We start from the raw sequence: 45,942 nt of genomic DNA, 5'->3' as shown, positions 1-45,942 counted from the left end.
GGTAATGACTCCAACTTATTGATAGTGTTTTATGTTCAGATAATGCCCGATGACTTTGTCATGCAGCTCCACCGATTTTGAGAACGACAGCGACTTCCGTCCCAGCCGTGCCAGGTGCTGCCTCAGATTCAGGTTATGCCGCTCAATTCGCTGCGTATATCGCTTGCTGATTACGTGCAGCTTTCCCTTCAGGCGGGATTCATACAGCGGCCAGCCATCCGTCATCCATATCACCACGTCAAAGGGTGACAGCAGGCTCATAAGACGCCCCAGCGTCGCCATAGTGCGTTCACCGAATACGTGCGCAACAACCGTCTTCCGGAGCCTGTCATACGCGTAAAACAGCCAGCGCTGGCGCGATTTAGCCCCGACATAGCCCCACTGTTCGTCCATTTCCGCGCAGACGATGACGTCACTGCCCGGCTGTATGCGCGAGGTTACCGACTGCGGCCTGAGTTTTTTAAGTGACGTAAAATCGTGTTGAGGCCAATGCCCATAATGCGGGCTGTTGCCCGGCATCCAACGCCATTCATGGCCATATCAATGATTTTCTGGTGCGTACCGGGTTGAGAAGCGGTGTAAGTGAACTGCAGTTGCCATGTTTTACGGCAGTGAGAGCAGAGATAGCGCTGATGTCCGGCAGTGCTTTTGCCGTTACGCACCACGCCTTCAGTAGCGGAGCAGGAAGGACATCTGATGGAAATGGAAGCCACTGGAGCACCTCAAAAACACCATCATACACTAAATCAGTAAGTTGGCAGCATCACCATTTGCGGGTAGCGATCGGCGTCCGTGACCCCATATTGCGCTCTCGCCTCCTGAACTTTCAGCACAGCCATACGTAGATCGCGGTTGTTGACCAGCGCCTCGCCAATCAGCGCCTTTACCTGTGAGTCAACGAAGAAAGTCCGCCACCCCGTGTCCTGATATCCCATCGGTGCAGAAATCAGGGCATTCTGGCTCAAGGAGAATTGTTGCGGTACCGGCAACGCCGGGCGCTGATATTCTGGAGCCAATGAACAACCGGCGAGAATGAATATCGCGCTGAGGGTAAGAAGCTTAAATTTGCTCATAGTTCTTCTCGTCCTGACCGGACTGATGACCCTGAAATAAGTGGGAATTTATAGTGTTGTACTTTAACGAAACGACTCTGTTTAAGCGGTGACAGGAAAATGACAAAACTGTCATTTTCCCAATAACCGTTTGCTATCCGATCCCGCATCCCTAGAATTGAAAGTTCGCACACCCTGTGCGTGAAGGAGAATACGATGAAGGTTTTGATAGTCGAAGATGAGAAAAAAACCGGTGAATACCTGACGAAAGGCCTGACGGAGGCGGGTTTTGTCGTGGATTTAGCGGATAACGGCCTGAACGGGTACCATCTTGCGATGACCGGCGATTACGACCTGCTCATACTCGACATCATGCTGCCGGACGTAAACGGCTGGGATATCGTGCGGATGCTGCGTTCCGCCAACAAAGGGATGCCCATTCTTCTTCTCACCGCGCTGGGCACCATTGAACATCGGGTTAAAGGTCTGGAGCTCGGCGCGGATGATTACCTGGTTAAACCGTTCGCCTTCGCTGAGCTGCTGGCGCGGGTCAGAACGCTGCTGCGCCGGGGCGCGGCGGTGATCGTCGAAAGCCAGTTTCAGGTCGCAGATTTAATAGTTGATCTGGTGAGCAGAAAAGTCATCCGTAGCGGTACACGCATCACCCTGACCAGCAAAGAGTTTACCCTGCTTGAGTTTTTTCTGCGCCATCAGGGGGAAGTGTTACCCCGCTCGCTGATAGCCTCCCAGGTCTGGGACATGAATTTTGACAGTGATACCAATGCCATCGACGTCGCCGTGAAGCGTCTGCGCGCCAAAATTGATAACGACTTTGAGCCAAAACTGATTCAGACCGTGCGCGGTGTGGGCTATATGCTTGAGGTTCCCGATGCGCGGTAAACGATGGCGACGCCCTTTTTCGCTGGCAACACGACTGACCTTTTTTATCAGCCTGGCGACCATCGCTTCATTTTTCGCCTTTGCATGGATAATGATCCACTCTGTTAAGGTCCATTTCGCCGAACAGGACATTAATGATTTACAACAGATCAGCGCCACGCTGGAGCGAATTATTAACCAACCCAATGAGCCAGAATCACGTCGTCTGGAAACGCTAAAAAACGTGGTAGCAGGTTACTCGAACGTCATTATTTCGCTGGAAGATAGCAATCAGAAGGCTATTTTTCATTCGCCCAATGCCCCGGATCTCCGGCAATTTATCGCCAGCGCAAAGCCGGATAAAAATGCCCATGTCAGTGATGTTTTTATTATCTCTGGCCCAACGCTACAAACATCCCAACATCTTCATGGACAGAAAACGTCGTCGAACTGGCGAATGATTCGCCTGCCGGTAGGACAGCTTGCTGATGGAAAAGCGGCGTATACGCTGTATCTGGCGTTATCGATAGACTTTCATTTGCACTATATTAACGACCTGAAAAACAAACTGATTATGACGGCATCGCTAATTAGCATGATGATTGTTTTTATCGTGCTGTTCGCCGTGTACAAAGGTCATGAACCGATCCGTAACGTCAGTCGCCGCATCCAAAATATCACCTCGAAAGATCTCGATGTGCGTCTCGATCCGCAGGCTGTGCCTATTGAACTGGAACAACTGGTCAGTTCGTTTAATCACATGATCGAGCGTATCGAGGACGTATTTAAACGTCAGTCGAATTTCTCGGCGGATATTGCCCATGAGATCCGCACCCCCATCACCAATCTGGTCACACAAACGGAAATTGCGCTCAGCCAGACCCGCAGCCAAAAAGAGCTGGAAGACGTGCTGTATTCCAATCTCGAAGAATTTGGTCGTATGTCGAAAATGGTCAGTGACATGCTGTTTCTGGCGCAGGCGGACAATAATCAGCTAATCCCGGAGAAGACAGCGCTGAATCTGGCTGATGAGGTGGGGAAAGTGTTCGACTTTTTCGAAGCCTGGGCAGAAGAGCGCGAGGTCGGCTTACGTTTTGAAGGACGCGCATGCTGGGTTTCAGGCGACCCGTTAATGCTACGCCGGGCGGTGAGTAATCTACTTTCAAACGCCCTGCGCTACACGCCAAAAGGCGAGTCGGTCACCGTGCGAGTGAAAGACGCGGATGACCAGGTCCAGATAGTCGTGGAAAATCCCGGCCCCCCAATCCCCCCTCAGCATCTCCCCCGACTCTTTGACCGATTTTACCGGGTAGACCCTTCACGCCAGCGTAAAGGTGAAGGCAGCGGTATTGGGCTGGCGATTGTGAAATCAATTGTCATCGCCCATCAAGGAAAAGTGGCGGTCACCTCCGATGCCCGCTCCACCCGCTTTATTCTGACGCTACCCAAGCACGCAGTATAATTCCTGGTGATGACGTTTCGGCGTCATCCTTATTCTCTGACACAACCGTCATAATCCTGTCACGTCACTGACTGTCCTCGCTCTTTATAATTTCTTCCGTAAACCCATACAGGAGAAATATGATGAACAAGATATCCTCTTTTTTCGCTATCGCGTTTTTTATCTCTGCTGGCGTTAATGCAGCAGAAACGTCACCCCACGCACAATCATTCTCACAAATGAATGAACATGAAAAAGCGATGGTAGTACATCAGTCGATGAATAATGGTCATTCCTATGCCCATGAGCAGCAGGCGGAAAAACACCGCGCACAGGCAAACTGTGTGCAGTAACAGATAACGCTAAAGAGCGCTGCGATCACAGCGCTCACAATAACCCTGAGCTAAAGTATGCCATTTTAATACTGGAGTCAGATGTGGCTTTAACCCTCACGGTATTGCTTGAAAACCGGCGCGCGACTGGCGCAGATAAATCATTACGGGCAAAGCCTGGACTCAGTCTGTTGGTTCAGGATAAAACCACCACCATACTGTTTGATACCGGGCCGGACGACAGCTTCATACTTAACGCCGCGCAAATGGGGGTTGATTTATCGCAGCTTGACGCCGTGGTGCTTTCGCACGGCCATTACGATCATTGTGGCGGCGTGCCGTGGCTTGCGGATAACAGTCGTGTTATTTGCCATCCTCAAATCGCCTGTGAGCGTTACGCCTCAATCACTCTTGCGGGAACGCCGCGAAAAATAAAAAAACTCTCCCGCGATAACGACTACTCTCGACTTGTGATGGAATACACCCGCAAACCATTGGCTATTAGCGATCGATTTTTATGGTCCGGGGAAATTAGCGTTCCCACTCCGCAGGCCTATGGCGTTATTAGTAAGAAAACGCCTCAACCGGATTACATCAGCGATGAAGGCGTATTGATTTATAAATCTGAACGCGGATTAGTCATCATTACCGGCTGCGGGCATCGGGGAATTGAGAATATCGTACGCCATTGCCAAAACATCACCGGCGTTAACAAAATTTACGCCGTCATCGGCGGATTCCATTTACGCGCAGCCTCCCCCGCTAAACTATGGCGGACGCGAAAGTTTATTAAGCAACAGCAACCGGAAAAGCTGCTCGGCTGTCATTGCACCGGTTCGTGGGGACGCTTGTGGCTACCGGGATCTGACGCCCCGGCAACGGGAGATGTCATTGTGCTGGCAGAGTAACGACAGTAAACATTGCCAAAGCAGCAATAAAAAACGGGAACCTTTCGGTTCCCGTTTATCAACCACCATTAAATAGTGACGATTGCGGGTTCATCAAAAACAGTGAGTTTTGGTGCTTCACCGGTGAATTTTTCTGCGTATACCAGACTGGTATTCCCCGCACAGCCATTCGCCAGCCTTGACGTCGGGATATCCGCCGTCAGCACGTTCGCGCCGCCGTTTTTGCAGATGCCGTTTTCGATATCCGGCCAGGCGCCTTCATGGATACAGATGATTCCCGGTTTGATGCCATCACTGACGTGGGCGCCAACCAGCACCTGGCCACGCGCATTCCATACGCGTACCAGATCGCCCTCAACAATGCCCCTGGCTTTCGCATCATCCGGGTGAATTGTTACCGGCTCCCGGTCAGCAATCGCGTACTCTTTACGCAACGACGCGTAGTTCAACTGACTGTGCAGACGATGTGCCGGATGCGCCGTCAGTAGCTGCAGCTGATCCTTATCCGCCGTTCCTTTCCACTCATCCGGTTCAATCCATGACGCATGCGGCGGGCAGTCTTTGTACTGATAGCCTTCAATCGTTTTCGAGTAGATTTCTATCTTACCACTCGGCGTTCCGAGTGCATTCATCACCGGATCGCTGCGGAATTCTGCGTAGCGCACATATTTGTTGTTCTTTTCATTCTCACGCATTTCAATCAGTTTGTTCTGCTCCCAGAACGCATTGAACTGAGGCATGGCGACGCGCTGGGCACGGGCGGCTTTTTGCGCGACATCATAGAACTGCTTCAGCCACGCCATTTCGTCTTTGCCCTCGGTATAAACCGCTTTTCCTCCCGGCTTGAGCATCTCAGACAGATCGGCAAATACGTCAAAGTCGCTACGTGCTTCAAACTGCGGCGCGATGACCTGCTTCATCGGTACCAGATGCTGGTTACTATAGTCACCGGTCATGGTCAGATCGTTGCGCTCGAACGACGTGGTGATCGGCAGAACAATATCGGCGTGTTTGGCCGCTGCGGTCCAGTAGCACTCAGAGATGACAACCAGCTCAGGCTTCTGCCAGGCTTTGATTAAGCGGTTGGTATCTTGATGATGGGTAAAGTTAGCGCCGCCCGCCCACCAGATCATTTTGATATCCGGGAAAGTTTGCTCTTTACCGTTATGCTGATATTTGCCGCCAGGGTTTTCCAGCGCTTCAACAATTCGCGCTACCGGCAGGCTGGTCACCGCATCGGAAACCGCCCAGTCGTTGCCCGCTGATGACCCGCCTTCAATTTTGGCGGAGATGGCTGGCAATACCCCACCGGTGCGTGTTGGGTTACCGCCGTTGGAATAGTGATACGAGAACCCGAAGCCGCCGCCTTCGGTACCAATTTGCCCCAGCATCGCCGCCAGCGTTACCAGCATCCAGTGTTTTTGCTCACCATATTGCTGGCGCTGAATCCCCCAACCCGCCATGAGCATCGTTTTATTGCTGGAGAAAATTTCCGCCAGCTTCTCCAGTTGCTCAGCGGGTACGCCGCACACGCCGGAAGCCCACTCGGCGGTTTTCTCTATTTTGTCGCTCTTGCCGAGTAAATACTCTTCAAACTGCGGGTATCCGGTGGTGTATTTTTCCAGGAAGGCTTTGTCGTGGAGATTTTTCTTCACCAGTGTATGGGCGATCCCCAGCATCATCGCCACATCGGTCCCCATATGTGGCGCAATCCAGGTGGCATTATCACCAAAGAATTCGATGGTTTCAGAACGCATCGGGTCGATGGCAATGACACTTTTGCCTGATTTCTTCAGCAGATTAAAGTATTCAATCCCCTGTTCATCCGTGCTGCTCCAGGCAATCTTGAGGGTGTTTAGCGGGTTCATCCCCCACAGCACCACGACCTGACTGTGCTCTAGCACCATCGGCCAGGTGGTTTGCTGTTCATAAACTTCAACCGATCCCACAACGTAAGGCATGATCACCTGCGCGGCCCCGGTTGAATAATCTCCGGTATGACCGGCGTAGCCACCCGCCATGCTCATATAGCGTTGCAGTAAGGTTTGCGCTTTATGCAGAACCCCGCTGGAGCGCCAGCCATAAGAACCGGCAAATATTGAGGACGGGCCATAGCTGCTACGGATCCGGCTATGCTGCTCATGAATGAGCTTCAGCGCCTGCTCCCAGCTAACCCGCACGAAGGGATCGTTTCCACGTTTACCATCCGCTTTACCCGGGTTTTCCAGATAGCTTTTGCGCACCATCGGATATTTTACGCGGATATTGGTATGGACCTGATCCGGTGCGGTTTGCTGTAGCGAGTTCGGCACCGTCTTAGGCAATGCACCTTTTGAGGAAACCACTTTGCCGTCTTTTACTTCTACGTATACCGCGCCCCAACGGGCTGCCGTCAGGATCGCTCCGCCATTTTGACCTTCGGCCCAGGCTGGCATTGGGATCACCGAAGAAATCGCCATGGTTCCGGTTGCCGCGCCAGCCGTCTTGATAAAGTCACGTCTTGTGAGTTTCATGATTTCTCCTGATTTATCGCTTATTTATTCATGTCTTTAGCGTTGTACTGGAAGTAACGGCTCAGGATATCCAGTTCGTTTTCACTGATATTGGTACGAGCACCCATCCCTTTTGCCACTGAAGGCCAGGCGTTGAGCGTGAAATGATTCGCCGGAATTGGCGCATGACAGCCCGCGCAGTACACATTGTCGAGTTTGCGTGCGTAATCCCACATAGGCTCGCGGCTGGCGAGGGCCGAACCGCTCCATTCGCCCTGCAGCACGACATCTCGCCAGGCATTACCGTAATCATCTTTTTTCCAGTCGGAGAGAATCTTCAGCGACTGCTGACCTTTTTCACTCAGGCTGGCAAGAATCAAACGCTGTCCTGCCGCGTAGTAAATGACCTGTTCACTTCCCTGCATCTGGCTACCACGAATCTCAACCAGTCGCGTATTGTCCGTTGTTTTCAGAACCTGCATTTGTGTTGCCGGGTAAACGGTTCCCAGATCGCCCAGCGCGGTATTGCTTACGGCATAAAGCTCAGTTGCCGAAGCTGGAGTGGAGGCTGACTGCGCTTCAAGCCCTTTGAGCGCGCTGTCATCCATTTTGACTTCGGGTGGGAAGTGGGCGACCCCTTTGTGGCAATCAATACAGGTTTGCTTTTCTGTGATGCCCATTTTGTGCATTTTCTGGGCATCCGCACTCTGTGCGGCAAGGTCCATCGCGTCCATGCTGTGACAGCTCCGGCAGGTCGCAGAATCACTTGCCTTAAGCTGGGCCCAGACGGTTTGCGCCATCTCCAGACGGTGTTCTTCATATTTTTCCGGAGTATCGATCTTTTTGGTTATGAACTGATGGTAAACATCTTTTGAGGCCCGCAGCTTAGCCACCAGGTAGTCCAGTCCCCCTTGCGGGATATGACAATCCGCGCACTCTGCGCGAATGCCTTTCTGATTCTGGAAGTGAACCGAGCCGGTATATTCCTCATAGGGGGCCTGCATCGTATGGCAAGACAAACAGAATTCCGTGCTCGAAGTTTTGTGTAATGTCCATTGCCCAGCCAATACAATAATGCCCCCCAGAACAACGCACAGCAGCATCGTCCAGAGGATTGTTTTATTTATTTTTCTCATCTTTTATTCCCACAAGACGAATACCCTTTTATAGGTAGACAATAATTATCCAAAAGCAGCTGCTTATTGATATTCATCAACTGAAGAGAGAAATGAGAATTAGCATGCGGTTAAGTTTGAAGGGACTCGCATATTTAATGAGAACGAAATGCAAATACCAAATTTAGTTTAAAATCAGAATTTTAATCTACACTTAAGGTTTATTAATCTATTGATAATTAAAAAATCAGAATAAAAGATGGATGGCTGTGTAGCGTCGATAAAATTCTCCCCTTAACAACACTCGTTATATAATTAAATATATAGTGAAGGGAAGTAAAAAACGCCCCCCTTTACTATTTAGCAATCGTGAGTGTTAAAGAAAATATTCCTCTTGCGGTTTTGATCAGACATACATCGCGCCAGGATTTGCGGCACATATCTTTCATTGAAACACATTTATGCACCTAACCTTGATCTGGTCACTTATTATACAGAAACAACTTTCGCTACACTCAGGGGAGAGGTAAACAAACAGGAGGTAGTGAATATGTATCGCTCAATTCTGGTGCCCATTGATATCTCTGAAACCGATTTAACCCGCCATGTTGTTCCACAGGTCCAGGCGCATGCCAAAACCGCGAAGGTCCACTTTTTAGCCGTTATTCCTACCGTTCCGTTTTATGCCTCGCTGGGGCTGGCCTATTCAACTGAATTCCCGGATAGAAGTGGTCTGCAGGCCAAGGCCAGCGAAAAACTTGAAGAGATTGTTAAGCAGTTCAATATTCCTGCAGGCAGGAGTCAAACTCATGTCGTTTACGGCCCGCCAAAGGATCAGATCCTCAAACTGGCGGAATCAGTAGACGCCGAGCTTATTATCATCGCCTCACATAAACCCGGTTTTAGCACTTATCTGCTGGGTTCAACGGCAGCAGCCGTGGTACGCCATGCGAAATGTCCGGTGCTGGTTGTGCGGTGAGATGAGTAAAATGGGAGCGAATGTGCTAATGCCATTCAGTTCACGAAGATGAATGACCCTGGAAATAACTGAGAGTGGAACAGCCGTAACGAGGTCATCGCTTCAACGCCCTGATTTCCAGTTAAATTTGTTTTGCTGTTCAGCGATTTTCAAATAAAAGCGTAGGAGGTCAGGTGTGGACTGGTCCGGCTGAAAATTGCCGACGTGTTTCCGTAAGGCCGGGATTGTTAAGGGTACGGCGATAGTACCCTTAACACGTTCACAGGCAGTATCGTTTCAGAGAAGTGAAAAACATAAGGTGAACGTAGCAATACGACGGAGGCAACAAATTCATTACCTCCGGATATGCTGCTCTCAGCTCTGATTATCCAGCCTGACCAAAGCCAGCAACAGCTGACTTAACGCGCCGTAAAAACCAAAGGCATCATACCGACAGCATTTGGCGGTGAAGTCCGGTAACCAGCGTAACAACCCCGTCAGCGTCTCTCTGCGTAACGCATCAACACGCTGAGGGTTTAGCTCCGACTCTCCCAGAGAAAAGTGCAAATGGCTCAGCAATTCAATAAAAATAGCCACATGATCGGCTGACTCACTAAACGCATCGCTTACCTGCATGCCCGCATCGGATAACAGTTGTTTAATGACTCCGTAGTTCGGCCCGCCTTCAAGATGAGCCGACGCATAGGGTAACGCCGCGTGTTTATCCGACATCAGGAACAGGCTGCAAAAATCAGCCGCCAGTTCCAGAGTGGCGTCTTCACGCGCCTTCAGCACAGCAATTTTTTCCTCCAGTAAAAGGACCTGTGCCTCAAGCAACGGTTCAACTTTTAACACCGCGAACCAATCCGCCATTTCGCTGGACTGTAAAAGCGCCAGGCTTTCATCGTCACGCTCCCGGGAAAACAGCTGCGCCAGCCAGGCGTACACACAGGCCATTTGTTCTGTTGTCAGGGAAGAGTGTTTCGTCATGACGTCACCTTCTCTGCCGGAACATATTCGCACTGCGCCACCATTTTGATCGGGCCGCTGAACGCCGTCACGTTATCCACTTTGCCGGTGTATTTCTCAATTTCCACCAGCGTAGTATGGGCGCTGGTCGCCTGCGCCAGCTGAGACGTGCCAATATCGATCGTTAACACGTTCGGATTGCCGTATTTACACAGCGCTCCGGTTTCCCCGCCGTTATCAGGATCGTACCACGCACCTTCATGAATACGCGCCACACCCGGCGAGTAGAGGTCGGAGACAACCGCCCCGGCCAGTACTTGTCCACGTGCGTTAAACACACGGACAATATCGCCATTGTGAATTCCTCTGACGCTGGCATCCTGCGGGTTGATAAACACCGGCTCTTTACCACTTACCGCATAATGCTTACGCAGCGCTTCAGACTCACAAAGCTGCGAGTGCAGACGGAAATCCGGGTGCACGGATTGCAAATGCAGCGGCCAACGCTGCGAACCGGGTCCACCGTGTGAGCGTTCGATTTTCTCGAACCACATCGGATGCCCCTGGCAGTCGTCATACTGCATATCGGCAATGGTTTTGGAGAAAATCTCGATTAAACCGCTCGGCGTGCCGAGCGGCTCAAGGTCGGGATCTTCGCGGAAGGCCTGATGACGTACAAACATCTGCGGATGTTCGAATTCAACGTACTCTTGCTGATTCCAGAAAACATCAAAAGCCGGAAGATGAACACCACGCCCTTTCCCCTGCTGGCTTCCTTCCTGCCAGATCCGTTTCAACCAGCCCATCTCATCCAGCCCTTCGGTGAACGCTTCTTCACGATTAAAACGGCGGCAGAGATCGCGGAAAATATCGAAATCATTACGCGCTTCAAATTGTGGCTGCACCAGCTGTTTCATGGCGATAATGCCACGGTTGGAGTGGTTGCCATACTGGTCGAGATCGTTACGCTCAAACTGGGTCGTCGCGGGCAATACGATGTCAGCGAATCGACAAGTCGAGGTCCATTGATTATCAATGGCGATAACCGTTTCCAGCTTACGCCAGCCCTCAATAATACGATTGATCTGCTGGTGACGATGGAAAGGGTTGGTCCCGGCAAAAACGCACATCTTCAACGGCGGCAACTTGACGGTTTTGCCGTTCCAGTTAATGTTTTTGCCCGGCTCCAGAATCGCATCGATAAAACGCGCGATCGGGATGGTGCTGCTATAGCCCTTATAATCGGTGCTGTCATGGACAGGAGGCACGGTGGTGGAGCCAGAAAAACCGCTCAGGATAATCCCTTTACGCCCCGGCGTTCCCGCACCGTTATAGTGCCAGCCAAAGCCAAAGCCGCCGCCGGGTAAACCGATTTGTCCGAGCATCGAGGCCAGCACCACGATCATCCACGCCCACTGTTCCCCATGCTGCATACGCTGGACGCACCAGCCGGCGATAATCTGCGTTCTTCCGCTCGCCATCTGCCGCGCCAGTTCACGGATTGTGTCGGCATCGATACCACATAGTTTTTCCGCCCACTGGGCATCTTTAGGCTGTCCGTCACTGTCACCCAGCAGATAAGGCAGAAACTGCTCAAACCCAACACAGTAGGTATCAAGGAAATGTTGGTCGTAGAGCTTCTCGGTATAGAGCGTGTGTGCGAGCGCCAGCTGTAGCGGCACATCGGCCTGCGGGTTCACGGCAATGTGCTTAACCTTGTCGCGGCCCAGATAGTCATGCGTTGAGGTGACGACCGGGTCAACGCTGATGACCGAAATCTCACCACGCGCTACCTTATCCTTCAGTTGCTCGTAGTATTCATAGACATCATGATCCGGACACCACCAGTTCGCCTGCTGGTTTTTAATCAGATCGGAGCCCCACAGCACAATCGTTTTGCTGTTTTGCAGCACCAGCGGCCAGGAAGTCTGCTGCTCATATACCTCCATTGACCCTACCACGCGCGGCAGAATGACCTGAGCCGCACCGGTAGAATAGTCGCCCCCAGTGCTCACGCTGTTACCATGCAGCGCAATGGCACGTGCCAGCATCCCGGAAGCATTGTGGAACATGCCGGTAGATTGCCAGCCGCTGGCTGTCAGCAGCGCGCTTGGGCCATAGGTCTTCTGAATGCGTTCCAGCTCCTGGTAGAAGAAATCCAGCGCTTCATCCCACGAAACGCGCACAAAGCGATTATCTCCACGCTGCGTGGTATCGCTCTGATGACGTTTACGCAACCAATCAACGCGGACCATTGGATAGCGAATACGCGCGTTACCATGCACGTGATCCGGCAGTCCAGCGATCATTTTTGACGGATACTTATCGCGTTCAAACGGTTTGGCCTCAATAAACCGACCATCAACTACGGTGGCGCGGATTGCCCCCCAGTGAGATCCGGTCAGGATCCCCTCTTTTACGCCAGCGCCCTGCACCTCTGCGGCGTTGGCGCTACGCGGTGTGAGCAGAGAAGGTCCTAACATACCGGCTACAGTCAAACCGCCCAACTGCAGCAGAAAACGTCGGCGAGAAGCCTGAAAGAGATCGTTATTTTTCATTGCTTTCTCCTTTATCGCCATGCGGCTTTTCCGAGGTGTCAGAGGCATTCATCTGCAAGTATTTCAGCAAGGTACGTTCTTCACGTTTGTCCAGACTGGTAAAGCCAATCATGCCGTTCAACGTGCCAATCCAGCCGTTGGCGTCAAAATGCTCTTTCTCAGGCGCGCCGTGGCACTGATTACAGGTTCCGTTATAGAGCGAATCGGCATAAGCCCAGATAGGCTTAATGTCGTTGACCATATCGCCCTTCTGCATCCAGGCGGTGGCCTGCAGCTTGCTCCATTGCGTGTTCGTTTCTGCAACGGTGGTTTGCTCCAGCGTTTTCACGTGCTGCTGGATGTCGCCGCGAATAGAGGCCACAAAAATGCGCTTGCCCGGCAATTGCGCCAGCACGCGCTGACGTCCGTCACTCTCAGTCCAGCCCACAATTTCAATTTGCAGCCAGTCGCCGTCACGCTTTAACACTTTCACTTCCGAAGCGGGCAGCAGTGAACCTGCAGGTTCTTTATCACCCTTGGCGGCATAGATAGGTTTGATGTCCAGAGAGTAGAGCGTATCGCCGTCGTCGTTTGCATTGGCGCGTAACTGGTCAAACTGCTTGCGGAAACCGCTGCTCATATCGGGAAGCTGATGCGCAATACCTTTATGGCAGTCGATACAAGATTGATTATCCTTAGCCGCAATCTTCATCTGGCGCGCGGCTTCAGGATGCTGTTTCGCATGATCCATCGCGTCATAGTTATGACAGGAACGACAAGTTGCGGAGTTGTTCTCCTTCATTCGCGCCCATTCACGCTCCGCCAGCTCGGCGCGCTTGGCCTCGAATTTTTCAGGAGTATCAATAGAGTGGGCAACAAAGGTCTGGTAAATATCGTTACTCGCTTCCAGCTTACGTTTCACCATGCCTGGGATATCTGATGGAATGTGGCAATCATGACACTCTGCGCGCACCCCGGAGGCATTCTGAAAATGCGCTGACTGTTTATATTCTTCGTAAACCGGCTGCATGCTGTGGCAACTCACGCAAAATTCGGTTGAACTGGTTAATTTAATACCCACGTGCGGCAAGACGATCAGCGCGATACCGACCACAATCCCGATGACCACCAGCGCTAACACTGACCAACGTGCGCTCGGTCTGAGCAGCGCCCTCCATAGTTTCCGCATAATAGCCCCTGTATTTTTATGGTTTAGTTACAGAGGATCTTATTTCGCAAATATGAACGGCAACACTGGTCATGATGAATGGCTTACGGCACAATGTGAACAGATATGAACAGAAAGAGACAGCAAACAGGATGTCGCATCACATTGTCATTGTTGAGGATGAGCCCGTTACACAGGCACGGTTACAGGCCTATTTTGAACAGGAAGGTTATCAGGTCTCGGTCGCAGCCAGCGGTGCTGGCCTACGTGAAATCATGTCGCAGCACGCAGTCGATCTCATTCTGTTAGATATCAACCTCCCGGATGAAAATGGCTTAATGCTAACCCGCGCTCTGCGTGAACGCTCGACGGTGGGGATCATTCTGGTGACGGGTCGCTGTGACCAAATTGACCGTATCGTTGGCCTGGAAATGGGGGCCGATGATTATGTCACTAAGCCGCTGGAGCTACGTGAACTGGTGGTACGGGTGAAAAATTTGCTTTGGCGTATCGACCTTGCCCGCCAGGCGCAACCGGAGACCAAAGACAACTGCTATCAGTTTGCCGGATATTGTCTGAACGTTTCCCGCCATACCCTGGAACTGGGCGATGAGGCAATCAAACTCACCCGCGCCGAGTATGAAATGCTGGTCGCTTTTGTTACCAATCCAGGGGAAATTCTCAGTCGCGAACGTTTACTGCGCATGCTGTCAGCACGACGGGTAGACAATCCTGACTTACGCACCGTGGACGTACTGATCCGCCGTTTACGCCACAAGCTGCGGGCTGATTTACTGGTAACGCAGCACGGGGAAGGCTACTTTTTAGCAGCTGACGTGTACTGATACACAGGACGGAATCCGCCGGGTGACAGCGAGTGCTTAATATGCTGGCTGTCGGCATTTTTCGGGGTGAGTATCAGGATCGGTGGGCTGATATTTTCCGGCACCGGCTGCCCTTGTAACACCCTGATGGCCTGTTGAATCGCCAGTTCACCTTGCCAGACCATTTGATCGCTGGCAGCCATAATGATTCTTGCGCGTTTAAGCCCGCGATACACCTGATGCGAAAGATAAAATGAGACAACGGTTAACGGCGCGCCCTGATTGCGCCTCTCCCCCATCGCCGCTTCCGCAGCAATAGCCGTACCCGCAACCACGTCGACATCCGGGTGACGCTCCAGCATCTCCTGCAACAGGTTGCGCTGAACTTCAATATCATTGTCTCCCAACGCCACATCCACAATCTGCACCTGACTGCCAGCAATCGCCTGGCGGAATCCATCCACCATCTCACGACTGCCTCCGGCATCATCAGGCCCAGGCAATAATAAGACCTTTAACGGTTTGCCCGCGCTCCACTTAACCAGATAGCGGCCTGGCTGGTAACCCATCTGGAACCATGGAACCCCCACCCGGGCTTTTACCGCCGCATCATGGAGAGCATTCACTACCTCAATAACCGGCAGCGTACCAACCTGCGCCTGCAAATCCGGAAAAGTCGTTGTGCTGCTGCCCAATAAAATGGCATCCGCGCCCCATTGCTGGCACTGGGCGATTTGTGTTTTTTGTGTGTCGAACTGGCGATACCCTCCCGCCTCGAACACCTTCAGGCTTACTCCATATTTTTTTGCCGCCTCAAGCATGCCGTAATTCACGGAAAGCCAGTAGGAATCCTTCAGGCTGGGATATAACGCGCACAGTTTCCAGACTTTGCTTGCAGTAAGGTCCGTCTGCGTCCCCGAAACTGCCTGCCGGGTGTCCTGCCAGCGCAGCAGTGCGGACCCGGCCGCATGACTTAAGCCGGGAAAAAGTGTGATCAGCAGGAAAACCAATACGCGCATGATAGCCTCAACATTGATAAGGCTTTATCCTAGTTGCATTCCTCTTTCGGACTCAACCTTTTTAATCTGTGGCGACCAGACCGTGAATTTATCTCTGACCAAACGACTGTGGATAGGCTTCGCGCTGATGGCGACACTGACCCTCATGAGTACGCTGGTAGGCTGGTATAACCTGCGTTTTGTCAGTCAGGTTGAGCAGGCCAATACCCAGGCCCTGATCCCGACTATGGACATGGCGCGCCAGCTCAGCGAAGCCAGCGCCTGGGAACTGTTTTCCGCGCAGAATCTGACCACCGCAGATAATGAAAATATGTGGCTGGCGCAGGGGCGCATGTTAACCGCCCAAAGCCTGAAAATAACCGCATTATTAAAAACCCTTCGCGAACAGGGTTTTGACACCTCAGCTATTGAACAGCAGGAAAAAGAGATCGCCCAGTCGTTAAGCCATCAGGGAGAAATGGTTGGTGAACGTCTGAGACTACGCGATCAACAGCAACAGCTCAGCCAAAAACTGGTTGAGGCTACCGCCGACGTTGCCGAAATGGCGCGCGGTCAGGCCAGCAATGCCGCCACCTCGGCAGGTGCCACGCAGGCAAGCATTTATGATTTAATTGAGAGTCATCAGGGTAAAGCGGCAGAAAACGCTCTCGACAGGCTTATCGATATCGATCTGGAATATTATAACCAGATGAATGAACTGCGGCTGAGCGCGCTTCGCGTGCAGCAAATGGTGATGAATCTGGGGAATAACCAGGCGCAGAATAACCTGGCGGCGCTGGAAACTCAGTTGAATGCTGCAGTCAGAGTGCTGCACCGCCGACAAATACGCATTGAAGATCCGGTGGTACGCACTCAGGTTGCCGATGCCGTGAATACAATTGGCCGTTATGTCGAGCTGCTGGCCCTGTATCGTCAGGATAATGACATCACCACCCGCTTACAGATTTTATCGCAGAACAATATTGAGCAATTTACCCGCTTTAGCAGCGAAGTCAGTCAATTGGTGGAAACCATTGGCCAACGCAATCAGACCGGGCTGGCGCATCTCAAACAGGCCAGCCAGCGCGGGCAAACGCTGCTGCTGCTGTTAGGCGCAGTATCATTGTGCCTGTTGATTATTATTCTTTGGCGCGTGGTTTATCGCTCAGTCACGCGCCCGTTGGCGCAGCAAACCCAGGCGTTACAGCGTTTGCTTGAAGGCGATATTGATTCCCCATTTCCGGAAACCGCAGGCGTTCGCGAACTGGATACCATTGGGCGGTTGATGGATGCATTTCGTGGCAGCGTGCACGCCCTCAATAGCCATCGCGAACATCTGGCCGCTCAGGTTAAAGCTCGTACAGCCGAGCTGCGTTCTATGGTGTCGGAACACCGACACGCGCGTGCTGAAGCCGAGAAAGCCAACCAGGCAAAATCGGCGTTTCTTGCCGCGATGAGCCATGAAATACGCACCCCGCTGTATGGGATCCTCGGGACTGCGCAATTGCTCTCAGAGAATCCTGCACTGGCGCAGCACCAGGAGAATCTGCACGCAATCACCGACTCTGGCGAGTCGCTGCTGACCATACTCAACGATATCCTCGACTATTCCGCCATCGAAGCGGGCGGAAAAAATGTGGCGATCGGCGATGAACCCTTTGAGCCCAAACCGTTGCTGGAAAGTACGCTTCAGCTCATGCACGGCCGCGTTGCCGGTCGCCCGGTCAAACTGGTTGCGGATTTTGCCGACGATATACCCGATTCCCTGCGCGGCGATCCGCGCCGCATCCGGCAAATCATTACTAACTTATTAAACAACGCACTACGCTTTACCGATCGGGGACACATCATCCTGCGTAGTCGGCGTGAAGAACAAGACTGGTATATTGAGGTTGAAGATACGGGATGCGGAATTGATCCTGCTCGCCAGCACGATATTTTTCAGCCGTTTGTTCAGGTAAGCGGTAAACGTGGAGGAACCGGGCTTGGGCTCACTATCAGCGCCAGCCTCGCGCAGGCGATGCAAGGTGAATTAAGTGTCACCAGCACACCAGGAGTCGGAAGCTGCTTTCGTTTACGTCTGCCACTTCGGCCTGGTGCGATGCCGGTAGCGAAATCCGTTCCACGTTCTCTGTCGTTGCAGGGTTTGCGCTTACTGCTTATTGAGGATAATCCTCTCACGCAACGCATCAGCGCGGAAATGCTCACTCTCAATGGCGCTCAAGTCACCGCTGTCGACAATGCCGCTGCCGCGCTAACGCAACTGCAGCAAGACGCCCAGTATAATGCCGCCCTGGTTGATTTCGATCTTCCTGATATCGACGGCATCACGCTGGCGCAGCAGTTAACCCGCGAGTACCCGACGCTAAACCTGATCGGCTTTAGCGCACATGTCATTGACGAAACGCTAAGTCAAAGAACCAGCACCCTGTTTCTCGGCATCATTCAAAAACCGGTTCCCCGGGATGAACTCAGTCGGCTAATTATGCTTTATCTTCACGGGAATGCCTCTCTCCCAAGGGTATCAGTCCATAGCAACGAACGATTAGATACCCAGCAATTAGCCGGGGATATCCAGATAATGGGGTGGCAAAAGGTGCAGGAATGGTTAGCGCTCTTTAAGCAACATACCCTTCCTTTATTGGATGACATTGACACTACGCGCGCAGCCCAAGAGTACGAGCAGATAAAACGTCTGGCACATCAGTTAAAAAGCAGTTGCGCCAGCATGGGGATGCGCTCTGCCAGTAGAATGTGTGCAGAGCTTGAGCAGCAGCCGTCAGGCGATTTTTCACTCAGAGAAGAGATACAACAAAGCCTTTATGAATTAGAACGCTGGCTGGAAAAGGAAAAGCTGTCGCGGTTCGCTGCAGCAGAACATCTGAAGTGAGGTTGAAATGGTACGCCCTGTAGGATTCGAACCTACGACCTACGGCTTAGAAGGCCGTTGCTCTATCCAACTGAGCTAAGGGCGCATTGCGAAGTGATTACTTCATGCAGATGAAACGCGTGAATTATACGGTCAGCGCCTGCTGAGTCAATGCCTTTTGATTTCGGTTGCTGACGAAGTGTACGAATGTTGATTTTTTCTGCTTGTTCAAAGGTATCCAGGAAATCACCTGGTAACAACTCAGCTCACAAAACGTCAGATTTAGGGATACATGTATTTAGAATATTTATGATTTTGCTTAACATTCCTTTATCCCTCTCCAGCGGTTCAGGAACTCTTTAATGTTAAGTATTGCCATCAAGGAAGAAAACAGTCACTTCGAACATGGACTGAAAATCATCATCTCCCACCTGGCGAATCAGTGGCATCAGGAGATTTGCTTTTTGCCTGTCGAGGATATCGATCGCGCTGAAATCGCGTTTATCTCACTGGATGAAGATTGGCTCAGCGCCGATTGCTACCAGGTTCCGGTCCACACCAGGCGCCAACACAGGGTGGTTATCTGTAGCAAAAACGATAAAGATAAGCTGATGTTCAGACCCTGCCTGTACATGTTGCCGCTAATCTATCGGGAAGATGACGTAGATGAGATAACCAAAAAACTGGTCCTCATCCTGCAAAAACGCGCGCTGCGCCACAGCGTACCTGCGACTATCTGCCATTACTGCACTACCCGCAACTTTTCTGTCGCAGAACGCCAGTTCTTAATGTTTCTCGCCAGCGGATACACCTTAGCCGAAACGGCTCACCTGCTCTCAATTAGCGATCTTCAGGCCAAAGCGACTCGACGCGGCATAATGAAAAAGCTGCATGTGAAAAACGATCAGCAATTCTTAAGATACATCCGCGCCCATCTGAATTTTCTACAAAATTAGACGGGATATCTCTGCCTAATTTTTATTGAGAAATATCTCATCCTCAATTAAGTATCGGCTCCTACTGTACCTATCCTCAGACTGCCAGAATAATCCAGAAATACTATTTCCGGAGTAACAGAAAGACACACCCGGTAATATTTTATCTAATATCAGAGAGAGGTTGAACTGGATAAAACGATCTTTTGGGCATTGAGTAAGACACCAGAAAATTTCCGGCAGATTATTCTGATGAGATACGCAATTGCCAGTCTGATGATTGTTGAAGTACTGAAACCCAACGGCACAAGGACATAACCCTTACGCTGGAAAAAATTTGGGTCAGGGATGTTTATAGTCAGCAATTTATCCAGACCTGCCGCAACAGAAATGGAATGAAAAAGGATGCACAGCGCAAAACGCCGGGATCGCTATCGCCGCATACGAAACCCTAACTGTACCTGGCAATATCCCCACTGTACCTCACAAGTATTTGACCGGCTCGAGTATCTGGCGCAAAAACTCGAACATAATTTACCGGACGACACTATATCTCAGGCGATAATCACAACAGACTACTACCTGGCCTATGCACTAAGTCGACATTTATTCTCAGGTACTCGTACGGCGATCTTCCAGAGCGTTGAGTCGGCCTTACTCAGCATCCAGGAGTCGGTAATTAGCCAGTTTGTGATTGACATAGAAAGCTTAACAACTCCTTATTTCGATATACTTGAATGTTTGCGCCAGCTAATTAAGCAGCGTAGTGACATTCAGATCTTCATAATGCTTCCCAGTCGTGATGACGATCTGACTACCTTTATTTCACTGTCTGGTCCATTCTATATCTTGTCACGCAATTTACACCTCCCTGAGATACGTATAGCCTTATTATCTCCGGTTCCAAATTATTTTCACTCAAGGTGCATTAATCAGCTCGATTGGGAGATGATTACCTTACTTTTACAAGGTAACTCATTAAAAAATATTGCATTATTACAAGCACAACCCTACCACCGTATCATCTATCGCCTGAACCAGTTGATTACGCGCCTGGGATTGCCCAACAGACAGCGCTTTTTGCATCTGATACACCGCCTCAGCGTTACCTCTCTTCATTTAATTTAACATCATAACCCTATGTGCCATAAGATTTTTTAGGAAATTACTTATTCTCGAATAAGAATAAAGATCTAATTTTTACAAATATTTAATATTTACAACTATTCCTGGTATTATATCTGGTACCACTTTCACAGTTAACCTTACTGATTCTGTGCATTTCGATATAAAAAAGCATAATTTCAGTCTTAACAAAACCTAAACAATTAGTCTATTGTATTGTTTTTACCATTTAAAAAAAATTTTCAATCTGCCATAATTCGAACCACAGATCAATAATACCAATAGCCATTAACACATCTGGAACTTTCAGAATATCCTAACTGACATTAACATCCGGGATGTCGTAAGTCTTTTCCGAAAGAACAGAGCAGGTATAATCCTCTTAGTTTCCTGATTAATTGTTAGTTTCCCGGTGTGAAATGGATTTTCCACAAATTCATTGTTCTGCAGAAGAACAACCGAATAAACAAGGATGAAATAATATTTATTCGATTCTCCTCAGAACAATTCTTGGCTATTTGACAATATTATAACGCCTGATGTTTTATCAAATTCGCAAGATACGCAAACAGTTTGAGGCATACAAAAATGAAACCAGCATCCGTTATCATTATGGACGAACACCCTATTGTCAGAATGTCGATAGAAGTACTACTCGAGAAAAACAGTAATATTCAGGTAGTATTGAAAACCGACGACAGCCGTACGGCAATAGAACATCTGCGCACGTACCCCGTCGATCTTGTCATCCTGGATATTGAACTACCTGGCTCTGATGGGTTTACATTGCTCAAAAGAATAAAATCATTGCAGGAGAAAACTCGGGTACTGTTTCTATCTTCAAAATCTGAGTCTTTTTATGCCGGGCGGGCTATCCGGGCCGGTGCAAATGGTTTTGTCAGTAAACGAAAGGATCTCAATGATATCTATAATGCGGTAAAAATGATTTTATCGGGATATTCTTTTTTTCCGTCGGATACCCTTAACTTCATTAACAATATAAATGCACAAAAAGGTGTGCTGAATGACATGCCGCTCTCTAACCGCGAGGTTACGGTTTTGCGTTATCTGGCAAACGGTCTGTCCAATAAGGAAATTGCTGAACAGTTGTTACTCAGCAATAAAACGATTAGTGCTCACAAGGCTAATATCTACTCCAAGCTCGGGTTGCACACCATCGTTGAGCTGATCGATTATGCAAAAATGCATGAGTTAATGTAATAACACTCCCGGCGAGATGTCGTTCGGGAGCGTCTTGTCAGCGCATTGATTAGTTATAGTTAATCATAAACGTGGCATCAGCCCTGGCAACACCTGGCTGAACCCCATCAGCTAACGCGATGTAGTTAGCGAAAAAGGTTAGTGTGGCATTGCCGTTCTCATCAATACTCACTGACTCGCTGGCCTGCTCAAGAGGCAGTCGCGTACGGTCGCTGTCGTGCAGTTCAATCGCCACCTTTTGCGCCATGACCACATCATCGAGCGCCAGCAGCGTCGTGCCCGGAGCCGGAGTACCGGAAAACGTTATCGAAGCGGATCCCGGCGGGCAACCTTCAAGCTTCAGCGTAAACGCGACCGGTTGAGTGGTATCTCCGCTGGTCTGAAGCTGCTTTGTCGGCCAGGTCCCTAACTCCACCGACTTATTGCTGTCGCTGGCAATCACTGCGCAGGTAAAGTCCACCACATTACCACGCAGTTCAATATTGATTTCACCCAGCGACGAGGAGGCATGGCACAACAAACTAAATGTCAGCAGGGACACCATCGTCAGAAGCCCCCATGTGGATGGCATTGGCTTATTAGTCATAATCCACTCGCAGATAGCCACGAGCCGTAAAAGGCCCTTCGGTAGGTTTATTCCCCGTCACGCTGACCGGCCATGCCCGAATACCGACCCTGGCTGCGGCGTTATCATCCAGTTGAAAGGGGATATTGCTGGACAAATTGTTAGGCGTCAGCGGGTTACCACTGCTATCGGCGACGATAAAACCTAAATCCGGGTTGTCAGATACCATCATTTTTCCGGTGGCTTTCTCAGCCTCTACACGCATGGTTAAGTAGGCCTGTGCCGCGACGTTGGTACATTTTATCGCCACCGTTTTGGTCTGCGGATTGATGCCTTCGGGCCGGTTTCCCGCTCCCGCCTTGCTGAATAGCGATGCGCCAATATCACCAAAATCAAACTCGACAATCTGCCCGGCATTCACTTCACAGTTTTGTGGAATCTCCACCTTGCCGCTGTAGCTGATGGTATACACCGGCGTACTTAGCGCATCCCCGGTACTGGTCGTGACATAAACACTGAACATCGTCTGCCGCGGAATCGGAACCATATTAATAAACGGACGGATCACTTTGAGTTTAAACACCAGCTTTGAATCCATTACGCCAAAAGGCTGCTGTTTAGGTACGTTGGGGTGAGTCCCCATACGGATATAGCTACGCGGGGGATAAAATAGTCCGGCATAGCTGTCGGTGATGCTCATGGCTCCCAGCAGGTAGTCATTGAGCTTCAGATACTGAAAACCGCCCTCGGTACTTTGCACCGGAAGTTCAGTAACATAGCTTCGGTAAGTGTAATTCACCGTCGTTCCGGCCGGACAGGTGGCATTCACGCCAATCCAGCCCGATTTTTCCGGTAACGTTACCACCTGTCCCGGCTGGTTGTTGCTGCTGTTAAAGACATTCGACAAATCGTAAAAAACATCCGTTGGTGTGCCATTCGAGTTCTGGCAGACCGTCGCCCATGATGAATGGGCAATCAACAATAAAGCGCTTCCCAGTAATAAACCCGTTTGTCTTTTCATCGTATTATTCCTGTCGTGCCGTTGGAGATTCGCACGTCACGTTCGTGAGCGTCACCGCCTGTTTCAGGCTATCCTCAGGCAAGGCATAGCGCGCCACGCAGCGAGCGTTTGCGCCTTCTCCCCACTGGATCAGCAACTCGCCTTTGAGCGGCAGACCACTGAGATAAATTTGCCCGTCTTCGCCCACCATACTGGTCACGCCGCTGGTGTTTTCCCGCACAATAGAGCCAAACGGCACGGGTTTACCGGCATGTCTGGCGGTAATCAGCGCCCGCACGCCGATTCGCGTATCAAACGCCGCTCGCACCAGTGCCCCTTGCGTTGGCACGACGCTGCTGACGTTATTTTCCACATCGGTATTGTTATTCATGGAATTGGTGTCTAACGCGACGCGGTTATAGCGATAGACGGTGGCATACGGCATCACCGCGTATCCACGCCAGTCGGTTTGAACGCCGGTCTGGTTTTCTATCCGCACCCCCTGTGCGCCAGGCGCTTTAATCAACACGTTGGTATCGCCCAGAGGCTGACTGAGCGTAATGCCGTCCGCATGCCCAACCACGCCGCCGGAGAGCTGCCAGTTGTAGTCATGCTGATCGCGATCGTAGTTGTATCCCACGCCCAGCGTGCCATAGGCCGCCTGCCAGTTGGCACTGGCGTTTCCACTGTAGCCATTGGTGCTGCTGTGCCCCTGATTCACGCTGTAGCTCAGGTTGCGTCCATCCAGCAACGTACCGCCGATCCCGCTCTGCCAGCTATTTTGTCCATTGCTATTACGGTTGGCATTAAAGGTGGCGTAGGTGCGATCGAAAGCGCTATCTCGCGAGTAGCGCCGCCCGCTCAGCAGGCTGAACGGTATTGACATATTGAACGCGACAATACGGTCGGTGTCGGAGATGCCAACCGATTCATTCCACGACCAGGATAGTGAATAGCTAATCCCCTGCCAGCCGCTGGCATAGCCCAGTTGATACCAGGTATTGGTGTCTGAAGTGTTCCAGTATGTCTGCTGGCTACCCGAGATATACAGCGATCCGTAATCCCCCAGATTTTGCGAAATGTTGATCTGGAAACGGCCTTTTTTGCTGTAGTTCAGGTTGTGGTAACTCTTCACATCGGGCACATCGTGGCGATTGCCTTCGCTGTCGTATTCGTACTCATAACCTTCCATACTGCGATACGCCACATCGTCGAGGGTGTAGAAACCACGCGTAGAGTAGCGATATCCCAACAACTGAAAGTTGGTGCCAAAATTGTTCAGCGATTTCGCATACAGAAAACGCAATGACTGCCCCTGATGCGTACTGTCATCCGCCAGTTGGCTGCGAGCATGGGTTAGATCGACTGAAACCGCCCCCCAGTCCCCCAGGTTTCGGCCTGTGCCTAAAACTAACGCGGTGTAGCGTGAGGCCAACTGCGTCCCACCATACGCGGTGTAGCCTTCTGGTAACCCGGCAATTAATGTTCCCTGGAAAAAGAACGGAGAAGACTGTTGGCTATTGCCGCTGCGAAAATCCCCGGCGACCACGTCATATTTGAAACGCCCTTCCCGCTGTAATAAAGGAACCGTGGAGTAAGGCACCGTATAGCGTTGTTGGCTGCCGTCCTTCTCATCCACCGTGACCTCAAGATCGCCGCTGGACGATGTCGGGTTAAGATCGGTTATCGAGAAAGCGCCGGGTGAAACATAGCTTTGATAAATCACATAGCCATTCTGGCGAATGGTCAGTTTCGCGGCGGTACGCGCAATGCCGCGAACGGTTGGCGCATAGCCCTGTAAGCTGTCGGGATACATACTGTCAGAGGAGTAAAGGCGCGCACCGCGAAAACCGACGCTGTCAAAAACGTCGTTGCCGGTGTTGCTGTCGCCCATCACCAGTTCCCCCTTCAGCGGGATAATCGCGCGCTGAAGCCATGTGCCGATGTTTTTCCAGCTTTGTGAGCGGTACCCGTCGCCCTTGGAATAGCTCCAGGCACCGTTGTTTCTCAACCGCCAGGGGCCATAGTTCAGACCACTGAGCATACTCAGAAAATAGCTGTCCGTATCACTACCACGGCTGCCGGTGAAACTGTAGTTAACCAGCGCGGCCGGAATGCCTTCATCCCACTCTTCCGGTGGAATATAGCCGCGCGCGCTGTTTAACATCGAGGCCTGTGGCAGGCTGATGTTTAGTCGCAGGGTAGAAAAATCAAACGCAATCTCGCTGCCTGGAATCGCTTCAGGTAGATTGATACAGGTATCGTTAGGATCCTTACTGAGTGCCGGAAACGCGGCGATATTGACGCCAAGACGCTTCACCCAGTCGAGCCCAAAGCACGGCATCAACCCGCCAGACTTCTCGCCTGCTTTTGCCGCACTGGTGACAAAACGAATATCCTGAGTGGCAACAAACTCATCATTGCGCCAGATATCCACACGATAGACACCTTCAGGCTGGTGATTGCCTTTTTCAAAACGTGATAAATCCGCCACGGTTGCCGTATCCGCAGATAAAAAGGCCGGATTAAAATAGCTTTCCCCGTAGCTGAGAGAGGGAAAAAGCGCCGCCAGCGTGGACAACGCCACCCCCGCCAGCGGTGGCGTAACCCCCGGAAACAGGCCAGGAAAATACGTTGTCTTATTCATCGTTATCTCAACGCACACTAACCGTTTTGGCCGGGGTCACAGCGCCATAATCATTGACCGTCTGGAACGTAACGTTGCCCTGCACGCCCGTTGGTAACAGAACCTGTGCATCGCTTTTCGGTGCAACCATCACGTTATCTACCTTCGTTTTCCCCACGTTGAGATTGACCAACGTGACGTAATACGCTGACGGATTGTTAATTTTCAGGTGATTGCCGGAACGGGCAAACGTCAACATCCCCGGCGCATCTTCCGGGATTTGCGGCAAATTATTCGGACGCACGAAAAGTTTGATACGTGACAGGATCGCCAGTTGTAAAACGTTTTTGCCCTCAAGGCTGTTTTTATTGACTGACGGAATGGCTTTTACGTTCATCCAGAACAGCGACTCACGGTCTTTGGGTAGCGGAACACCTGCATAGATGATACGCAGCGTGTTTTCGCTTTTGGGTTCGCTAACAAACAGTGGAGGTGTAACCACAAACGATTTTTCTTTAACACCTGCGCTATTCTCAATCCATGAATTTACCAGGTAACGTTCTTTGGTATCGCTATTGCCAATAGACAGGGACGTTTGTTTGGCATCAGCCGGATAAATAACGCGAGTGGCGCCTAATGCAATACCGCCAGCAGCATGAACACTGGCAGCAGAAAATAAGGCCAGAAAAAGGATAAAACCTGATTTCAGATAATTAGACATAAGCTACAAATACCTTTGATGCGATTATCGTTGGGAAATAAATCAGGGATAAACCAACGTAAACCACACGTCTGAACGAAGCGTTCCCGGGGTTATATTTTCCGATACAGCCCGATAGCGAGCAGTGAAATGAAACGTCATTTCTTGCGTTATAATTGGCGCATAATGAAGCGGCAGCGCATTCGGAATAATTTGCCGTTGACGCTCATCAAATAATGCCAGACCGATCCCCGAAGCCGCAGACGCATCACCGCTTGCAAGAAAAACCTGGGGATCTTCGGCTGGCGTCACGCCTGCAAACGCAATCCCAACATGGTCATAAACATCGGCGCTGCACGACGTTAAGCGCAGTGAAAACGGAACACTGGTAGAGGCGAAGCTTCCCGTCCCGGAGAAAGCATTCGTACGATACTGCCCCATTTGCACCCGCATATTCTGACTGTCAGTGGCGACCGTACAAGCACCATTGACGAGCTGTCCACGTAAGTGGAGGCGACCACTTTCCAGTATCACCGTATGTGCAAACACAGGCATTACGCACAGCATTCCTGCCAGCGCTACGCCTTTCCCTATCATCTGCCGCATCCTTCATCATCCCCGGATATTGCCTCATCCATTGAGGCGAACGTCATCCTTGCGCAACTCAAAACGGCTTATTCGTACTTCATGATGAACGTTGCGTCGGCATTTGCCTGACCCGGCGTAGCGCTTGCGGCAGTCGCTTTATAACGTGCAGAGAAACGCAGGGTGTTGGTTCCTTCTACCAGCGCCTGAGCGGTAGAGAAGGTCGCGCCATCAGGTTTCAGCGCAGTAGAGGCGTTGTCCAGAATCTCGATACCTACACCGCCAGCGGTGGTGGTGTTATTCCCTGAAGAAACAGCCAGCAGAGCCGAGTTGGTGGCATCCGCCTGACCAGAGAAAGCCACGGCCGCCGTCGCAGCAACGGCAGGATCGCAGTCATTCAGCACGATGGAGAACGGAATTTGTGCTGTTGTATCACCCACTGCGGCAAAACTGGCAGTACGATACTGGCCTAAAGTGACAACCTGATCGGATGACTGAGTACTGACTGCACAGGCTGCATTGACCAGTTCACCTTCAAAATGCACAGTACCGCCGCTCACGCTTACCGGATCGGCTGCAACCGCAGCACCTGCGACTAACATCAGGCTGGCAATAACAGAAGAGGTCATTAATTTACGTTTCATGGATTTCCCTTGAATTACACACATCCGGCTCCAGCATCCTGCGGGATCCGTTTTCATTATCGACATTAAATGTCAGGCTAATTATCTCTGCATCCTGTAAAGATATATATCGTAAGAGAATTAGCTAACCTTTTACCCTGACTCTCCTGAGTATTTGATTTACTAATTATCCTTCGCGAATATGACTATTCGTCACAGCGATAAATTAAACATTTCAATTAATGAAAAATACCTGCAAATCCTTTTAATAGCCCTGGCTAATTCTTAATGGGATCTAAGAAAAGTCTTGGTTAATATTACCTAAATGCCGCCTTAATAGTACGTAACAGTCTGGTTTATGAAGCATTACCCATAGAAAACCCAGGGTGATGAGATGTTTCATTCACGTTAATTTTAATTAGCGTGCTCATCATTTATTCGTTAGACTTTAGTCTCTGTACTGACACCATTTCCAGCCCGTGACAGCCCTGGCGCACATAAAAACGCAAACGAAAACTGACAGCACGTCCCGCTTCTGACAAAATAGTGGCATCCCCTTCGATTTAACGTAACAGACGGAATCCTCTCTCTGATGGCAGCAAAGATTATTGACGGTAAAACGATTGCGCAGCAGGTGCGCTCTGAGGTTGCTCAAAAAGTTCAGGCGCGTACAGCGGCTGGATTACGCGCTCCGGGCCTGGCTGTTGTGCTGGTAGGTAGCAACCCGGCTTCGCAAATTTACGTCGCGAGTAAACGCAAAGCCTGCGACGAAGTGGGGTTCGTCTCCCGCTCCTATGACCTGCCCGAAACCACCAGCGAGGCGGAGCTTCTTGAGCTGATCGATACGCTCAATGCAGATACCACCATCGACGGTATTCTGGTACAACTGCCGTTACCTGCCGGTATCGACAACGTTAAAGTGCTGGAGCGTATTGCACCGGATAAAGACGTTGACGGTTTCCACCCGTATAACGTCGGTCGTCTGTGCCAGCGTGCGCCGCGCCTGCGTCCATGTACCCCGCGCGGTATTGTGACCCTGCTTGAGCGTTACAACATCGACACCTACGGCCTGAATGCGGTCGTCATTGGCGCTTCAAACATTGTCGGTCGCCCGATGAGCATGGAACTGCTGCTGGCTGGCTGCACCACCACCGTTACCCATCGCTTCACCAAAGATCTGCGTCGCCACGTTGAGCATGCCGATCTGCTAATTGTTGCCGTCGGTAAACCGGGCTTTATTCCCGGTGAGTGGATCAAAGAAGGCGCAATTGTGATTGATGTCGGCATCAACCGTCTGGAGAATGGTAAGGTTGTTGGCGATGTGGTCTTTGAAGATGCTGCCGCACGCGCGTCATATATCACGCCTGTCCCAGGCGGCGTAGGCCCAATGACCGTCGCCACACTTATCGAAAACACGCTCCAGGCGTGTGTTGAATATCATGATGTAAAGGACGTTTAAGATGGCCACATTTTCACTGGGGAAACACCCACATGTTGAACTCTGCGATCTGCTGAAGCTGGAAGGCTGGAGTGAAAGCGGCGCCCAGGCAAAAATCGCCATTGGCGAAGGGTTGGTGAAGGTCGATGGTGTAGTAGAAACGCGTAAGCGCTGCAAAATCGTTGCCGGACAGACCGTAAGCTTTGAAGGCCAAAGCATTACCGTCGTGGCATGATCCCTGGTGCCGGATGAGGTTAACCCCCTGTCCGGCTACTTCCTCTCTCATTTTCAGATAATAACTTCATCACCACTTCACAGCGAATTGTTAGCATGTCGTTTTTCCACACGAAGCGATCATCATGCCAACAATTGTTACCCACGCAGCCGTGCCACTCTGCTTAGGGTTAGGTCTCGGACTTAAAGTCATCCCCCCGCGCTTACTGTTTACTGGCGTCGTTCTGGCTATACTGCCAGATGCCGATGTGTTGTCATTTAAGTTCGGTGTCGCCTATGGCAATGTGTTTGGCCACCGTGGATTTACCCACTCACTGCTGTTCGCCTTCGTGGTACCGCTGCTGTGCGTAATCATTGGCCGACGATGGTTTAAAGCCGGACTGATTCGCTGCTGGTTATTCCTGACGGTTTCACTGTTGTCGCATAGCCTGCTGGATTCTGTCACCACCGGCGGTAAAGGCGTCGGCTGGCTGTGGCCGTGGTCGGATGAACGGTTCTTCGCACCGTGGCAGGTGATTAAAGTCGCCCCGTTCGCGCTATCACGCTACGCCACACCATATGGGCATCAGGTAATAATTTCGGAGCTGATGTGGGTTTGGCTGCCGGGCGTTATGATGATGGGTGTGCTGTGGTGGTACAAACGTCATTAATAGTGCCTGATGGCGCTACGCTTATCAGGCCTACCGATCATTCCATCGTAGGCCGGATAAGGCGTAAGCCGCCATCCGGCAATATAGAGTGTTACTTACGACGCCAGGTGGTGCCCTGCGGACCGTCTTCCAGCACGATGCCCATCTCGTTGAGGCGATCACGCGCGGCGTCGGCTGCCGCCCAGTCCTTCGCTTTACGGGCATCCAGACGCTGTTGGATTAACGCTTCAATTTCAGTAACTTCACCGTCATCCGCCTGCGCACCGCTTTGCAGGAAGGCTTCTGGCTCCTGTTCCAGCAGGCCCAGCACGCTGGAGAGCTTACGCAGATGCGCAGCCATACCATTAGCCGCCGCCATATCTTCACCCTTCAGGCGGTTAACCTCACGGGCCATATCAAACAGTACGGAGTAGGCTTCCGGCGTGTTGAAGTCGTCATCCATCGCTTCAATGAAGCGCGCTTCAAAGGCTTCGCCACCGGCTGGAGCAACGGACTTGTCAGTGCCGCGCAGCGCAGTATACAGACGCTCCAGCGCAGAGCGTGCCTGTTTCAGGTTCTCTTCGCTGTAGTTCAACTGGCTGCGATAATGGCCGGACATCAGGAAGTAGCGAATGGTTTCGGCGTCGTAGTATTTCAGCACGTCGCGCACGGTAAAGAAGTTGCCCAGCGATTTGGACATTTTCTCACGGTCAACCATCACCATTCCGGAGTGCATCCAGTAATTGACGTATTCACCGTCGTGCGCACAGGTAGACTGCGCAATTTCGTTTTCATGGTGCGGGAACATCAGGTCTGAACCGCCGCCGTGAATATCAAAATGATTGCCCAACTGTTTGCAGTTCATCGCAGAACATTCAATGTGCCAGCCCGGACGGCCCGCGCCCCACGGTGACGGCCAGCTCGGCTCGCCCTCTTTGGACATTTTCCACAGCACGAAGTCCATCGGGTTGCGCTTCACGTCAACCACGTCAACGCGAGCGCCCGCCTGCAGTTGATCCAGATCCTGGCGTGACAACTGACCGTAGTTCGGATCAGTCGGGACGTCGAACATCACGTCGCCATTATCGGCAACATAGGCGTGACCTTTGGCGATCAGCTGTTCGGTGATCTCAATAATCTCGGCAATATGATGCGTCGCGCGCGGTTCCAGATCCGGGCGCAGAATATTCAGCGCATCAAAATCGCTATGCATTTCCGCAATCATACGATCAACCAACGCGACAAAGCTTTCACCGTTTTCATTCGCGCGCTTGATGATTTTGTCATCGATATCGGTAATGTTGCGCACATACTTCAGCTTATAGCCGAGGAAGCGCAGATAGCGTGCAACGACGTCGAAAGAAACGAAGGTACGTCCGTGGCCAATATGACAGAGATCGTAAACGGTAATACCACACACGTACATGCCGACTTCCCCGGCATGAATAGGTTTGAATTCCTCTTTTTGGCGCGTCAGTGTATTAAAGATTTTTAACATCGAAGATTCCGTGTAGACGTGTGTGGATAGTAAAGTCTGTATAATACCCATAATTGAGACCGGAAGCAGCACACTTTGCGAGGTGATCGCAGCTTGCGGTTATGCTATAACACACCCCTAACTCTGACCCTTGACGGGGTCGAAGCACCAATCTATCGGAACAGGATGCAAAAATGGTTACTTTCCACACTAATCACGGCGATATCGTAATCAAAACGTTTGATGATAAAGCGCCTGAAACAGTTAAAAACTTCCTGGACTACTGCCGCGAAGGTTTTTATAACAACACCATTTTCCACCGTGTTATTAACGGTTTCATGATCCAGGGCGGCGGTTTCGAGCCGGGCATGAAGCAAAAAGCCACGAAAGAAGCGATCAAAAACGAAGCGAACAACGGTCTGAAAAATACCCGTGGTACGCTGGCAATGGCGCGTACTCAGGCTCCGCACTCCGCAACCGCACAGTTCTTTATCAACGTTGCAGACAACGACTTCCTGAACTTCTCTGGCGAAAGCATGCAGGGTTGGGGTTACTGCGTGTTCGCTGAAGTGGTTGAAGGCATGGACGTGGTTGATAAAATCAAAGGCGTTTCCACCGGTCGCAGCGGCATGCACCAGGATGTGCCAAAAGAAGACGTCATCATTGAAAACGTGACCGTCAGCGAGTAAACGTGGCGACACTGTTTATTGCAGACCTTCACCTCTGCACAGAAGAACCGGCGATCACCGCCGGTTTTCTGCGTTTTTTAGCCGGCGATGCGCGCAAGGCCGATGCGCTATACATTCTCGGCGATCTGTTTGAAGCCTGGATTGGCGATGACGATCCTAATCCGCTGCATCATGAAATGGCCGAGGCGATAAAAGCGTTGGCTGACACCGGCGTCCCCTGCTTTTTTATTCACGGCAACCGTGACTTTCTGCTCGGCAAGCGTTTTGCCCGTGAAAGCGGCATGACTCTGCTGCCCGAAGAAAAAGTGCTCGACCTGTATGGCCGCAAGGTACTGATCATGCATGGCGACACCTTGTGTACCGACGACGCGGGCTATCAGGCGTTTCGCGCCAAAGTGCATCAACCCTGGCTACAGAAGCTGTTTCTCGCCCTGCCCCTGTTCGTTCGCCAGCGCATTGCCGCAAAAATGCGCGCCGGAAGTCTTGCCGCCAACAGCAGTAAATCGCTGGAAATCATGGATGTGAATCCGCAGGCCGTGATTAACGAGATGGAAAAACATCAGGTCCAGTGGTTAATTCACGGTCATACACACCGTCCGGCTGTCCACGAACTCACGGCCAATGAACAACCCGCTTTCCGCGTGGTATTAGGCGCATGGCATACCGAAGGCTCAATGGTAAAAGTCACGTCCAGCGACGTTGAGCTAATCGCTTTTCCGTTTTAATTCTGCAGGCACCCAGTTCCTCTTTACACAAAACTATTCGAGTTGCATCGAGGCGGCAAATCTGTGAGTCCCCTGGAGCTTACAAAAGTAAGTGACTGGGGTGAGCAGATGCAGCCAACAAAGAGGCAGCTTGAAGAGTGAAGTGTAAAGCGCGCAATCGTTTTCCTTGAGATTGAATTGTGCTATTCTCGGTGGCCTCAAAAGTCGAGTGTAGTGCACCACAGGAGTTTTCAGACGCATGTCTTCCCGCAATAATCCGGCGCGTGTCGCCATCGTGATGGGGTCCAAAAGCGACTGGGCTACCATGCAGTTCGCCGCCGAAATCTTCGAAATCCTGAACGTTCCGCATCATGTTGAAGTCGTCTCCGCCCACCGTACCCCAGACAAGCTATTCAGCTTCGCCGAAAATGCTGAAGAGAACGGCTATCAGGTGATAATTGCCGGTGCCGGCGGCGCTGCACATCTGCCAGGTATGATTGCGGCGAAAACGCTGGTGCCTGTTCTCGGCGTTCCGGTGCAAAGCGCGGCGTTGAGCGGCGTAGATAGCCTCTACTCCATTGTTCAAATGCCGCGCGGAATTCCCGTTGGAACGCTGGCGATCGGCAAAGCGGGTGCGGCCAATGCGGCTCTGCTGGCAGCACAGATTCTTGCTACACACGACAAAACATTACACCAGCGTCTGGACGACTGGCGCAAAGCGCAAACCGATGAGGTGCTGGAAAACCCGGACCCGCGAGGTGCGGCATGAAGCAGGTTTGCGTACTCGGTAACGGTCAGTTAGGGCGCATGCTGCGCCAGGCCGGTGAGCCGCTGGGTATTGCGGTCTGGCCCGTCGGGCTGGATGCTGAGCCTGCTGCAGTACCTTTTCAGCAAAGCGTAATCACCGCAGAGATTGAACGCTGGCCGGAAACGGCGCTCACTCGCGAACTGGCGCACCACCCAGCGTTTGTTAACCGCGACGTTTTCCCGATTATTGCCGACCGCCTGACGCAAAAGCAGCTTTTCGACAAGCTCGACCTGGCGACTGCGCCGTGGCAACTGTTGGCGGATAAAAGCGAATGGCCTGCGGTATTCGACAAACTGGGTGAACTGGCTATCGTCAAGCGCCGCATCGGTGGCTACGACGGTCGTGGGCAATGGCGTTTACGCGCCAATGAAACCGAACAACTTCCAGACGACTGCTACGGCGAGTGCATCGTCGAGCGGGGAATCAACTTCTCTGGTGAAGTGTCGCTGGTGGGGGCTCGTGCGCACGACGGCAGCACCGTCTTCTATCCGCTGACCCATAACCTGCACCAGGACGGTATTCTGCGCACCAGCGTAGTCTTCCCGCAGGCTAACGCCAGACAGCAGGCGCAGGCCGAAGCGATGCTCTCTGCCATCATGCAGGAACTGGGCTATGTCGGTGTGATGGCGATGGAGTGTTTCATCACCCCGGAAGGTCTGCTGATCAACGAACTGGCTCCGCGCGTACACAACAGCGGACACTGGACGCAAAACGGCGCCAGCATCAGCCAGTTTGAGCTACACCTGCGCGCCATTACCAATCTGCCGTTACCGACGCCGGTGGTGAACAATCCTTCGGTGATGGTAAACCTGATTGGTAGCGACCTGAACTACGACTGGCTGAAGCTGCCGCTGGTACACCTGCACTGGTATGACAAAGAAGTGCGTGAAGGTCGTAAGGTGGGTCATCTGAATCTGAGCGACAGCGATACAGCACGTCTTAGCGCGACGCTGGAAGCGCTTATCCCCCTGCTGCCGCCCGAATACGCCAGCGGCATTATCTGGGCGCAGTCAAAGCTGAAATAAGCCATTAATGCCGGGGAGTTGATTTTATCCTTCCCCGGCCCCTCCTCTGGCGCGTAAAATCCTCTCCATTGCTGTTTTGTATTTTCAGGAACAAACATGAACGATGGAACGGACTATCGCGCAATTCTGCTCGCCGGTACGCCTTTAATCGATGTACGCGCCCCCGTCGAATTTCAGCAGGGCGCAATGCCGGGTGCAATAAACCTTCCCTTAATGAACGATGACGAACGTGCAGCCGTGGGTACCTGTTATAAACGTCAGGGGCCTGAGGCCGCCCTCGCGCTTGGCCATCAACTGGTCTGTGGCGAGACTCGCCAGCGACGCATGAAGGCCTGGCTGGATGCCTGTCGTCAAAATCCTGCGGGCTACTTATGCTGCGCGCGCGGCGGTCAGCGGTCGCACATTGTGCAGCAGTGGCTACACGAGTCCGGCACTGATTACCCGCTAATACAAGGCGGTTATAAAGCGTTGCGTCAGGCGGTGATTCAACTGACTGAAGAACTGGTGCAAAAACCGATCGTCTTAATTGGCGGCTGTACCGGGAACGGTAAAACGCAGCTAGTGCAACAACAGCCGAACGGCATTGACCTCGAAGGTCTGGCGCACCATCGTGGATCTTCTTTTGGCCGCACCGTTGAACCGCAGCTGAGCCAGGCAAGCTTTGAAAACCTGCTGGCGGTCGAGATGCTGAAAACCGACAGCCGTCAGGCGCTGCATCGCTGGGTGCTGGAAGATGAAGGCCGCATGATTGGTGCCAATCATTTGCCCGAATACCTGCGCGAGCGCATGAGTCAGGCATCTATTGCGGTGGTCGACGATCCTTTTGAGCTACGCCTTGAGCGACTACGTGAAGAATATTTTGTGCGCATGCACCACGATTTCACTCACGCTTATGGCGATAGTCAGGGCTGGCAGGAGTACTGTGAATATTTGCATCACGGCCTGTTTGCTATCCGCCGCCGTTTGGGTTTACAGCGCTTTGCCGAGCTGAACGCCCTGCTCGACGTCGCCCTGCAAGAGCAACAAGCCAACGGCAGTACCGACGCCCATATGGGATGGCTGGTACCGTTACTCAACGAATACTACGACCCAATGTATCGCTACCAGCTAGAGAAAAAAGCCGCGAAAATCGTGTTTCGCGGCTCATGGCAGGACGTAAATGACTGGCTCCAGGCGCATTAATGCCGGTCGCGCTTATCCGCGCATTTTGCCAGCCAGTCGCCCAGCACCTGCACGACCTGCACCAGAATAATCAGCGCCACCACGGTGACGATCATGACCTGGGTTTCGTAGCGGTAATAACCAAAGCGAATCGCCAGGTCACCTACCCCGCCGCCGCCAACGATCCCGGCCATTGCGGAGTAACCGATCAGGCTCACCAACGTTATCGTCAGCCCACGCAGCAGTCCCGCGCTCGCCTCAGGTAACAGAACGGTGCAAATGATGCGCATCGGGCTGGCACCAAAAGCTTCCGCCGCCTCAATAATGCCTTTATCGACTTCGCGCAGCGCGCTGTCGACCAGACGGGCATAGAAGGCGATAGCCGCCACCGACAGCGGAACCGATGCCGCAATCGGCCCGATGGTATTCCCGAGCAAAAACTGGGTGAGCGGTAGCAGCAGCACCAGCAGGATCACAAACGGCACCGAGCGGATAATATTCACCAACACGGAACTGAGCAGATACACAAAACGGTTCTGCCAGAATAAATGCCGATCGGTGACGAAAATAAGAAAACCGAGCGGCAAACCGCCAATAATAGCCAGCACCGTTGAGATGCTCAGCATCTGGAAGGTTTCATTAAACGCCAGCGTCAAATCAGGCAATAAATCATCCACGAATCACCTCCACTTGAGCAGTACGTTGACGAATATGTTCCACGGCAACTTCAACCGCAGAAGGGTTATGCGGCGCGGTCAGTTGCACCACCAGAATCCCCAGCGCACGTTCGCCGATATATTCAATTTTGCCGTGCAGAATGTTCACCGCCACGCCAAATTTAACCGCGACTTCTGATAAAACCGGCTGTTCCGCCGAATCACCGATGAACAGAATTTTTAACAGCTGACCCGGCAGGTGCTGGCGCAGACGTTCAGGTAGCGTCAGGTTGAGGGTATGTGACACCAGTTGTTGAGTGAAAGCGTGCTGCGGGTGAGCAAAAACGTCAAACACCTCACCGGACTCCACCACCTTGCCACCGGACATCACCGCTACGCGATCGCAAATCGATTTGATCACGTTCATCTCATGGGTGATCAGCACGATCGTGATCCCCAACTGTTGGTTGATCTGCTTGAGCAATGTCAGAATTGTTGCTGACGTTTCCAGATCCAGCGCGGAAGTAGGTTCATCACACAACAGCACATCCGGGTGATTAGCAATCGCACGGGCAATACCCACGCGCTGCTTTTGCCCGCCGCTGAGCTGAACCGGAAAACGGTTTGCTTTATCCGCCAGCCCGACCAACGCCAGAATCTCCGCAACGCGTGGAGCGATTTTGCTGCGCTCCCATCCGGCAGCCTTCAGGCTGAAAGCAACGTTTTGCGCTACGGTGCGGGTATGCATCAGGTTAAAATGTTGAAAAATCATACCGATACGCTGACGCGCTTTGCGTAAATGCCCCCCCTCGAGCGCAGAGATCTCCACGCCATTCACTTTTACGCTTCCCTGGCTCGGGCGCGTTAAGGCGTTGAGGGTGCGCAGCAGCGTACTTTTCCCCGCGCCACTGGTCCCGACAATACCGAATATTTCACCTGCGCCAATGTGCAAGCTGACGTCATCAACCGCCCGGGTTGATGTTCCACGGCCTGCGCTAAAATCCACGCAAACTTTCTCAATCTCAATCATAGCTACCTCAGAAATGCGAAAAGGGCAGTCGTCGCTGCCCCTGTTAACCCTTGTGCGCAGCGATTATTGGGCTGACGACATCCATTCCGGTTTCTGGAAGGCGCTGTAGATATTTTTCGGGTCGTCGATCACGGCGCGATACGCCGGGGATTTCACCGCCTCCACAATATCTTTCGCGAACGGTTTATCCGCATCTTCGCTGCGTACCGCGATGATATTTTTCAGATTTTCATCCAGGTGCTCTTGCTTGATGGCGCTGGCGAGATCCAGTTTTGCCGCCACGGCAAAGTTACCGTTGACCAGCGCGCCGGTCACGCCGTCCAGCGTCCGCGGCAACTGCGCGGCTTCCAGCGGTTTAAACACCAGGCCTTTCGGATTGCTGGCGATATCGCGCTCGGAGGCTTTAGTCGGGTCGATGTTATCTTTGATGGTGATAAGGCCAATAGACTGCAGGAAACGCAGACCGCGAGCCAGGTTAGTGGGATCGTTGGAAAGCGTGATCACATCCCCTTTTTTCAACTCATCCAGGCTTTTGATTTTATGCGAGTAAAAGCCCATCCCGGCCGTTGGGACCACAATCAGCTTGCTCAGCTTCAGGCCTTTATCGGCGGTGAATTTGTCAAAGTAGAGCGAGTGCTGGAACAGATTGGCATCAATGCTGCCGTTGGAGAGCGCCATGTTCGGCTGCACGTAGTCGCTGAATTCGCGCACCACAACCTTATAGCCTTTCTCTTTCAACGTAGGGGCAATGGCTTGTTTTACCATATCGCCGTACGGCCCAGGTGCGACGCCAAATACGATGGTGTGTGGATCACTGTTCGCATGAGCAAATTGTAATCCGCAGGCCAGTAACAGCGCTCCGGTCGCGACGCGTAAACTCTGACGCAATCCCATAATCTCTCCATTTTAACGTTGTGGTGTCATGTCTCACGCCGTTCTTGCGGCGTTGTTCTTGTTGGCCTGTCAACAGGCTGATTGTTAACATGACACAGATCACAACCTGCTGTCCTTGAAATTATTTCATGATGTTGCGAGATATGTCGTTGAATGTACGCGGAAGGCACTTATGGTTTTTTAACAAAGGAGAGTAAAAAACCGGATAACCTTTTGGTTACCCGGTTTTGGCAGGGAAATTGACTTAGAAGTCGTAACGCAGACGAACCAGATTCATGTCGCCCAGATTATCGGTGCTGGAAGTGAAGACGTGTTCGTAATCCACACGGAAACCGTAATCCAGCTGGAAGCTGATACCCACACCGTTGTCGGTGCGCAGGTAGTTACGACCATTCACGTATTCAATACGATCGCCCATAAAGTATGGCTGCACGGATTTCAGCGCATACTGACCAACCGGGAAGGTGTAACCCGCGAAGTATTCCAGACCCCAGGCATCACCGGCAAAATAGTCGTTAACCGAGACTTTTTTGGTGGTCATGAAGTTCTGATACCAGCCGCCGCCCATGGAGAACGTCCAGTTGTCCGGTTTCCAACTCAGCGCAGTACCGACAATGTTTTGATCGTAGGTTTTGCTGGTGTTACCACGCATTTCCGCGCGAGTATAGTTCCACGCCGTACCCCAGGTCAGGTCATCAGTGATGTGGTAATCCACACCCAGCGAGCCACCACCTTTACGCTTGTAGCGCAACCCGTTGTTCGGGTTGTAGTCATCGCTGAACAGATAAGACGCGTAAAGATCGACATCACCTACCGTATTTTTATATTTCAGTGATTTACGTGTACGATAAGAACCATCATAGTCGCCATTGATACCGTTACCCGGTGCCTGGCCGATCATGTCGTAGTCCCAGATATCCGTTTTTGCCCCCACCACATCATAGTAAATGCTGTTCTGTTGACCGAAGGTCAGTGTCCCCCAGGTCGCGCTCTTCAGACCGGTGTACAGCATACGACGCGTGGTATCATTGGCACCGTTAGCATAGTGATTGTCCCAGTTGAACATCGCCGGGAAGTTAACGCCCAGCTCGTAGTAGCTCACCCAACTGATGTCATCAAACAGATAGTAGTCAGCGGCGAAGCGGAAACGCGTTCCACCGTCGAAGCCATTACGCTTGTAGCCATTCTTACCATCGTCACCGGCCATATTCTGGAACTGCGGACGAATACTCCCACCGACGGTGAAGTTAAGACGGCTCAGCGGGTTGCCCGCCTGCGGATCTTGTTTCAGGATCGTGATTTCCGCCTGGGAGGCGAAGGTCGTTAATGCCACTGCTGCGCCAATCGATACCGCCAGCGCCGTTTTTTTTATAGTCATTATTTGTACCTTGATAGATAGCCTGCCAATTATTCAGCGTACAAATATTAACGTTTATTAATACACTCGTGTTGTCGGGTTTTTATTGTTCTGTGCTGTTAAATATCAATGAGTTATCAATTTGTGCTACATAAATAAAAAACGCACCGATTTAAAAAAACCGGTGCGTAATCATCACAATTATGAATTAACTGCTGAACTGACGGAATAGCGCTTTGCCTTTTAACAGACGTGAACCTAACCATCCGCCACAGAGAGAGAGCAGCAATGCCCCACAAAGCGGCAACACGACCCACAGTCGCCAGTCTGGCTCCCACGGGAAATCAAACACGCGGGTTTGCAACACCGCCAGTGCAGTTTCCGCCCCAATGGCCGCCACCAGTCCGGCAACCATCCCGAGCATCGCGAACTCGCACCACAGCGTGGTACGCAGCAGCTTCTTACCCGCGCCCAGCGTACGCCAGACCACCAGTTCCTGATGACGCTGACGCAACCCGACCTGCACCTGCGCCAACAGGAGCAACATACCGCAGGCGGTGACCAGCACCACCATCACCTCCAGCGCGCGGCTCACCTGCTCCAGTACCTGGCTCACCTGTTTGAGGATAGCGCCAATATCCAGCAGGCTGACGGTCGGAAACTCACGGTTAAGCTGCGTCAGCATGCCGTTGCCGTTCTCCCAACGAAAACTGGTTAACCAACTTTGCGGCTGTCCGTCCAGCGCGCCGGAGGGGAAGATAAAGAAAAAGTTAGGTCGCAGACTTTCCCAGTCCACTTTGCGCAGACTGCTGACCGTGGCGCTGAAATCCTGAGTATCACCCATAAAGGTGACCCGATCGCCAAGCCTGACGTTCAGGCGTTTTGCCAACCCCTCTTCCATCGACACTTCACCCGCTTTTGGCGGCCAGCTCCCGGCAACGATCGGGTTATGATCCGGTCGGGTATCCTGCCAGGTCAGATTAAGCTCGCGGTTCAGCGCTTCATCCTGATTGCCTTCGGTCGGCTGCTCATTGATAGCGGTCAGACGCGCCCGCACTATCGGGTAGAACGACTCCGGGATCACCTGATGCTCAGCCAGGAAAGCCTTCAGCGGAGCCACCTGCTCAGTGGCAATGTTGATCAGAAAATAGTTTGGGCTTTCCGGCGGCATTTGCTGCTGCCAGCGATCGAGGAGATCGCCGCGCAGCACCAGTAACAGCGCCAGCAGCATAAAGGACAGCGAGAATGCCGATAGTTGACTGAGCGTTGACCATGGCTGGCGCAATAGCCGGCTGACCGCCAAACGCAGTGGCAGCGATGTCAGCGTCAGACCACGCAGCAGGTTAAGCAGCATCCAGCCCAGCACGCCGCACAGCAGCGCCAGCACTACCGCCCCGGCCAGTACTGCCCACAACAGCATACTTCCGCCCATCAATCCGGCCAGCAGCGCAACTACAACTATCGTTGCTACGGGCAAATAGACCTTGAGCGGCCAGACGTTAGCCACCACGTCGCGACGCAGTACCCGCAGCGGCTGCGTCGCCAGCAGCAGGCGATAAGGGCGTAATCCCACCAGCAGAGAAATGACGGTCATCGTACCGAATGCCCACAGCCACGGCCACAGGCTGGCGGGCGGCAGTTCACCGGGCAGAACCGGCTTAAGTAAGACCACCAGCACCCGCTCAAATAACAGCCCGAACAGCCCGCCGGTCACGCCGGACAGCACCAGCACCATCAGCCACTGGCCGATAATCAGCTTGCGTAGCTGCGCTCTGCCTGCACCGAGCGTTTTTAATATCGCCACCAAGTCGTAACGGCTGCGGCAGTAATGATTCATCGCCACGGCAACGGCAGCAACCGCCAGCAGTAGCGTTAACAGTGCCGACAGCAGCAGGAACTGTTGCGAACGCTCCAGTGATTTCCCCAGCGCCCCTTCATCCTGCTCCAGACCATACCAGCGCTGTTCCGGCTTTAACTGCGGAAGCAGCCATTTTTCATAAGCTTCCAGTTGCTGTGGCGTCCCACCAAATTTATAGCGCCAGGTCACACGGCTTCCCGGCTGGACCGCCGCCGTTTTTTCGACATCCGCCATGTTCATCATCAGGCGCGGCGCTATCTGGAAAGGATTAAAACCAGAATCTGGTTCCTGCACCACTTCCCCGGCGATGCGCAGGGTGGCATCGCCAACGTCGATGGAATCACCGATTTTTAAGTTGAGCAGCGCCATCAGACGCGGGGCCAGCAGCACCAAGCCTGGCTGCGGTTTCAACCCCGGCGGATTGGTTTGCAACAAGCCATACATCGGATACACATCATCCACCGCTTTGACGTTCGCCAGCTGCGGCGTATCCCGGGCAAAGGTCATGGTGGCAAAGGTCAGTTGCTCACCTACTTTCAGACCACGCTGTCGCGCCTCGTCAATCCACGCTTTCGGTACGGCGCGCGAACTTTGCAGCGACCGATCGCCCGCCATAAACTCACGGCTTTGCTGGCTCAGCCCTTTTTCCATGCGATCGCTGATATTGCCCAGCGCCAGTACACAGGCCACCGCTAGGCTTAACGCCAGCCAGACAATCAGTAATGAAGGCGAGCGCCATTCGCGCCAGAACCAGCGTGCAATCATGCCTCCTCCTGCAACTGTCCGTTCACCAGGCGTAAACGCCGATCGCAACGCGCCGCCAGCTGCGGGTCATGGGTCACCAGAATCAGGGTTGTGCCATGTTCCCGGTTCAGAGAAAACAGCAGGTCGGCGATTTTGTCTCCAGTCTGCCTGTCCAGATTGCCCGTCGGTTCATCGGCAAACAGCACGTCAGGGCGTCCATTAAACGCCCGCGCCAGCGCCACGCGCTGCTGCTCCCCGCCGGAAAGCTGGGCCGGAAGATGATCAAGGCGCTTACCCAGTCCCAGTTGCTCCAGCAGCACTTTTGCTCCGTCGCGGCTTTTTCCACTGTTTTCGCCACGCAACAACGCGGGCAGCTCAACGTTCTCCAGTGCATTCAGGGTTGGAATTAACATGAACGACTGGAAGACAAAGCCCACGTGTCGCGCCCGCAGTTGCGCCCTTGCTTCTTCGTCCATGGCGTGCAGCGCCTGTCCAACCAGGCTGACTTCACCGCTGGAGCCATCGTCAAGCCCGGCGAGGATCGCCAGCAGCGTGGATTTCCCCGATCCCGACTCGCCAATCAACGCAATGGTCTCGGCGCGTTTGACAACCAGTTCAACTCCGGTAAGGATGGATAGCTCTTGATCACCCTGACCGACGGATTTCTTAAGATGATGAACTTCAACAATGTTTTCCGCTGGCATTGGCCTTTCCTGTTCCTGGTTCTGTTAACTTTCCGCGCCGCCGCTGCGGACACGTTATTAATTCTGGGTGACAGCCTGAGCGCCGGATACCGTATGTCCGCCAGCGCCGCGTGGCCTGCGCTACTTAATGATAAATGGAAAACTAAAACGCCGGTGGTGAATGCCAGCATTAGCGGCGACACCTCGCATCAGGGTCTGGCCCGTCTGCCTGCATTACTCAAGCAGCACCAGCCTCGCTGGGTGCTGGTCGAACTTGGCGGCAACGATGGTCTGCGCGGCTTTGCGCCTGCGCAAACCGAACAAACCCTGCGCACAATCCTGCAGGACGTGAAAGCGGCAAATGCCGAACCGCTATTAATGCAAATTCGTCTGCCGGCAAACTACGGTCGCCGTTATAATGAAACCTTTAGCGCGATTTATCCAAAGCTCGCCAAAGAGTTTGATATCCCTCTGCTGCCCTTTTTTATGGAAGAGGTTTATCTGAAACCCCAGTGGATGCAGGATGATGGTATTCATCCTAACCGTGACGCCCAGCCGTTTATTGCCGACTGGATGGCGCAACATCTCACTCCTCTAGTTAATCACGACTCGTAATTCAACGGAGATCCTGACAGGTAAAGTTATGCAAAAATCGGTCTTAATAACAGGATGTTCCAGCGGAATCGGTCTGGAAAGCGCGCTTGAACTAAAGCGCCAGGGTTTTCAAATTCTGGCAGGCTGTCGCAAACCTGACGATGTTGCGCGTATGAACAGTATGGGATTCACCGGCGTATTGCTGGATCTGGACTCACCCGAAAGCGTGGATCACGCCGCCGATGAGGTGATCGCCCTGACCGATAATCGTTTGTATGGGATCTTTAACAATGCCGGATACGGCGTCTATGGCCCACTGCCGACCATTAGCCGCGAGCAAATGGAGCAGCAGTTTTCGGCCAACTTCTTTGGTGCACATCAGCTGACCATGCGCCTGTTGCCCGCCATGCTCCCTCACGGAGAAGGACGTATTGTGATGACCTCGTCGGTGATGGGATTGATCTCAACACCGGGACGCGGAGCCTATGCCGCCAGCAAATACGCACTGGAAGCCTGGTCCGACGCGCTGCGCATGGAACTGCGCCACAGCGGGATCAAGGTCAGCCTGATTGAGCCCGGCCCTATTCGCACCCGTTTTACCGAAAATGTCAATCAGACTCAACGTGATGCTCCCGTTGAAAACCCTGGTATTGCCGCACGTTTTACGCTGGGACCAGAAGCGGTTGTCGCCAAAGTGCGTCATGCGTTTGAGAGCGACAAACCGAAGCTTCGTTATCCGGTTACGTTGGTGACCTGGGCAGTGATGCTACTTAAACGCCTGTTGCCAGGCCGCATAATGGACAAAATTTTACAGGGTTGAGTTGAAGCACGCGCGTCAGCCCCCATGTAACAAGAAATCGACAAAAGAGAGTAACTCCATGTCCACACAGAATATTGTTAACATTAACGAATCGAACCTGCAGCAGACCCTTGAACAGTCGATGACCACGCCGGTCCTGTTCTATTTCTGGTCTGAGCGCAGTCAGCACTGCCTGCAATTGACGCCGATACTGGAGAGCCTTGCCGCCCAGTACAACGGCCAGTTTATTCTTGCCAAGCTCGACTGCGACGCCGAGCAGATGATCGCTTCTCAGTTTGGCCTGCGCGCCATCCCTACGGTTTATCTGTTCCAGAACGGTCAGCCAGTGGACGGATTCCAGGGCCCGCAGCCGGAAGAGGTTATCCGCGCGCTGCTGGAAAAAGTGTTGCCGAGCGAAGAAGAGCTGAAAGCGCGCCAGGCTATCGAGTTCATTGAGGCAGGTAATCACGCCGACGCGCTGCCGCTCCTGAAAGAAGCGTGGCAGATCTCCAACCAGAGTAGCGAAATTGGCCTGCTGCTGGCGGAAACGCAAATCGCCCTGAACCGCTCTGACGAAGCCGAAGCGGTGCTGAAAACCATTCCGTTGCAGGATCAGGACACCCGCTATCAGGGACTGGTCGCGCAAATTGAACTGCTGAAGCAGGCGGCCGATACGCCGGAAATCCAACAGCTGCAACAGCAGGTTGCCAGCAATCCGCAGGATGCGGCGCTGGCAACACAGTTGGCCATTCAGTTACATCAGGTCGGACGCAACGAAGAATCGCTGGAACTGCTGTTCAGCCACCTGAAGAAAGATCTCACTGCTGCCGACGGCCTGGCGCGTAAGACCTTCCAGGAGATCCTTGCCGCACTCGGAACCGGCGATGCACTGGCCTCAAAATACCGCCGACAGCTGTACGCGCTGTTGTACTAATCTGCTGCATTTGCCGGATGGCGTTAGCCGTCATCCGGCCATCACATCACGTCTTCTTCAAATGCGTTACGACTAATTGGTGACGCGAATTATAGAATTTCCGATAGGTCAGGTAGCAGGCGATAATGGTTGACAGGCTGGCGGTCGAAAGCAGCATAAACGTCACCATAATCTGATATTTAATCGCTTTTACCGGATCAATACCCGCGAAGATCAACCCGGACATCATCCCCGGTAAACTCACCAGCCCTACCGTTTTCGCAGAGTCGATCGTTGGGATCAGCGAGGCGCGAATGCTGTCGCGAA

General features: G+C 52.2%; 42 protein-coding genes, 1 tRNA gene and 1 pseudogene (1 of these 44 cut by a window edge). 21 read left to right on the top strand and 23 right to left on the bottom strand.

What is annotated here, in order from left to right; genetic code table 11:
- Positions 1–15 precede the first annotated feature (15 nt).
- Together OGY15_RS16630 and OGY15_RS16625 are read right to left on the bottom strand one after the other, a co-directional pair.
- Positions 16–713, bottom strand: a protein-coding gene (locus OGY15_RS16630) for an IS1 family transposase (protein WP_230138812.1) whose coding sequence is annotated in 2 segments (ribosomal slippage) — positions 16–464 and positions 464–713 — 699 coding nt in all. Because the reading frame shifts where the segments join, the coding sequence is not laid out codon by codon here.
- A gap of 54 nt (positions 714–767) precedes the next feature.
- A pseudogene (locus OGY15_RS16625) lies at positions 768–1,073 on the bottom strand (TolC family protein); the annotation flags it as partial.
- 195 nt (positions 1,074–1,268) lie between these two features.
- Between OGY15_RS16625 and cusR the strand changes: the two are divergent.
- From cusR to OGY15_RS16605, 4 genes are all read left to right on the top strand, one after another.
- Complete coding sequence (gene cusR, locus OGY15_RS16620; RefSeq protein ID WP_151218692.1) at positions 1,269–1,952, top strand: copper response regulator transcription factor CusR; 684 nt, start codon at positions 1,269–1,271, stop codon at positions 1,950–1,952.
- Entirely contained in the window at positions 1,942–3,393 is a 1,452-nt protein-coding gene (locus tag OGY15_RS16615) for a Cu(+)/Ag(+) sensor histidine kinase (RefSeq protein WP_210904792.1), read from the top strand. The genes cusR and OGY15_RS16615 overlap by 11 nt, the downstream gene beginning before the upstream one ends.
- A 122-nt stretch (positions 3,394–3,515) precedes the next feature.
- On the top strand, positions 3,516–3,725 hold the full coding sequence (locus OGY15_RS16610) for a PcoE/SilE family metal-binding protein (protein ID WP_187253028.1): 210 nt from the start codon (positions 3,516–3,518) through the stop codon (positions 3,723–3,725).
- A gap of 83 nt (positions 3,726–3,808) precedes the next feature.
- Complete coding sequence (locus OGY15_RS16605; protein ID WP_210904791.1) at positions 3,809–4,612, top strand: MBL fold metallo-hydrolase; 804 nt, start codon at positions 3,809–3,811, stop codon at positions 4,610–4,612.
- Positions 4,613–4,680: 68 nt separating this feature from the next.
- Here OGY15_RS16605 and OGY15_RS16600 read toward each other — a convergent pair whose 3' ends face one another.
- Together OGY15_RS16600 and OGY15_RS16595 are read right to left on the bottom strand one after the other, a co-directional pair.
- A complete protein-coding gene (locus OGY15_RS16600) occupies positions 4,681–7,125 on the bottom strand; it encodes a trimethylamine-N-oxide reductase 2 (protein WP_286540174.1) in 2,445 nt (814 codons plus the stop codon).
- A gap of 20 nt (positions 7,126–7,145) precedes the next feature.
- The gene (locus OGY15_RS16595; RefSeq protein ID WP_151218688.1) at positions 7,146–8,240 is read right to left on the bottom strand and encodes a NapC/NirT family cytochrome c; all 1,095 of its coding nucleotides are present in this window, start codon (positions 8,238–8,240) and stop codon (positions 7,146–7,148) included.
- Between the two features lie 529 nt (positions 8,241–8,769).
- Between OGY15_RS16595 and uspF the strand changes: the two genes are divergently transcribed.
- Positions 8,770–9,198: a universal stress protein UspF gene (uspF, locus tag OGY15_RS16590; protein WP_187252863.1), complete on the top strand. Its 429-nt coding sequence runs from the start codon at positions 8,770–8,772 to the stop codon at positions 9,196–9,198.
- 354 nt (positions 9,199–9,552) lie between these two features.
- Here the strand turns inward: uspF and torD are convergent, their stop codons facing one another.
- From torD to torC, 3 genes are read right to left on the bottom strand one after another with little or no spacing between them, the layout of a single operon-like run.
- Positions 9,553–10,167, bottom strand: coding sequence for a molecular chaperone TorD (gene torD, locus OGY15_RS16585; RefSeq protein ID WP_151218687.1), 615 nt, complete (start codon positions 10,165–10,167; stop codon positions 9,553–9,555).
- Complete coding sequence (torA, locus tag OGY15_RS16580) at positions 10,164–12,704, bottom strand: trimethylamine-N-oxide reductase TorA (protein WP_252837977.1); 2,541 nt, start codon at positions 12,702–12,704, stop codon at positions 10,164–10,166. Before torA ends, torD begins: the two co-directional genes overlap by 4 nt.
- Complete coding sequence (gene torC, locus OGY15_RS16575) at positions 12,694–13,872, bottom strand: pentaheme c-type cytochrome TorC (RefSeq protein WP_151218685.1); 1,179 nt, start codon at positions 13,870–13,872, stop codon at positions 12,694–12,696. The genes torA and torC overlap by 11 nt, the downstream gene beginning before the upstream one ends.
- 131 nt (positions 13,873–14,003) lie before the next feature.
- Between torC and torR the strand changes: the two genes are divergently transcribed.
- A complete protein-coding gene (torR, locus tag OGY15_RS16570) occupies positions 14,004–14,696 on the top strand; it encodes a two-component system response regulator TorR (protein ID WP_151218684.1) in 693 nt (230 codons plus the stop codon).
- On the opposite strand, the gene torT is transcribed toward torR, so the two are convergent.
- A complete protein-coding gene (gene torT / locus OGY15_RS16565; RefSeq protein WP_286540169.1) occupies positions 14,669–15,694 on the bottom strand; it encodes a TMAO reductase system periplasmic protein TorT in 1,026 nt (341 codons plus the stop codon). The genes torR and torT overlap by 28 nt on opposite strands.
- Before the next feature lie 82 nt (positions 15,695–15,776).
- Here torT and torS point away from each other — a divergent pair, with 82 nt between their 5' ends.
- Positions 15,777–18,563, top strand: a complete 2,787-nt coding sequence (gene torS, locus OGY15_RS16560) for a TMAO reductase system sensor histidine kinase/response regulator TorS (protein ID WP_252837975.1) — start codon at positions 15,777–15,779, stop codon at positions 18,561–18,563.
- A gap of 8 nt (positions 18,564–18,571) precedes the next feature.
- Here the strand turns inward: torS and OGY15_RS16555 are convergent.
- Positions 18,572–18,648, bottom strand: a tRNA-Arg gene (locus OGY15_RS16555).
- Between the two features lie 256 nt (positions 18,649–18,904).
- On the opposite strand from OGY15_RS16555, the gene fimW reads away from it, so the two are divergent.
- The 3 genes from fimW (at position 18,905) to fimZ (ending at position 21,823) form a co-directional block, all read left to right on the top strand.
- Positions 18,905–19,498, top strand: coding sequence for a fimbria biosynthesis transcriptional regulator FimW (fimW, locus tag OGY15_RS16550; RefSeq protein WP_151218681.1), 594 nt, complete (start codon positions 18,905–18,907; stop codon positions 19,496–19,498).
- A gap of 384 nt (positions 19,499–19,882) precedes the next feature.
- Complete coding sequence (gene fimY, locus OGY15_RS16545) at positions 19,883–20,605, top strand: fimbria biosynthesis regulator FimY (RefSeq protein WP_151218680.1); 723 nt, start codon at positions 19,883–19,885, stop codon at positions 20,603–20,605.
- A gap of 585 nt (positions 20,606–21,190) precedes the next feature.
- A complete protein-coding gene (gene fimZ / locus OGY15_RS16540; RefSeq protein ID WP_003021902.1) occupies positions 21,191–21,823 on the top strand; it encodes a fimbria biosynthesis transcriptional regulator FimZ in 633 nt (210 codons plus the stop codon).
- A gap of 49 nt (positions 21,824–21,872) precedes the next feature.
- On the opposite strand, the gene sfmF is transcribed toward fimZ, so the two are convergent.
- The 6 genes from sfmF to fimA form a co-directional block, all read right to left on the bottom strand.
- Positions 21,873–22,367, bottom strand: coding sequence for a fimbria assembly protein (gene sfmF / locus OGY15_RS16535; RefSeq protein ID WP_151225080.1), 495 nt, complete (start codon positions 22,365–22,367; stop codon positions 21,873–21,875).
- Positions 22,368–22,401: 34 nt separating this feature from the next.
- On the bottom strand, positions 22,402–23,409 hold the full coding sequence (gene fimH / locus OGY15_RS16530; protein WP_286540165.1) for a type 1 fimbria D-mannose specific adhesin FimH: 1,008 nt from the start codon (positions 23,407–23,409) through the stop codon (positions 22,402–22,404).
- 4 nt (positions 23,410–23,413) lie between these two features.
- Positions 23,414–26,035 (bottom strand): fimbrial biogenesis usher protein, encoded by a 2,622-nt coding sequence (locus tag OGY15_RS16525; protein ID WP_151218678.1) that lies wholly within the window; start codon positions 26,033–26,035, stop codon positions 23,414–23,416.
- A gap of 7 nt (positions 26,036–26,042) precedes the next feature.
- The gene (gene fimC / locus OGY15_RS16520; RefSeq protein ID WP_151218677.1) at positions 26,043–26,735 is read right to left on the bottom strand and encodes a type 1 fimbria chaperone FimC; all 693 of its coding nucleotides are present in this window, start codon (positions 26,733–26,735) and stop codon (positions 26,043–26,045) included.
- A gap of 42 nt (positions 26,736–26,777) precedes the next feature.
- Entirely contained in the window at positions 26,778–27,311 is a 534-nt protein-coding gene (fimI, locus tag OGY15_RS16515) for a type 1 fimbrial protein subunit FimI (RefSeq protein ID WP_151218676.1), read from the bottom strand.
- 77 nt (positions 27,312–27,388) lie between these two features.
- Entirely contained in the window at positions 27,389–27,943 is a 555-nt protein-coding gene (gene fimA / locus OGY15_RS16510) for a type 1 fimbrial major subunit FimA (protein WP_151218675.1), read from the bottom strand.
- A 571-nt stretch (positions 27,944–28,514) separates the two neighbouring features.
- Here fimA and folD point away from each other — a divergent pair.
- The 3 genes from folD (at position 28,515) to OGY15_RS16495 (ending at position 30,244) form a co-directional block, all read left to right on the top strand.
- Positions 28,515–29,381, top strand: coding sequence for a bifunctional methylenetetrahydrofolate dehydrogenase/methenyltetrahydrofolate cyclohydrolase FolD (gene folD / locus OGY15_RS16505; protein WP_286540160.1), 867 nt, complete (start codon positions 28,515–28,517; stop codon positions 29,379–29,381).
- Position 29,382: 1 nt separating this feature from the next.
- A complete protein-coding gene (ybcJ, locus tag OGY15_RS16500) occupies positions 29,383–29,595 on the top strand; it encodes a ribosome-associated protein YbcJ (protein ID WP_048212377.1) in 213 nt (70 codons plus the stop codon).
- 124 nt (positions 29,596–29,719) lie between these two features.
- Positions 29,720–30,244, top strand: coding sequence for a metal-dependent hydrolase (locus OGY15_RS16495; protein WP_286540158.1), 525 nt, complete (start codon positions 29,720–29,722; stop codon positions 30,242–30,244).
- 91 nt (positions 30,245–30,335) lie between these two features.
- On the opposite strand, the gene cysS is transcribed toward OGY15_RS16495, so the two are convergent.
- Entirely contained in the window at positions 30,336–31,721 is a 1,386-nt protein-coding gene (gene cysS / locus OGY15_RS16490) for a cysteine--tRNA ligase (protein ID WP_210904739.1), read from the bottom strand.
- Between the two features lie 173 nt (positions 31,722–31,894).
- On the opposite strand from cysS, the gene ppiB reads away from it, so the two are divergent.
- The 5 genes from ppiB to mnmH all read left to right on the top strand — a co-directional run bounded on the left by ppiB (position 31,895) and on the right by mnmH (position 36,108).
- Entirely contained in the window at positions 31,895–32,389 is a 495-nt protein-coding gene (gene ppiB, locus OGY15_RS16485; protein WP_003021875.1) for a peptidylprolyl isomerase B, read from the top strand.
- Between the two features lie 2 nt (positions 32,390–32,391).
- A complete protein-coding gene (lpxH, locus tag OGY15_RS16480) occupies positions 32,392–33,114 on the top strand; it encodes a UDP-2,3-diacylglucosamine diphosphatase (RefSeq protein WP_187252870.1) in 723 nt (240 codons plus the stop codon).
- Between the two features lie 238 nt (positions 33,115–33,352).
- Positions 33,353–33,862: a 5-(carboxyamino)imidazole ribonucleotide mutase gene (gene purE / locus OGY15_RS16475; RefSeq protein WP_151218672.1), complete on the top strand. Its 510-nt coding sequence runs from the start codon at positions 33,353–33,355 to the stop codon at positions 33,860–33,862.
- Entirely contained in the window at positions 33,859–34,926 is a 1,068-nt protein-coding gene (purK, locus tag OGY15_RS16470; protein ID WP_286540153.1) for a 5-(carboxyamino)imidazole ribonucleotide synthase, read from the top strand. The genes purE and purK overlap by 4 nt, the downstream gene beginning before the upstream one ends.
- A 96-nt stretch (positions 34,927–35,022) precedes the next feature.
- Positions 35,023–36,108 (top strand): tRNA 2-selenouridine(34) synthase MnmH, encoded by a 1,086-nt coding sequence (gene mnmH / locus OGY15_RS16465; protein WP_286540151.1) that lies wholly within the window; start codon positions 35,023–35,025, stop codon positions 36,106–36,108.
- Here the strand turns inward: mnmH and OGY15_RS16460 are convergent.
- The 6 genes from OGY15_RS16460 to ybbA all read right to left on the bottom strand — a co-directional run bounded on the left by OGY15_RS16460 (position 36,105) and on the right by ybbA (position 43,330).
- Positions 36,105–36,764 (bottom strand): methionine ABC transporter permease, encoded by a 660-nt coding sequence (locus tag OGY15_RS16460; protein ID WP_286540148.1) that lies wholly within the window; start codon positions 36,762–36,764, stop codon positions 36,105–36,107. The genes mnmH and OGY15_RS16460 overlap by 4 nt on opposite strands.
- Positions 36,757–37,773 (bottom strand): virulence-associated ABC transporter ATP-binding protein SfbB, encoded by a 1,017-nt coding sequence (gene sfbB / locus OGY15_RS16455; protein WP_151218668.1) that lies wholly within the window; start codon positions 37,771–37,773, stop codon positions 36,757–36,759. The genes OGY15_RS16460 and sfbB overlap by 8 nt, the downstream gene beginning before the upstream one ends.
- A gap of 63 nt (positions 37,774–37,836) precedes the next feature.
- Positions 37,837–38,667 carry a MetQ/NlpA family ABC transporter substrate-binding protein gene (locus OGY15_RS16450; RefSeq protein ID WP_151224881.1) on the bottom strand — a complete coding sequence of 277 codons (831 nt, stop codon included), beginning with the start codon at positions 38,665–38,667 and terminating at the stop codon, positions 37,837–37,839.
- Positions 38,668–38,911: 244 nt separating this feature from the next.
- Positions 38,912–40,045 carry a porin gene (locus OGY15_RS16445; protein WP_187252888.1) on the bottom strand — a complete coding sequence of 378 codons (1,134 nt, stop codon included), beginning with the start codon at positions 40,043–40,045 and terminating at the stop codon, positions 38,912–38,914.
- Between the two features lie 187 nt (positions 40,046–40,232).
- The gene (ybbP, locus tag OGY15_RS16440; protein ID WP_187259387.1) at positions 40,233–42,647 is read right to left on the bottom strand and encodes a putative ABC transporter permease subunit YbbP; all 2,415 of its coding nucleotides are present in this window, start codon (positions 42,645–42,647) and stop codon (positions 40,233–40,235) included.
- Positions 42,644–43,330 carry a putative ABC transporter ATP-binding protein YbbA gene (gene ybbA, locus OGY15_RS16435; RefSeq protein WP_151224880.1) on the bottom strand — a complete coding sequence of 229 codons (687 nt, stop codon included), beginning with the start codon at positions 43,328–43,330 and terminating at the stop codon, positions 42,644–42,646. Before ybbA ends, ybbP begins: the two co-directional genes overlap by 4 nt.
- Between ybbA and tesA the strand changes: the two genes are divergently transcribed.
- Genes tesA through OGY15_RS16420 form a run of 3 tightly spaced genes read left to right on the top strand, consistent with a single transcriptional unit; the run spans position 43,301 to position 45,636 of the window.
- Positions 43,301–43,924 (top strand): multifunctional acyl-CoA thioesterase I/protease I/lysophospholipase L1, encoded by a 624-nt coding sequence (tesA, locus tag OGY15_RS16430; protein WP_502872309.1) that lies wholly within the window; start codon positions 43,301–43,303, stop codon positions 43,922–43,924. The genes ybbA and tesA overlap by 30 nt on opposite strands.
- Positions 43,925–43,952: 28 nt before the next feature.
- Entirely contained in the window at positions 43,953–44,723 is a 771-nt protein-coding gene (locus OGY15_RS16425) for an SDR family oxidoreductase (protein ID WP_151218664.1), read from the top strand.
- A gap of 58 nt (positions 44,724–44,781) precedes the next feature.
- Positions 44,782–45,636: a co-chaperone YbbN gene (locus OGY15_RS16420; protein ID WP_286540136.1), complete on the top strand. Its 855-nt coding sequence runs from the start codon at positions 44,782–44,784 to the stop codon at positions 45,634–45,636.
- 46 nt (positions 45,637–45,682) lie between these two features.
- Here OGY15_RS16420 and fetB read toward each other — a convergent pair whose 3' ends face one another.
- Positions 45,683–45,942: the end of an iron efflux ABC transporter permease subunit FetB gene (gene fetB / locus OGY15_RS16415; protein WP_151218662.1), read on the bottom strand. Its footprint extends 520 nt past the window's final position; 260 of the gene's 780 nt are visible here — the last part of the coding sequence; its start codon lies beyond the right edge, outside the window; it ends in the stop codon at positions 45,683–45,685.

The organism is Citrobacter sp. Cu231, assembly GCF_030332265.1.
Taxonomy (GTDB): Bacteria; Pseudomonadota; Gammaproteobacteria; order Enterobacterales; family Enterobacteriaceae; genus Citrobacter; species Citrobacter meridianamericanus.
The sequence above is the reverse complement of the archived record's forward strand: the minus strand, read 5'-3'. Positions and strand labels throughout refer to the sequence as shown.

Coding starts and splice junctions, on each gene's coding strand:
- ybcJ (WP_048212377.1), top strand. CDS start 29,383: ATGGCCACATTTTCACTGGGGAAACACCCACATGTTGAACTCTGCGAT.
- sfmF (WP_151225080.1), bottom strand. CDS start 22,367: ATGGTGTCCCTGCTGACATTTAGTTTGTTGTGCCATGCCTCCTCGTCG.
- torC (WP_151218685.1), bottom strand. CDS start 13,872: ATGCGGAAACTATGGAGGGCGCTGCTCAGACCGAGCGCACGTTGGTCA.
- torD (WP_151218687.1), bottom strand. CDS start 10,167: ATGACGAAACACTCTTCCCTGACAACAGAACAAATGGCCTGTGTGTAC.
- OGY15_RS16425 (WP_151218664.1), top strand. CDS start 43,953: ATGCAAAAATCGGTCTTAATAACAGGATGTTCCAGCGGAATCGGTCTG.
- OGY15_RS16495 (WP_286540158.1), top strand. CDS start 29,720: ATGCCAACAATTGTTACCCACGCAGCCGTGCCACTCTGCTTAGGGTTA.
- fimI (WP_151218676.1), bottom strand. CDS start 27,311: ATGATAGGGAAAGGCGTAGCGCTGGCAGGAATGCTGTGCGTAATGCCT.
- folD (WP_286540160.1), top strand. CDS start 28,515: ATGGCAGCAAAGATTATTGACGGTAAAACGATTGCGCAGCAGGTGCGC.
- fimY (WP_151218680.1), top strand. CDS start 19,883: ATGCACAGCGCAAAACGCCGGGATCGCTATCGCCGCATACGAAACCCT.
- fimA (WP_151218675.1), bottom strand. CDS start 27,943: ATGAAACGTAAATTAATGACCTCTTCTGTTATTGCCAGCCTGATGTTA.
- OGY15_RS16600 (WP_286540174.1), bottom strand. CDS start 7,125: ATGAAACTCACAAGACGTGACTTTATCAAGACGGCTGGCGCGGCAACC.
- OGY15_RS16595 (WP_151218688.1), bottom strand. CDS start 8,240: ATGAGAAAAATAAATAAAACAATCCTCTGGACGATGCTGCTGTGCGTT.
- OGY15_RS16450 (WP_151224881.1), bottom strand. CDS start 38,667: ATGGGATTGCGTCAGAGTTTACGCGTCGCGACCGGAGCGCTGTTACTG.
- sfbB (WP_151218668.1), bottom strand. CDS start 37,773: ATGATTGAGATTGAGAAAGTTTGCGTGGATTTTAGCGCAGGCCGTGGA.
- ybbP (WP_187259387.1), bottom strand. CDS start 42,647: ATGATTGCACGCTGGTTCTGGCGCGAATGGCGCTCGCCTTCATTACTG.
- OGY15_RS16610 (WP_187253028.1), top strand. CDS start 3,516: ATGAACAAGATATCCTCTTTTTTCGCTATCGCGTTTTTTATCTCTGCT.
- torR (WP_151218684.1), top strand. CDS start 14,004: ATGTCGCATCACATTGTCATTGTTGAGGATGAGCCCGTTACACAGGCA.
- OGY15_RS16615 (WP_210904792.1), top strand. CDS start 1,942: ATGCGCGGTAAACGATGGCGACGCCCTTTTTCGCTGGCAACACGACTG.
- fimH (WP_286540165.1), bottom strand. CDS start 23,409: ATGAAAAGACAAACGGGTTTATTACTGGGAAGCGCTTTATTGTTGATT.
- tesA (WP_502872309.1), top strand. CDS start 43,301: ATGAACTTCAACAATGTTTTCCGCTGGCATTGGCCTTTCCTGTTCCTG.
- fimW (WP_151218681.1), top strand. CDS start 18,905: ATGTTAAGTATTGCCATCAAGGAAGAAAACAGTCACTTCGAACATGGA.
- OGY15_RS16525 (WP_151218678.1), bottom strand. CDS start 26,035: ATGAATAAGACAACGTATTTTCCTGGCCTGTTTCCGGGGGTTACGCCA.
- fimC (WP_151218677.1), bottom strand. CDS start 26,735: ATGTCTAATTATCTGAAATCAGGTTTTATCCTTTTTCTGGCCTTATTT.
- cysS (WP_210904739.1), bottom strand. CDS start 31,721: ATGTTAAAAATCTTTAATACACTGACGCGCCAAAAAGAGGAATTCAAA.
- fimZ (WP_003021902.1), top strand. CDS start 21,191: ATGAAACCAGCATCCGTTATCATTATGGACGAACACCCTATTGTCAGA.
- mnmH (WP_286540151.1), top strand. CDS start 35,023: ATGAACGATGGAACGGACTATCGCGCAATTCTGCTCGCCGGTACGCCT.
- purK (WP_286540153.1), top strand. CDS start 33,859: ATGAAGCAGGTTTGCGTACTCGGTAACGGTCAGTTAGGGCGCATGCTG.
- purE (WP_151218672.1), top strand. CDS start 33,353: ATGTCTTCCCGCAATAATCCGGCGCGTGTCGCCATCGTGATGGGGTCC.
- ybbA (WP_151224880.1), bottom strand. CDS start 43,330: ATGCCAGCGGAAAACATTGTTGAAGTTCATCATCTTAAGAAATCCGTC.
- ppiB (WP_003021875.1), top strand. CDS start 31,895: ATGGTTACTTTCCACACTAATCACGGCGATATCGTAATCAAAACGTTT.
- OGY15_RS16445 (WP_187252888.1), bottom strand. CDS start 40,045: ATGACTATAAAAAAAACGGCGCTGGCGGTATCGATTGGCGCAGCAGTG.
- OGY15_RS16420 (WP_286540136.1), top strand. CDS start 44,782: ATGTCCACACAGAATATTGTTAACATTAACGAATCGAACCTGCAGCAG.
- uspF (WP_187252863.1), top strand. CDS start 8,770: ATGTATCGCTCAATTCTGGTGCCCATTGATATCTCTGAAACCGATTTA.
- cusR (WP_151218692.1), top strand. CDS start 1,269: ATGAAGGTTTTGATAGTCGAAGATGAGAAAAAAACCGGTGAATACCTG.
- torT (WP_286540169.1), bottom strand. CDS start 15,694: ATGCGCGTATTGGTTTTCCTGCTGATCACACTTTTTCCCGGCTTAAGT.
- torA (WP_252837977.1), bottom strand. CDS start 12,704: ATGAAAAATAACGATCTCTTTCAGGCTTCTCGCCGACGTTTTCTGCTG.